General features: G+C 66.1%; 53 protein-coding genes and 2 tRNA genes (2 of these 55 running past the window's edge). 35 read left to right on the forward strand and 20 right to left on the reverse strand.

The features are described from left to right. A protein-coding gene (gene glgX, locus A3K89_RS17575; RefSeq protein WP_068428361.1) for a glycogen debranching protein GlgX crosses the window boundary here: on the reverse strand, positions 1-509 show its 5' end (the start). 1,639 nt of this gene lie to the left of the window's left edge; the window shows 509 of its 2,148 coding nt (coding positions 1-509); it begins with the start codon at positions 507-509; the stop codon falls past the left edge of the window. Positions 510-540: 31 nt separating this feature from the next. Between glgX and A3K89_RS17580 the strand changes: the two genes are divergently transcribed. Genes A3K89_RS17580 through A3K89_RS17600 form a run of 5 tightly spaced genes read left to right on the forward strand, consistent with a single transcriptional unit; the run spans position 541 to position 5,322 of the window. Then, positions 541-1,383, forward strand: coding sequence for an ABC transporter ATP-binding protein (locus A3K89_RS17580; protein WP_068428365.1), 843 nt, complete (start codon positions 541-543; stop codon positions 1,381-1,383). 38 nt (positions 1,384-1,421) lie between these two features. Further along, positions 1,422-2,255, forward strand: a complete 834-nt coding sequence (locus A3K89_RS17585; RefSeq protein WP_068428369.1) for an NUDIX hydrolase — start codon at positions 1,422-1,424, stop codon at positions 2,253-2,255. A 26-nt stretch (positions 2,256-2,281) separates the two neighbouring features. Continuing rightward, the gene (locus A3K89_RS17590) at positions 2,282-3,061 is read left to right on the forward strand and encodes an enoyl-CoA hydratase/isomerase family protein (protein WP_068428371.1); all 780 of its coding nucleotides are present in this window, start codon (positions 2,282-2,284) and stop codon (positions 3,059-3,061) included. Positions 3,062-3,113: 52 nt separating this feature from the next. Next, a complete protein-coding gene (locus tag A3K89_RS17595) occupies positions 3,114-4,142 on the forward strand; it encodes a class I SAM-dependent methyltransferase (RefSeq protein WP_068428373.1) in 1,029 nt (342 codons plus the stop codon). A 7-nt stretch (positions 4,143-4,149) separates the two neighbouring features. Further along, positions 4,150-5,322 carry a THUMP-like domain-containing protein gene (locus A3K89_RS17600; RefSeq protein WP_068428377.1) on the forward strand — a complete coding sequence of 391 codons (1,173 nt, stop codon included), beginning with the start codon at positions 4,150-4,152 and terminating at the stop codon, positions 5,320-5,322. Positions 5,323-5,337: 15 nt separating this feature from the next. On the opposite strand, the gene A3K89_RS17605 is transcribed toward A3K89_RS17600, so the two are convergent. After that, positions 5,338-6,606 (reverse strand): outer membrane protein assembly factor BamB family protein, encoded by a 1,269-nt coding sequence (locus tag A3K89_RS17605; RefSeq protein WP_254303568.1) that lies wholly within the window; start codon positions 6,604-6,606, stop codon positions 5,338-5,340. Between the two features lie 189 nt (positions 6,607-6,795). On the opposite strand from A3K89_RS17605, the gene A3K89_RS17610 reads away from it, so the two are divergent. Next, positions 6,796-7,572 (forward strand): acyltransferase, encoded by a 777-nt coding sequence (locus A3K89_RS17610; protein ID WP_068428383.1) that lies wholly within the window; start codon positions 6,796-6,798, stop codon positions 7,570-7,572. Here the strand turns inward: A3K89_RS17610 and A3K89_RS17615 are convergent. The 3 genes from A3K89_RS17615 to A3K89_RS17625 are packed head-to-tail and all read right to left on the reverse strand — an operon-like array spanning position 7,555 to position 11,143. Beyond that, positions 7,555-8,802, reverse strand: coding sequence for a glycosyltransferase family 4 protein (locus A3K89_RS17615; protein ID WP_068428386.1), 1,248 nt, complete (start codon positions 8,800-8,802; stop codon positions 7,555-7,557). The genes A3K89_RS17610 and A3K89_RS17615 overlap by 18 nt on opposite strands. Next, positions 8,799-10,310 carry a 1,4-alpha-glucan branching protein domain-containing protein gene (locus A3K89_RS17620; protein ID WP_068429124.1) on the reverse strand — a complete coding sequence of 504 codons (1,512 nt, stop codon included), beginning with the start codon at positions 10,308-10,310 and terminating at the stop codon, positions 8,799-8,801. The genes A3K89_RS17615 and A3K89_RS17620 overlap by 4 nt, the downstream gene beginning before the upstream one ends. Positions 10,311-10,342: 32 nt before the next feature. Continuing rightward, on the reverse strand, positions 10,343-11,143 hold the full coding sequence (locus tag A3K89_RS17625; RefSeq protein ID WP_068428388.1) for a class I SAM-dependent methyltransferase: 801 nt from the start codon (positions 11,141-11,143) through the stop codon (positions 10,343-10,345). A 209-nt stretch (positions 11,144-11,352) separates the two neighbouring features. On the opposite strand from A3K89_RS17625, the gene A3K89_RS17630 reads away from it, so the two are divergent. The 8 genes from A3K89_RS17630 to ligA all read left to right on the forward strand — a co-directional run bounded on the left by A3K89_RS17630 (position 11,353) and on the right by ligA (position 20,702). Beyond that, positions 11,353-12,153 (forward strand): electron transfer flavoprotein subunit beta/FixA family protein, encoded by an 801-nt coding sequence (locus A3K89_RS17630; protein WP_068428390.1) that lies wholly within the window; start codon positions 11,353-11,355, stop codon positions 12,151-12,153. A gap of 44 nt (positions 12,154-12,197) precedes the next feature. Then, complete coding sequence (locus A3K89_RS17635) at positions 12,198-13,154, forward strand: electron transfer flavoprotein subunit alpha/FixB family protein (protein ID WP_068428393.1); 957 nt, start codon at positions 12,198-12,200, stop codon at positions 13,152-13,154. A gap of 137 nt (positions 13,155-13,291) precedes the next feature. Continuing rightward, entirely contained in the window at positions 13,292-14,134 is an 843-nt protein-coding gene (locus A3K89_RS17640; protein ID WP_068428397.1) for a GNAT family N-acetyltransferase, read from the forward strand. Beyond that, positions 14,131-15,048 (forward strand): lysophospholipid acyltransferase family protein, encoded by a 918-nt coding sequence (locus A3K89_RS17645; protein WP_068428400.1) that lies wholly within the window; start codon positions 14,131-14,133, stop codon positions 15,046-15,048. The genes A3K89_RS17640 and A3K89_RS17645 overlap by 4 nt, the downstream gene beginning before the upstream one ends. 61 nt (positions 15,049-15,109) lie before the next feature. After that, positions 15,110-16,348, forward strand: a complete 1,239-nt coding sequence (locus A3K89_RS17650; RefSeq protein WP_068428402.1) for a cysteine desulfurase family protein — start codon at positions 15,110-15,112, stop codon at positions 16,346-16,348. Further along, positions 16,348-17,439 (forward strand): tRNA 2-thiouridine(34) synthase MnmA, encoded by a 1,092-nt coding sequence (gene mnmA / locus A3K89_RS17655; protein ID WP_068428403.1) that lies wholly within the window; start codon positions 16,348-16,350, stop codon positions 17,437-17,439. Before A3K89_RS17650 ends, mnmA begins: the two co-directional genes overlap by 1 nt. Beyond that, positions 17,436-18,455, forward strand: a complete 1,020-nt coding sequence (locus A3K89_RS17660) for a methionine synthase (RefSeq protein ID WP_068428404.1) — start codon at positions 17,436-17,438, stop codon at positions 18,453-18,455. The genes mnmA and A3K89_RS17660 overlap by 4 nt, the downstream gene beginning before the upstream one ends. A gap of 51 nt (positions 18,456-18,506) precedes the next feature. After that, on the forward strand, positions 18,507-20,702 hold the full coding sequence (gene ligA, locus A3K89_RS17665; protein WP_068428408.1) for an NAD-dependent DNA ligase LigA: 2,196 nt from the start codon (positions 18,507-18,509) through the stop codon (positions 20,700-20,702). A gap of 4 nt (positions 20,703-20,706) precedes the next feature. Here ligA and A3K89_RS17670 read toward each other — a convergent pair whose 3' ends face one another. Together A3K89_RS17670 and A3K89_RS25855 are read right to left on the reverse strand one after the other, a co-directional pair. Further along, complete coding sequence (locus A3K89_RS17670; protein ID WP_068428409.1) at positions 20,707-21,357, reverse strand: ACT domain-containing protein; 651 nt, start codon at positions 21,355-21,357, stop codon at positions 20,707-20,709. A gap of 51 nt (positions 21,358-21,408) precedes the next feature. Beyond that, entirely contained in the window at positions 21,409-21,552 is a 144-nt protein-coding gene (locus tag A3K89_RS25855; protein WP_157105370.1) for a hypothetical protein, read from the reverse strand. A gap of 88 nt (positions 21,553-21,640) precedes the next feature. On the opposite strand from A3K89_RS25855, the gene gatC reads away from it, so the two are divergent. The 3 genes from gatC to A3K89_RS17685 are packed head-to-tail and all read left to right on the forward strand — an operon-like array spanning position 21,641 to position 24,439. Further along, positions 21,641-21,940 (forward strand): Asp-tRNA(Asn)/Glu-tRNA(Gln) amidotransferase subunit GatC, encoded by a 300-nt coding sequence (gene gatC / locus A3K89_RS17675; RefSeq protein ID WP_068428413.1) that lies wholly within the window; start codon positions 21,641-21,643, stop codon positions 21,938-21,940. Beyond that, entirely contained in the window at positions 21,937-23,409 is a 1,473-nt protein-coding gene (gene gatA, locus A3K89_RS17680; protein WP_068428415.1) for an Asp-tRNA(Asn)/Glu-tRNA(Gln) amidotransferase subunit GatA, read from the forward strand. Before gatC ends, gatA begins: the two co-directional genes overlap by 4 nt. Positions 23,410-23,425: 16 nt before the next feature. Next, positions 23,426-24,439: an alpha/beta hydrolase gene (locus A3K89_RS17685; RefSeq protein ID WP_068428417.1), complete on the forward strand. Its 1,014-nt coding sequence runs from the start codon at positions 23,426-23,428 to the stop codon at positions 24,437-24,439. Here the strand turns inward: A3K89_RS17685 and A3K89_RS17690 are convergent. Both A3K89_RS17690 and A3K89_RS17695 read right to left on the reverse strand, forming a co-directional pair. Beyond that, complete coding sequence (locus tag A3K89_RS17690; RefSeq protein WP_084423860.1) at positions 24,436-25,794, reverse strand: alpha/beta-hydrolase family protein; 1,359 nt, start codon at positions 25,792-25,794, stop codon at positions 24,436-24,438. The two genes, A3K89_RS17685 and A3K89_RS17690, sit on opposite strands and share 4 nt — an antisense overlap. Beyond that, positions 25,791-26,414 (reverse strand): hypothetical protein, encoded by a 624-nt coding sequence (locus A3K89_RS17695; protein WP_068428425.1) that lies wholly within the window; start codon positions 26,412-26,414, stop codon positions 25,791-25,793. The genes A3K89_RS17690 and A3K89_RS17695 overlap by 4 nt, the downstream gene beginning before the upstream one ends. Positions 26,415-26,599: 185 nt before the next feature. Between A3K89_RS17695 and A3K89_RS17700 the strand changes: the two genes are divergently transcribed. From A3K89_RS17700 to gatB, 4 genes are all read left to right on the forward strand, one after another. Further along, entirely contained in the window at positions 26,600-27,793 is a 1,194-nt protein-coding gene (locus A3K89_RS17700; RefSeq protein ID WP_068429128.1) for a sensor histidine kinase, read from the forward strand. A 10-nt stretch (positions 27,794-27,803) separates the two neighbouring features. Continuing rightward, positions 27,804-28,466: a response regulator gene (locus A3K89_RS17705; RefSeq protein ID WP_068429131.1), complete on the forward strand. Its 663-nt coding sequence runs from the start codon at positions 27,804-27,806 to the stop codon at positions 28,464-28,466. Between the two features lie 59 nt (positions 28,467-28,525). After that, entirely contained in the window at positions 28,526-29,557 is a 1,032-nt protein-coding gene (locus A3K89_RS17710; protein WP_068429134.1) for an ATP-dependent 6-phosphofructokinase, read from the forward strand. A gap of 112 nt (positions 29,558-29,669) precedes the next feature. After that, complete coding sequence (gene gatB / locus A3K89_RS17715) at positions 29,670-31,175, forward strand: Asp-tRNA(Asn)/Glu-tRNA(Gln) amidotransferase subunit GatB (protein ID WP_068428429.1); 1,506 nt, start codon at positions 29,670-29,672, stop codon at positions 31,173-31,175. Between the two features lie 2 nt (positions 31,176-31,177). Here the strand turns inward: gatB and A3K89_RS17720 are convergent, their stop codons facing one another. After that, the gene (locus tag A3K89_RS17720) at positions 31,178-32,317 is read right to left on the reverse strand and encodes a PQQ-dependent sugar dehydrogenase (protein WP_068428432.1); all 1,140 of its coding nucleotides are present in this window, start codon (positions 32,315-32,317) and stop codon (positions 31,178-31,180) included. A 114-nt stretch (positions 32,318-32,431) separates the two neighbouring features. Between A3K89_RS17720 and A3K89_RS17725 the strand changes: the two genes are divergently transcribed. Next, positions 32,432-33,337: a DoxX family protein gene (locus A3K89_RS17725; RefSeq protein WP_068428434.1), complete on the forward strand. Its 906-nt coding sequence runs from the start codon at positions 32,432-32,434 to the stop codon at positions 33,335-33,337. 51 nt (positions 33,338-33,388) lie between these two features. Here A3K89_RS17725 and ilvD read toward each other — a convergent pair whose 3' ends face one another. Then, positions 33,389-35,230: a dihydroxy-acid dehydratase gene (gene ilvD, locus A3K89_RS17730; protein ID WP_068428437.1), complete on the reverse strand. Its 1,842-nt coding sequence runs from the start codon at positions 35,228-35,230 to the stop codon at positions 33,389-33,391. 69 nt (positions 35,231-35,299) lie between these two features. After that, the gene (locus A3K89_RS17735) at positions 35,300-35,812 is read right to left on the reverse strand and encodes a PH domain-containing protein (protein WP_217266269.1); all 513 of its coding nucleotides are present in this window, start codon (positions 35,810-35,812) and stop codon (positions 35,300-35,302) included. 254 nt (positions 35,813-36,066) lie between these two features. Here A3K89_RS17735 and A3K89_RS17740 point away from each other — a divergent pair, with 254 nt between their 5' ends. The 5 genes from A3K89_RS17740 to A3K89_RS17760 all read left to right on the forward strand — a co-directional run bounded on the left by A3K89_RS17740 (position 36,067) and on the right by A3K89_RS17760 (position 42,389). Continuing rightward, positions 36,067-38,034: an acetolactate synthase large subunit gene (locus A3K89_RS17740; RefSeq protein ID WP_068428439.1), complete on the forward strand. Its 1,968-nt coding sequence runs from the start codon at positions 36,067-36,069 to the stop codon at positions 38,032-38,034. Continuing rightward, positions 38,031-38,534 carry an acetolactate synthase small subunit gene (ilvN, locus tag A3K89_RS17745; RefSeq protein ID WP_068428441.1) on the forward strand — a complete coding sequence of 168 codons (504 nt, stop codon included), beginning with the start codon at positions 38,031-38,033 and terminating at the stop codon, positions 38,532-38,534. Before A3K89_RS17740 ends, ilvN begins: the two co-directional genes overlap by 4 nt. A gap of 57 nt (positions 38,535-38,591) precedes the next feature. Next, on the forward strand, positions 38,592-39,593 hold the full coding sequence (ilvC, locus tag A3K89_RS17750) for a ketol-acid reductoisomerase (RefSeq protein ID WP_174551464.1): 1,002 nt from the start codon (positions 38,592-38,594) through the stop codon (positions 39,591-39,593). 148 nt (positions 39,594-39,741) lie between these two features. After that, positions 39,742-41,337, forward strand: a complete 1,596-nt coding sequence (gene serA / locus A3K89_RS17755) for a phosphoglycerate dehydrogenase (RefSeq protein WP_068428447.1) — start codon at positions 39,742-39,744, stop codon at positions 41,335-41,337. 41 nt (positions 41,338-41,378) lie between these two features. Then, complete coding sequence (locus A3K89_RS17760; protein WP_068428450.1) at positions 41,379-42,389, forward strand: 3-isopropylmalate dehydrogenase; 1,011 nt, start codon at positions 41,379-41,381, stop codon at positions 42,387-42,389. Between the two features lie 75 nt (positions 42,390-42,464). Here the strand turns inward: A3K89_RS17760 and A3K89_RS17765 are convergent, their stop codons facing one another. Continuing rightward, on the reverse strand, positions 42,465-43,610 hold the full coding sequence (locus tag A3K89_RS17765; protein ID WP_068428453.1) for an MFS transporter: 1,146 nt from the start codon (positions 43,608-43,610) through the stop codon (positions 42,465-42,467). Between the two features lie 187 nt (positions 43,611-43,797). Between A3K89_RS17765 and A3K89_RS17770 the strand changes: the two genes are divergently transcribed. From A3K89_RS17770 to A3K89_RS17780, 3 genes are read left to right on the forward strand one after another with little or no spacing between them, the layout of a single operon-like run. Next, the gene (locus A3K89_RS17770) at positions 43,798-44,571 is read left to right on the forward strand and encodes a fumarylacetoacetate hydrolase family protein (RefSeq protein ID WP_068428456.1); all 774 of its coding nucleotides are present in this window, start codon (positions 43,798-43,800) and stop codon (positions 44,569-44,571) included. Positions 44,572-44,606: 35 nt separating this feature from the next. Further along, a complete protein-coding gene (gene gltX / locus A3K89_RS17775; RefSeq protein WP_068428459.1) occupies positions 44,607-46,079 on the forward strand; it encodes a glutamate--tRNA ligase in 1,473 nt (490 codons plus the stop codon). 19 nt (positions 46,080-46,098) lie between these two features. Next, complete coding sequence (locus A3K89_RS17780; RefSeq protein WP_174551448.1) at positions 46,099-47,082, forward strand: YihY/virulence factor BrkB family protein; 984 nt, start codon at positions 46,099-46,101, stop codon at positions 47,080-47,082. Here A3K89_RS17780 and A3K89_RS17785 read toward each other — a convergent pair. Next, complete coding sequence (locus tag A3K89_RS17785) at positions 47,064-48,584, reverse strand: bifunctional 3'-5' exonuclease/DNA polymerase (RefSeq protein ID WP_084423882.1); 1,521 nt, start codon at positions 48,582-48,584, stop codon at positions 47,064-47,066. The two genes, A3K89_RS17780 and A3K89_RS17785, sit on opposite strands and share 19 nt — an antisense overlap. 216 nt (positions 48,585-48,800) lie before the next feature. Between A3K89_RS17785 and A3K89_RS17790 the strand changes: the two genes are divergently transcribed. Both A3K89_RS17790 and A3K89_RS17795 read left to right on the forward strand, forming a co-directional pair. After that, positions 48,801-48,872 (forward strand) — tRNA-Gln (locus tag A3K89_RS17790). Between the two features lie 116 nt (positions 48,873-48,988). Then, positions 48,989-49,061, forward strand: a tRNA-Glu gene (locus A3K89_RS17795). A 56-nt stretch (positions 49,062-49,117) separates the two neighbouring features. Here the strand turns inward: A3K89_RS17795 and A3K89_RS26030 are convergent. From A3K89_RS26030 to A3K89_RS17805, 3 genes are read right to left on the reverse strand one after another with little or no spacing between them, the layout of a single operon-like run. Continuing rightward, on the reverse strand, positions 49,118-49,285 hold the full coding sequence (locus A3K89_RS26030) for a DUF5302 domain-containing protein (protein ID WP_165839592.1): 168 nt from the start codon (positions 49,283-49,285) through the stop codon (positions 49,118-49,120). Between the two features lie 58 nt (positions 49,286-49,343). Beyond that, entirely contained in the window at positions 49,344-49,853 is a 510-nt protein-coding gene (locus A3K89_RS17800) for a PPOX class F420-dependent oxidoreductase (RefSeq protein WP_068429137.1), read from the reverse strand. Positions 49,854-49,908: 55 nt separating this feature from the next. Then, positions 49,909-50,610, reverse strand: coding sequence for an IclR family transcriptional regulator (locus A3K89_RS17805; protein ID WP_068428468.1), 702 nt, complete (start codon positions 50,608-50,610; stop codon positions 49,909-49,911). A gap of 190 nt (positions 50,611-50,800) precedes the next feature. On the opposite strand from A3K89_RS17805, the gene leuC reads away from it, so the two are divergent. The 3 genes from leuC (at position 50,801) to A3K89_RS17820 (ending at position 53,737) form a co-directional block, all read left to right on the forward strand. Next, positions 50,801-52,225 carry a 3-isopropylmalate dehydratase large subunit gene (gene leuC / locus A3K89_RS17810; RefSeq protein WP_068428471.1) on the forward strand — a complete coding sequence of 475 codons (1,425 nt, stop codon included), beginning with the start codon at positions 50,801-50,803 and terminating at the stop codon, positions 52,223-52,225. A gap of 50 nt (positions 52,226-52,275) precedes the next feature. Continuing rightward, a complete protein-coding gene (gene leuD, locus A3K89_RS17815) occupies positions 52,276-52,893 on the forward strand; it encodes a 3-isopropylmalate dehydratase small subunit (RefSeq protein WP_068428474.1) in 618 nt (205 codons plus the stop codon). A gap of 148 nt (positions 52,894-53,041) precedes the next feature. Then, the gene (locus A3K89_RS17820; protein ID WP_068428477.1) at positions 53,042-53,737 is read left to right on the forward strand and encodes an HU family DNA-binding protein; all 696 of its coding nucleotides are present in this window, start codon (positions 53,042-53,044) and stop codon (positions 53,735-53,737) included. 143 nt (positions 53,738-53,880) lie between these two features. On the opposite strand, the gene A3K89_RS17825 is transcribed toward A3K89_RS17820, so the two are convergent. The 3 genes from A3K89_RS17825 to cofC form a co-directional block, all read right to left on the reverse strand. Further along, positions 53,881-54,816 (reverse strand): NUDIX hydrolase, encoded by a 936-nt coding sequence (locus A3K89_RS17825; protein ID WP_068428480.1) that lies wholly within the window; start codon positions 54,814-54,816, stop codon positions 53,881-53,883. Continuing rightward, positions 54,816-56,951, reverse strand: coding sequence for an RNA degradosome polyphosphate kinase (locus tag A3K89_RS17830; protein WP_371828814.1), 2,136 nt, complete (start codon positions 56,949-56,951; stop codon positions 54,816-54,818). Before A3K89_RS17830 ends, A3K89_RS17825 begins: the two co-directional genes overlap by 1 nt. Before the next feature lie 158 nt (positions 56,952-57,109). Continuing rightward, a protein-coding gene (gene cofC, locus A3K89_RS17835; RefSeq protein ID WP_174551449.1) for a 2-phospho-L-lactate guanylyltransferase crosses the window boundary here: on the reverse strand, positions 57,110-57,671 show its 3' portion. Its footprint extends 86 nt past the window's final position; 562 of the gene's 648 nt are visible here — the last part of the coding sequence; the start codon falls outside the window, past its right edge — the gene reads right to left on this strand; its stop codon occupies positions 57,110-57,112.

The following is a 57,671-nucleotide window of genomic DNA, read 5'->3' on the forward strand; positions in this document are numbered from 1 at the left end:
ACGACCGTTCGATCCCACGGGATGCCGGGCCGGGGTGCGCTCGGAGGTACGTCGGGCGCGGTAACGACCGCCAGCGGCACATGGCCCAGTGAATCCACGGTGTTCGGACGCCCGAACGGGTCGTCCTCGTAGGCGAGGAGAGCCTCCGCCGATCCGACGGTGCCGTGGATCGTGCGCGCGGCGGGATCGAGTAGAATCTTCTGCGGATTGAATCTGCGGCCGTCCGACGGGTTCCACGGGCCGTGCGCTCGGATTCCGTACTTCGTTCCTGCTTCGACGCCCTCGACGAACCCATGCCAGACGCCGTACGTACGGCTGCCGAGTGCGATGCGACGCTCGCCGCCGTCGTCGTCGATCAGGCAGATCTCGATGCCATCGGCGTCGGGCGAGTGGACTGCGAATTGCGTACCACCTTCGCCGACTGTTGCCCCGAGCGGGAAAGGGGACCCCGGTGCGGGACGATTCGCCGAGTCGGGCTCGCCGACGGTGTGATGAACATTGGACGACACGCATACAGATCCTGCCGTGAAAGCCCGACGAATGTGGGACAAGATAGACCTCGTGTCCGAACCAGATCCCGATCTCCTCATCGACTTCGACGACGTACTCATCAGGCGAGGTGGTGTGACGCTTGTCGGCCCTGTGACCTGGCAGGTGGAGCTCGACGAGCGCTGGGTCGTCCTCGGTCCGAACGGGGCAGGCAAGACGTCGTTGATGCGCATCGCAGCTGCCGAGGTGCATCCCACCTCGGGCGTCGCACACGTGCTCGGTGAAGTGATGGGCAAGGCCAACGTCGCGGACCTCAAACCGCGCATCGGTCTGTCCTCCTCCGCGCTGGCCCACCGCATTCCGGCCGACGAGACCGTCGCCGATCTCGTCGTGTCCGCCGGGTACAGCGTGCTCGGCCGGTGGCGTGAGCGGTACGACGACATGGACACCGAGCGTGCCGTCGACATGCTCGAGAGCCTCGGTGCCGAACACCTCGCGAACCGCACCTACGGAACTCTGTCCGAGGGCGAGCGCAAGCGTGTGCTGATCGCTCGCGCCCTCATGACCGACCCGGAACTACTTCTTCTCGACGAGCCGGCCGCGGGTCTCGACCTCGGTGGACGCGAGGAGCTCGTCGCCCGCCTGGCCGATCTCGCCGCCGACCCGGACGCGCCCGCGACGGTGCTCATCACGCACCACGTCGAGGAGATCCCACCGGGCTTCACGCATGCACTGTTGCTCAAGGAGGGTGGAGTCGTCGCGCAGGGCCTCGTCGACGACGTCATCACCGCCGAGAACCTGACCGAAGCGTTCAGCCAGTCAATCACGCTCGATCGCGTCGACGGCAGATTCTTCGCGCGCCGTACGCGGGCCGGAGCACAGCACCGCCGCTGATGTGATGGCCGTTACGTAAGTCCGGTAGATTTCCTTCAATGTCCACAGCCAGCGGTGCCTCGACCCCGTCCGATCTCGCCGACGTCCCGGTGCGCGACGCGTCGACCGTGATTCTTCTGCGCGACGCGGCTGCGGGTATCGAGGTGTTCCTGCTGGAACGGGTCGGTGGCATGGCGTTCGCCGGCGGCATGACGGTGTTTCCCGGGGGAGGCGTCGACTTGTCCGACGCCGACGCCGACACCGGACTCGAGTGGACCGGACCGAGCGCGTCCTGGTGGGCCGAACGATTCGGTGTGGACGAGCGCAAGGCCACAGCGCTCGTGTGTGCGGCGGCGCGGGAAACGTTCGAAGAATGCGGCGTCCTGCTCGCCGGACCGACTGCGGACTCCGTCGTTTCGGACACGCGCCGCTTCGCCGACGACCGCGGTGCACTCGAACGACGGGAGCAGACGTTCGGCGAGTTCCTGACGCGCAACGAGTTGGTGTTGCGCGCCGACCTGTTGCGTCCGTGGTCGAACTGGATCACGCCGGTGGGGGAGAAGCGTCGCTACGACACCCGGTTCTTCGTCGCGGTGGTGCCGGAGGGGCAGACCGCGGACGGCGAGACCAGTGAGGCGGCGTCGGTCGGATGGCGTTCGCTGGATGCTGCGCTGGAGGACTGGCGTCGCGGCGCGACGATCCTGCTGCCTCCGACGTGGAGTCAACTCGCGGGACTGACGACGTTCGACGGTGTCGATGCCGTCCTGGCCGCGTCGCCCGACGTCACGCCCATCCAGCCGGATCTCTACCACTCCGACGGCGAACTACGCGTCGATTTTCCGGGCCAGGACGCGTACTACGCGGGCAGCACCCACCCGTGGGCAGACCGTTAGGTCCGCCTACCGGTAGCGTGAGCGCCATGGCTGAGTACGTGACTCTCGAGGTAGCAGACGGCATCGGCACCATCCGCCTGGACCGTCCCCCCATGAACGCGCTGAATCGTCAAGTGCAGGAAGAGATTCGCGACGCGGCCCGGGCGGCCACCGTCGACTCGTCGGTCAAGGCCGTCATCGTGTACGGCGGCGAGAAGGTATTCGCGGCAGGCGCGGACATCAAGGAGATGCTCGAGCTCACGGCCGCGCAGATGTCGGCCATCATCGGTGATCTGCAGTCCGCGCTCGGGTCGCTCGCTGCCATCCCGAAGCCCGTCGTCGCCGCGATCACCGGCTACGCACTCGGAGGCGGACTCGAGGTCGCGCTCGGCGCGGATCGTCGTATCGCAGGCGACAACGCCAAGCTCGGTGTCCCGGAGATTCTTCTCGGCATCATTCCCGGCGGCGGTGGTACCCAGCGGCTTGCGCGCCTGGTCGGTCCGAGCACGGCGAAGGACATGGTCTTCACCGGTCGGTTCGTCGGAGCCGACGAGGCTCTGCGCATCGGCTTGGTCGACGAGGTCGTCGCCCCCGACGAGGTCTACAACGCCGCACGTGCGTGGGCGTCGCAGTTCACGACGGGTGCGGCCCGCGCTCTCGCCGCCGCGAAGGCGTCTATCGATCAGGGGCTCGACACCGATCTGAACACCGGTCTGAAGATCGAGGCTCAGCAGTTCGCCGCGTTGTTCGCCACGAAGGACCGCACCATCGGCATGGAATCCTTCGTTGCCAACGGACCTGGCAAGGCGGAGTTCGTCGGCGAGTGAGGTCGGCAAAACTGGAACTTGTTCATTCACTACCGGATAGTAGGCTGCCCTCATGACTGCAAGCCCACACGACGGCAACTCCGATGCACCCGCATCGTCTGCCGCAAGCGCCGTGAACGATCCTGCTCCCAACCCGCACGCCACGGCCGAGCAGGTCGAGGCTGCCCGGAGCGACACCAAGCTCGCTCAGGTCCTGTACCACGACTGGGAAGCGGAGACGTACGACGACAAGTGGTCGATCTCGTACGACGAGCGCTGCATCGAGTACGCGCGTGGGCGTTTCGACCAGGCGGTCAGCGGCCAGCCGGGTGCGCAGGACGACCTGCCGTACGGTCGTGCCCTCGAATTAGGTTGCGGCACAGGGTTCTTCCTGCTCAATCTGATGCAGGCGGGCGTCGCGGAGAAGGGTTCGGTCACCGACCTGTCGCCGGGCATGGTGAAGGTCGCCCTGCGCAACGCCGAGCACCTGAACCTCGATGTCGACGGACGCGTCGCCGACGCGGAGACGATCCCTTACGAGGACAACACCTTCGACCTCGTCGTGGGCCATGCGGTGCTGCACCACATCCCCGACGTCGAACAGTCTCTGCGCGAGGTGTTGCGCGTGCTCAAGCCCGGTGGACGCTTCGTGTTCGCCGGCGAACCGACGACCGTGGGCAACTTCTACGCTCGCTGGCTCGGCCGTGCGACGTGGGAGACCACCACGCGTGTCACCAAGCTGCCCTTCCTCGCGAGCTGGCGCAAGCCGCAGGCCGAACTCGACGAATCGTCCCGCGCCGCGGCGCTGGAAGCCGTCGTCGACCTGCATACCTTCGACCCCACCGACCTCGAGAACATCGCGCGGAGCGCAGGTGCGGTGGACGTACAGGCCCAGACCGAAGAGTTCGCCGCGGCACTGCTCGGATGGCCGGTGCGTACGTTCGAAGCCGCCGTTCCGGCGGAGAAGCTCGGATGGAACTGGGCCAAGTTCGCGTTCGGCGGATGGAAGACGCTCAGCTGGGTCGACGAGAAGGTCCTCAGGCACGTGGTGCCGCGCGGATTCTTCTACAACGTGATGATCACCGGAGTGAAGTCCGACTGATCGAATCATGGGTTACGGCTTCACCGGCGCCGACATCGACTTTCTGACCAGCGATGTCGGCGTCGCCGCATTGCGCGACGTCGACGAACGGCCGTTGGACTCGGCGTCGATGCTGTCCGACATCTCGATTCTGCGTGCCGCGCACGGAGATCGCACCGCCGCACTCGTCGAGACGACGCGTCTGCGGCGCAAGGCGGCTACCAAGATCGACGGAGCCGAGCGGTGGTTGCTGACCGACGACGCCGTCCAACAGGCGACACCGACACCTGTCGCCGTACGCCGCGCGCAGCGTCTCGAGGGTCGCGACGTACACGACGTGACCTGTTCCATCGGAACGGAATTGGCGGCGCTGTCGACGACTGCTCGAACCGTCGTCGGTAGCGATCTCGATCCGGTGCGCACACGGATGGCATCGCACAACGTCCCGGGTGTCGCGGTACTGCGTGCCGATGCCCTGACTCCGACCACTCGTGGAACGGTCGTACTCGCGGACCCGGGCAGGCGTGCCGGTGGAAGGCGCACGCACGATCCTGCGGCGCTCGAACCGCCCCTACCGTCGTTGCTGGGCGCCTATGCCGGACACGATCTGGTCGTCAAATGTGCGCCCGGTCTGGACTTCGACAGGCTCGGATGGGAGGGCGAAGTCGAAGTCGTGTCCCTGAGCGGCGGTGTGCGGGAGGCATGTCTGTGGTCGACGGGCCTCACCCACGACGGAGTGCGTAGGCGCGCAACGGTGTTGGCGTCGGACGGTTCGTCGTTCGAGGTGACCGACGCCGAACCCGACGACATCGACGCCGGCCCCGTGGGCGAGTGGATCGTCGATCCGGACGGGGCGGTGGTGCGCGCGGGACTCGTGCGGCACTACGGTGCGCGTCACGGTCTGTGGCAACTCGACCCTCGAATCGCCTATCTGACCGGCGACTCGGTTCCCGAGGGCGTCAACGGATTTCGTGTGCTCGAACAGATCAAGTATTCCGAGAAGACACTGCGGCAGGCGTTGGCGTCGAGGCGCTGCGGCTCGGCCGAAATTCTCGTCCGAGGTGTCGACGTCGATCCCGCAGTGCTGCGACCGAAGCTCAAACTGCGGGGAGACGTCGCCCTGTCGGTGGTCATCACGCGTGTCGAGCGTTCGGCGTTCGCGTTCGTCTGCGAAGCACGGCGCCCCGGTGGTTCGAGCTGATCCCGACGGCTCGAATCAGGGTGCGTAGGTGAAGATCTCGCCCAGATTGGTCGACGTCACCATCTGACCTTCCGGTCCGACCGACGTGCCGACCGTCGATCCCTGCGCGCCTGGAAGGGTGCTCTCGGACAGAGTCTCGCCCGACGAACCGTCGAGCGACGTCAGTACCAGATCGTCGCCGCGGCGGACGACCGTGTGGACGACACCGTCCGCGCTCTGCACGGGTCCGCCGGCCTGCTTCAGATCGTCACGAGCCCACACCTGCGTGGCGTGATCGCCGTCGTCGCGGATCGACTGCACGATGCCGTCACCACCCGAGGGCACGATCGACCCGTCCGCCGACACGGACGGCGACGCCGACACACCGAATCCAGCTCCGTACGCCCACTTCGACGCCCCGTCGCCGGCGCCGTACGCGGTGAGACGGCCGTCGACGTCCGCGACGTAGACGGTCTGCCCGTCCGCCGACAGGACCGGGCTCGACGTTACCGCTGCCGGCAGCAGTTCCGAGGACCATCTCTCGGTGATGGAGGGAGTCGCATGCGCATCGTAGGACAGCGACACCAGTTGCGGCGCAATGGCTCCCGGGCGCCACAGCACGAGGTAGATCGATCCCGTATCGAGGTCGACAGCCGGGCCCGCGCCGACGGGGCATTCCGGGGATCCGATAGTGCAGTCGTCGAGACCCGTCGTCGGCGCGAGGAAGTTCGTGTCCGGAGACTCCAGGAAAGAAGGCGGCTCGATCAGATCGTGGATCGGCACGGTCAACTGCCCGGTCTGTGTGTCGAGCACGTTGACCTGGCCGAGATGCGTCACGGCGAGCACACTGCCGTCGCCGAGGAACTGTGCAGACCGGGGAACGCCGTACACCGGTGTCCGCCAACGTAATTGACCGTGCTCGTTGAACGACGAGAATCCGCCGTCGTCGCCGACGTACACATTGGCGACCGAGTCGACGAGAGGTGTGGCCGTCGGGACGGACGGTCCGACGCGGTTGCACCACCGCTTGCGGCCGGAGTCCATCTCGAACGAGAAGAGGTTGCAGCCTGCGTCCGAGTACGTGCCGACGAACATCTGTCCGCTCGCGGCGATGGAGATCGGGGATCCCACCGCGCCACCCAGCGGGCGCGACCACTGCAGTTCGACGTCGGTCGATCCGTCGTGGCCGGTGGAGCTGCTGTTTCGATAATCACCGTGCGCAGCGGGCCATGCTCCGGGAGCGAAGGCGTCGACGGTGTCGCTGCCTCCGCAGGCGGTGGAGGCGACCAGTGCGGCGGTTGCCACTGCCGCTGCTCGAGCGAACGTTGCCCTGCCGCCACGCACCGTGCTTTTCTCCCTCGTCTCAGGTCGCGTGCATGGTTCGCCGGGCACGCGCGTCGCACAAGAGACTATCCCGGCACCGATGTCCGCCGACGAAGCGGCCGTGCGGGGCCATGGTGGAGTGAGCGCGGCCGGTTATCTAAGGTGCTCGGTATGACGAGTATGTGGAACGCGCCGTTGCGTTCGCGCTGGCGGGGATCGAGACGGCGCGACGACGAACAGGCACGTTTCCTGACGCTCGATTCCCTGCGGTGGGTTCTGCAGAACAAGGCCTACACGCCGTGGTACCTGGTGCGGTACTACCGTCTGGCGAAGTTCAAGGCCGCCAATCCGCACGTGATTCTGCGCGGCATGGTGTTCCTCGGCAAGAACGTCGAGATCCACTCGACGCCCGAGCTGTCGAGGCTGGAGATCGGCCGCTGGGTGCATATCGGCGACGGCAATGCCATTCGGTGCCACGAAGGCTCGCTGCGGATCGGCGACAAGGTGGTGTTCGGCAAGGACAACGTCGTCAACACCTACCTCGACATCGAGATCGGCGCGTCGACGCTCGTCGCGGATTGGTGCTACATCTGCGATTTCGACCACCGCATGGACGACGTGACGACGCCCATCAAGGATCAGGGCATCGTCAAGGGTCCCGTCCGCATCGGTCCGGACACGTGGGTCGCGGCGAAGGTCACGGTGTTGCGCGAGACCGACATCGGACGCGGATGCGTGCTGGGTGCGCACGCGGTGGTCAAGGGCACGATCCCGGACTACAGCATCGCGGTCGGCGCACCGGCGAAGGTCGTGCGCAACCGCAAGGCCGACTGGGAAGCCGGCGCGGCGGCGCGCGCCGAGTACATTGCCGCGCTCGAGGACATCGAACGCAAGAAGTCGCTGAAGGCAGCAGAAGCCGCCCGCGGCGACTCAGCTTCGTTCGGGTAGCGCGCGTTCGACGATGACCGGCCTGCCGAGCGGATAACGCACCTTCCGCTTGGCTCCGAGGTACACCTGCGCGGTCGCGTCCGCGACGTGCTTCCAGTCGAAGTCGACCGTGAGGCGGGCACGCGCGGCCTCGGCACGTTCCTGCGCCTTGTCCACGTTGTCGAGAACCGACCGCACGGCGGTGGCCAAGCCGGCGACGTCGCCGGGCTCGAACGACAGGCCCGTCGTTCCGTGAACGATCGCTTCCCCGAGCCCGCCCGCGGTCGAAGCCACGAGCGGAGTTCCGGCTGCCGCGGCCTCGAGCGCGATGATGCCGAAAGGCTCGTAGCGTGAGGGCAATACGATCGCGTCGGCGCCGTGCAGCCACCCGAGGAGTTCGGTGTGATCGAGCGAACCGAGGAACGACACCGCACGTGCGACGCGGTGCGTGCGGGCCAGCTGCGACAGCCACGCGAATTGTGTTCCCTCACCGGCGATGTGAAGCGTCGTGCCGGGGTGACTACGACGGATGCGGGGGAGTGCAGCGATCGCGTCCTGGACCCCCTTCTCGTACTCCAGCCTGCCGACGTAGAGCAGCTTGGCCGGTTCCGAGCGCGGTTCGCGACGCCGAAAGCTCCACGTACGGATGTCGATGCCGTTCCTGATGACGGTGACGGCGGCGTCCTTGATACCGAAAAGCCGTGTCACCTCGTCCTTCATCGATGTCGAACACGTGATGACGGCGTCGGAGTCGTTGGCCAGCCACCACTCGATCGAGTGGACCTGTCGGTTGATCGGCCCGGAGATCCAGCCGCTGTGCCGCCCTGCTTCGGTGGCGTGGATGGTCGACACCAGTGGGACGTCGAAGTGCTCGGCGAGCGCGATCGACGGATGTGCAACCAACCAGTCGTGCGCATGGACGACGTCGGGTTGCCAACCGTCACCGAGTCCCGGCTTGCCGAGGGCGATGCCCGCCCGAACCATCGCGTGCCCCATCGCAAGGGTCCACGCCGCCATGTCCTCGCCGAACACGAAGTGCGCGGGATCCTCGGCGACAGCGACGACGAGGACGCCGTCCTCGATGCGGTGAAGAGTGGGGTGCGTCGAGGCGTCGGTACCCGTCGGGCGACGCGACAGGACCACCACCTCGTGGCCTGCCCGCACCAGTTCGGTCGCCAGATGATGTACGTGCCTGCCCAACCCGCCGACGACGACGGGTGGGTACTCCCACGACACCATCAGAATCTTCACTCGGCCGCCCCTTCGTCACGATGATCCCCACGCAAACGTCTGGCGTCGAGTCCGGGGAACAAGCCGTCGGCCCGATTCCACCGTTCGGCGAGTTCGGCGGCCCTGCCGACCGGACCCCGCGCGACCGCGTCGGCGATCTCCCGCAGCGCGTGCGCATGGATGTGCGCGCGGTCGCGGGCATATCCTGCGGCGGAGTCCTTGCTGACCATGAACGCCCAGTCGCTTGCCAGTGCCAACAGTGTCTCACGCAGAATCTGGTCGTCGACCCGGTTGCGCAATACGGGCCCGTCGGACTCGCGAGAAGCGTTCTTGTCGATCGTGTCCAATGCCAAGGCCGAGACCTCGGCGTTCAGCGTCACCAGGTCGGCGACGGCGTCGCCCGCCCAGACACGCCAGTCCTTGCCCGAGCCCCACGACGACTTCTGCAGGTCGACGGGCGTGCCGACGTAGCCACGCGTCCGAGCGTCGTCGAGCGTCCCGACGTCGATTCCGGCCTCGGGCAACGCGCGCAGTACACGCTCCAGCCACACCGGGCCCTCGAACCACCAGTGGCCGAACAGTTCGGTGTCGAAGGCAGCGACGACCAGGGCGCCTCGTCCGATTCGGTCGGACTCCTCGCGCAGGCGTCGTCGAACCGAATCGACGAAGTCGGCGACGTGCTTGTCGATGGCAGCGGATGCGCGTTCGGGATCGTAGGGTTCCTTGTCGGCGGAATCGACGGTCCGGCCCGTCACCCGTGCGTGCTTGAGCCCCGTCGCGTGGTCGTAGGTGTGGAAGTCGCGATACGCGGGGTGGCCCGGATATCCCGATTTCGGCGACCACACCCGATAACTGACCGTCAGATCGCGACCGAACGCGACGACGTCGGACTCGCGAACGGGACGGCCGAGTGTCGTGTCGCCGCGCAGCGCCGGGCCGTCGACCATGAAATGCGTCACCCCCGCTGCGGCATAACCGAATTCCATGCCCGGTGCGTAGGCGCATTCCGGAGCCCAGATGCCCGTCGGGCGGGTGCCCCATCGTGACCGGGCATCCGAAAGCCCCTCGGACAGCGAGAATTCGCGCAATCGCTCGTCGAGGAGAGGCTGGAACGGATGTGCGAGCGGGCCACCGAGCAACTCGACCGTTCCGGCGTCGACGAGTCGGCGAATCGCGGCGGAACCCCCATGGCGCCACTGTGTTTCGAACGTGTCGAGAGCGTGCGACGCGGCCCTGTGCTCACGCGTCGACAGTCCGCGATCGGTCGCCTCGTGCGCACGCAGCTGCCAATTGCCCAGCCAGTGATGCATGCCGGACAGGCAGTGCGGGTCGTCGAGTTGGGCGGCCAGCACGGGAGTGATGCCGAGCGACAGCAGGTTCGTTCGGCCCTCGTCGGCCAGCCGGCCGAGCATCTCCACCAACGGCAGATACGAGCCGGCCCACGACTGGTACAGCCATTCCTCGCCCACGGGCCACCGTCCGTGATTGGCGAGCCAGGGAAGGTGGGAGTGCAGAACCAGGGCGAACATCCCTGGCTCGGTCACCGGAGTGCGGCGTTCGCTCACTCGCTCACCGAGGTCGCAGGCTTCGTTGCGACGGCCACCAGATCGAGGCTGGCATCGATGTCGGAGGTGCGAATGTCGAAGTCGCACGAGCGAATTCCCGCGACATCGGCCGTCAGATCGTCGGGCCACGGCTCGCCCGCGAGTGCACGTTCGATCTGCGCGTCGATGAACGAACCACCGTGTTTGGTGTCCAGGGCGCGCAGGACCGAGCCGTGGTGCACGCCTGTCATCGTCTCGACCGTGAATCGAGCGTCGCCCAGCAGTTCGGTGAGTTCGGCGGCATTCAGCTCACGGGTGTGGAACGGATTCAGGGGAGTGTCACGCCCGGGGGAGAACGTGATGCGGTTCGGCGTGCTGATCAACAGAACTCCGCCAGGGGCGAGTACGCGGTGGCACTCGGCGAGAAATTGAGCCTGGTCCCACAGATGCTCGATGACCTGGAAATTGACGACGACGTCGATCGAGTCGTCGGCCAGGGGTAGCTGCGCCAGGTTCCCGCGCAGCATTCCGACGCGGGGATAACGCGTCAGGACGTGCGCTGCCGCCGACGCGTCGTAATCGAGGCCGACGACGGACGTCGCGACGTCGGCGATCATGTTCGCGCCGTAGCCCTCACCGGAACCGGCCTCCAGTACGACCTTGCCCGCGCAACGATCTCGCAGGTGCTCGTAGACGACTTCGTGCCGACGGAACCAGTAGTTCTCCTCGGCGATGCCGGGAACCGTGCGCTCCCCGGTGAGGGGTAACGGTTCGGGCGCGCCGTCCACGACGGAACCTGCGTTCGATGAATCGCTCACCGACGAGAGGGTAATGCCTCTACTGCCCAGTAGGACAGCGACGGGCAGTCCCTGGCGTGGCCCTCCTGGATGTATGGTCAGGCGGGAAACGCAGTAAGTTACCCACCGGTAACTAGACATGGGGTAATCTACGGCCAGGTGCTAGAACTGCAAGAACCCATACGAACACTCGATTCAGCGGAACATGACCAGGAGGTCGACGCAGACCCATGACGAACATCGTCGTATTGATCAAGCAGGTTCCCGACACGTGGTCCGAGCGCAAGCTGACCGACGGTGACTTCACCCTCGATCGTGAAGCCGCCGACGCCGTGCTCGACGAGATCAACGAGCGCGCGGTCGAGGAAGCACTGCTCATCAAGGAGTCCAAGGGTGGTGAGGTCAAGGTGCTGTCCGCAGGCCCCGACCGCGCGACCGACGCCATCCGCAAGGCTCTGTCCATGGGCGCCGACAGCGCCGTCCACCTGAACGACCCTGCGCTGCACGGTTCGGACGCGATCCAGACCGCATGGGCACTCGCAGCGGCACTCGGCCAGATCGAGTTCGAGAACGGCGAGGCCACCGAGCTGATCATCGCCGGTAACGAGGCCACCGACGGCCGCACCGGAGCCGTTCCCGCGATCATCGCCGAATACCTCGGCATCCCGCAGTTGACGCAGCTGCGCAAGCTCGTCGTCGACGGCGACAAGGTCTCCGGAGAGCGCGAGACCGACGAAGGCATCTTCGGCCTCGAAGCCACGCTGCCCGCCATCGTCAGCGTCACCGAGAAGATCAACGAGCCGCGCTTCCCGTCCTTCAAGGGCATCATGGCCGCCAAGAAGAAGACGGTCCAGACGCTGACCCTCGCGGACATCGGCGTCGAGGCAGAGACCGTCGGTGTCGAGAACGCAGGCACCACGGTGACCTCGTCCACGCCGAAGCCTCCCAAGACTGCTGGTGAGCGCGTCACCGACGAAGGCGACGGCGGAGACAAGATCTCGGCCTACCTCGTCGGCCAGAAGATCATCTGATCGCCCACCCCAAGCAGCCAGACCACAAGAGGAGAAGCTAGAACATGGCAGAAGTACTTGTGCTCGTCGAGCACGCAGAGGGAAGCCTGAAGAAGGTCAGTCTCGAACTCATCACCGCGGCACGCGCTCTCGGTGAGCCGTCGGCAGTCGTGACCGGTCCGGCCGGCACCACCGACAAACTCGCCGACGCCTTGACCGAGGCCGGTGCCGAGAAGATCTACGCTGCCGAGTCCGACGACGTCGACGGCTTCCTGTTGACCCCGAAGATCGACGTGCTGTCGTCTCTGGCCGAGTCGGTCAGCCCCGCCGCGATCATCACCGCGTCGAGCACCGAGGGCAAGGAGGTGGCCGGACGTCTGGCTGCACGCCTCGGTTCCGGCCTGCACTCCGACGTCGTCGCGGTCAACGGTGACGGCAGCGCCGTCTACTCCATCTTCGGTGGCGCGTACACCGTCGAGGCCAAGGCCAACGGCGACGTCCCGGTCATCTCGGTGCGCCCCGGCGCAGTCGAGGCAGAGCCGAAGGCAGGCGCGGGCACCCGCGAGACGGTCGAGGTCCCGGCCCAGGAAGAAGGCGTCACCAAGGTCACCTCGCGTGACCCGATCGTCGGTGGCGACCGTCCCGAGCTCACCGAGGCGTCGGTCGTCGTCTCCGGTGGACGTGGCGTCGGCAGCGCGGACAAGTTCAACGTCGTCGAGGAGCTCGCCGATTCGCTCGGTGCCGCCGTCGGTGCATCGCGCGCCGCCGTCGACTCCGGCTACTACCCGGGCCAGTTCCAGGTCGGACAGACCGGTAAGACGGTCTCGCCGCAGCTGTACATCGCGCTCGGTATCTCCGGCGCGATCCAGCACCGCGCAGGTATGCAGACTTCGAAGACCATCGTCGCCGTCAACAAGGACGAGGAAGCACCCATCTTCGAGATCGCGGACTTCGGTGTCGTGGGCGACCTGTTCAACGTCGCCCCGCAGCTGACCGATGCGGTCAAGAAGCACAAGGGCTGACACGTCGTAGCCGAATCGGCCCCCGTACCCACTGGGTGCGGGGGCCGAACTGTGTGATACAGCCGTTCACACAACGTGTTCGGACACGTAACCCAGGTGATGCGCGGACGGTGCTGAAGCTCGTTAGACACAGCATCATGACCACTTCAGTCATGACCTCGGCCGCAGCGGAACTCGCGACCACCGCTCCCGCCGCGCCTGCCACCGACAGGTACTCGCTGGTCCTCTCCACGGACCGCTACCACCGGGAAGCCGCACAGCGGCTTCGCTACGACGTGTTCGCCTCCGAACCGGGGTTCGAGATCCCCGCCGACACGAACGGCCTCGACGCCGACCGATTCGACGACTTCTGCGACCATCTTCTCGTCCGTGACAACCTGACCGACGATTTCGTCGGCTGCTACCGCATGCTCCCGCCCGACGCCGCCGCTCGCGCGGGCGGCTACTACAGCGCAACGGAATTCGATCTGTCCGCACTCGATCCAGCGTCGTCCCGGGTCGTCGAGATGGGCCGGGCCGTCGTTCGTCCCGAGCATCGTTCCGGCTCGGTTCTCGGACTCATGTGGTCGGGAATAATGCACTACCTCGAAGTGACCGGCCTCGAATGGGTGATGGGCTGCGTGTCCGTGCCGATGCAGGCCACACCGGACGACGAACCCGGCGTCAACGTTCGCGGCGTGCGCGATCTTCTGCTGATCAAGCACGCCTCGCCGGCCGACCGGCGGGCGATCCCACACAATCCCGTCGTCGTCGACGGCCGTACGCTCGACGACCTCGTTCCCCCGGCCCGACCGTCCGTGCCGCCGCTGCTGCGCGGGTACCTGCGATTGAACGCGACGATCTGTGGCGAGCCCGCTCACGACCCGGACTTCGGTGTCGCCGACTTCGTCGCGCTGCTCGGACTCCGCGAAGCCAACACGCGATACCTCGACCGACTCAGAAGCGCCGCCGCGACCTACGACTCGCAGGCCGGCCGATGACACGCCGTGACGTCGCGGCGACCTCGGCCCCGCCCGAGATCGATCACGCGTGGATGCCGTCGAGCCCGTGCGGCGACAGCTGCATCGGACGTGACACATCGGCGGTCCGGACCGTCGTTGTCGTTCTGCGAACGCTCCTCGCCGTCACGGCGCTGATGCTTCTGCCGATCCTGATTCTCGTCGGGGTGGCGTCTCCGCACGCGCGGCGGAGTGTGACGCGCTTCGGGGCCAGGATGCTGCTGTTCGCGATCGGGATCGGCCTGCGGGTCGACGACCAGCGGTCGGTGCGGGAGAAGTCCAGGACCGAGGGCGGCGCGCTCGTCGTGGCCGGCCACGTCTCGTGGACCGACGTCATCGTGCTCACCGCGCTGCGACCTGCGACGTTCGTCGCCCGCGGCGATCTGATCGACTGGCCGGTTCTCGGAGTTCTCGCCCGCGCGATGAAGGTTCTGCCGATCCACCGACGCAGCCTGCGCGCACTGCCCGGCACCGTGGAACAGGTCGCGGACCGGCTGCGCGCGGGCGGCACGGTCGTCGCATTCCCCGAAGCGACGACGTGGTGTGGCCGTGCCTACGGGTCGTTCCGCCCGGCGATGTTCCAGGCCGCCGTGGACACCGAGACATGGGTTCAACCGGTCCGACTGCGCTATGTCGACGCTTCCGGTGAGCAGACGACGTCGACGTGCTTCGTCGGCGACGAGACGATCGGACAATCGATCTCCAGGATCTTCCGCCTGAAAGGGATCGTCGCCGAAGTCGGACTCGCGACGCCGGAACCGCCGGGAAACGATCGTCGAGACCTCGCGCGGCGGTGCGAGGCATCGGTGCGATCCGGCGATGCGCTGAGCGCCGACCTGCACGGTGTGATCGCCGGGAACGTCGTACTTCATTCGGCGATGCAGCAGGGCGCCTGACCCTCGGCGGAATCTCGCGCGTTCTTCCGGCTCACGCCGAGCGGCTATCCTGAACAGCGTTATGCCTTCTGCCCGCAGTTCGGCTGCTACCACTGCCTCGAGCGCACCCGTCTACCTCGATCATGCTGCGACGACGCCCATGTCGTCCGCCGCGATCGAGGCGATGACGGCCGTGTTCGCCACCGTCGGCAACGCGTCGTCGCTGCACGGATCGGGGCGCGCAGCCCGCAGGCGCGTCGAGGAAGCGCGCGAGTCCATTGCGGAGAATCTCGGCGCACGGCCGTCCGAGGTGATCTTCACCTCAGGCGGAACCGAGAGCGACAACCTCGCGGTCAAGGGCATCTTCGCGGCCAGGCGCGACGCCGAACCGTCGCGCACCCGGATCGTCGCGAGCTCGGTGGAACACCACGCGGTTCTCGACGCGGTGGAGTGGCTCGCCGCGCATGAGGGTGCCGACGTCACGTGGCTGCCGGTCGACGCGTCCGGACGCGTCCAGCCGGACACTCTGCGCGCCGAGCTCGCGCTGCGCGGTGACGAGATCGCGCTGATCACCGTCATGTGGGCCAACAACGAGGTCGGCACCATCATGCCGATCGCGGAGCTCGCTGCCGTCGCGCAGGAGTACGGCATCCCGATGCACAGCGACGCCATCCAGGCCGTGCCCCACCTTCCCGTCGACTTCGCCGCCAGCGGACTGTCGGCACTCAGCATCGCGGCACACAAATTCGGTGGACCGCAGGGCGTCGGCGCGTTGTTGCTCGGCCGCAGCGTTCCGTGTGTGCCGCTGCTCCACGGTGGCGGGCACGAGCGGGACGTACGGTCCGGGACGCACGACACCGCGTCCGTCGTCGCCATGGCGGCAGCGCTGAAGGACACCGTCGACACCCGTTCCGCGCGCCACCGAGAGCTGACGCGGCTGCGCGAGAAGATGATCGCCGGAGTGCGGGCCATCGATCCCGGCGTGATCGTCAACGGTGCGCAGGGCGACGGCGGTCTCGACAGCATCGCGCACTTCACGTTCCCCGGATGCGAGGGTGATTCCCTGCTCATGCTGCTCGACGCGGCCGGGATAGAATGTTCGACCGGATCGGCATGTACCGCGGGCGTCGCTCGCGCGAGTCATGTGCTGATCGCCATGGGCGCCGACCCGGTGACCGCGCGCGGATCCTTGCGTTTCTCGCTCGGGGCCGGATCGTCGGACGACGACGTGGATCGACTTCTGGCTGCGTTGCCACAGGTGACAGAACGTGCCCGCGCTGCGGGACTGGCGAGCGTAGGAGCTCGGGGAGGACAACGCTGATGCGTGTTTTGGCTGCGATGAGCGGCGGAGTGGACTCGGCTGTCGCGGCGGCCCGGGCAGTGGACGAAGGGCACGACGTCGTCGGCGTGCACCTCGCTCTGTCGAGTGACCCCGGAACGCTCCGGACCGGTTCGAGGGGCTGCTGCTCCAAGGAGGACGCGGGAGACGCCCGACGTGCCGCCGACGTCCTCGGCATCCCGTTCTACGTCTGGGACTTCGCCGACCGGTTCAAGGAAGACGTCATCGACGACTTCGTCGAGTCCTACGCGGCGGGGGAGACCCCGAACCCGTGCCTGCGGTGCAACGAGAAGATCAAGTTCTCGGCGCTCGCCGACCGTGCGCTGGCGTTGGGCTTCGATGCCGTTGCCACGGGCCACTACGCCCAGCTGCACGACGGTGTGCTGCGCCGCGCGGTCGACGCCGACAAGGACCAGTCCTACGTACTCGCGGTGCTGAACAAGGCCCAGCTCTCGCGTGCGATGTTTCCGATCGGTGACACGCCGAAGTCCGAGATCCGTGCCGAAGCCGCCGAACGGGGACTCGCCGTCGCCGACAAGCCGGACAGTCACGACATCTGCTTCATCCCGTCCGGTGACACACGTGCATTCCTCGGCGCGAAGATCGGCATCCGGCCGGGCAAGGTCGTCGACGCGGACACCGGTGCCGAACTGGCCGACCACGACGGAGTCCACGGATTCACGATCGGCCAGCGCAAGGGCCTCGGCGTGCAGGGTCCTGCCGCCGACGGCAAACCTCGCTACGTGACGGCCATCGAACCCGACAGCGGCAACGTCATCGTCGGGTCGGCAACGCGTCTCGACGTCTGGGGCATCACCGGCGAGCGTGCCATCTGGACCGACGGCGTCGCGCCTACCGGACCGATCGAGTGCGTCGTTCAGGTGCGCGCACACGGAGGAACCACCGAAGCGGTCGCCGAGGCGACGTCCGACGGCGGTGTGGACATCCAACTCCGCAGCGCGCTCACCGGTGTCGCGAAGGGACAGGCGGCCGTACTGTATCGGCGAGATGTGTTGGGCGACATCGTCATCGGTAGCGCCACCATCGCGGGCACCCGTTCCGAGAGCGAGTGAGCAGCAGCGTTTTCGCCGGACTCGCGACCGGAATCGGCTCGTGGCCCGGCACCGACGTGCGTGAGGCGGCGGGCATCGTGCTCGGTGAATTGCCCGCCCTGCCCCATGTCGTCGAACTGCCCGCCCGTGGGCTCGGCGCCGACCTGATCGGTCGTACCGGGGCGTTGATGGTCGACGTCGAACTCGATGTGCGCACGTCCGGATATCGCATCGCGCAGCGGGCGACACGGGCAGGGCGCCACGCCGAGGACCTGTTGAGTCGCGATCTCGACATACTCGAAGAGTTGTGGGAGACAGGCGGTTTCGCGGCATCCTTGCCGGTGCTGAAGGCGCAGGTCGCCGGACCGTTCACGATGGCGGCCGAAGTCGAACTTCGGAACGCGCATCGCGTGCTCACCGATCGGGGAGCCGTCCGGCACGTTGCGGAATCGCTGGCCGAGGGCATCCGTGAGCACGTCGCCGAACTACGTCGACGGCTCGGCGTCGACGTCGTCGTTCAGCTCGACGAGCCGAGTTTGCCTGCGGTGCTTCGCGGTTCGCTACCGGGTGTGAGCCGACTCGATCCCGTGCCCGCATTCCCCGAGCCCGACGCGTTGGAACTGCTCGATTCCGTTCTCGGCTCGCTCGGGGTGCCTGCGATGGTGCACTGCTGCGCCGCGGGTGCGCCCATCGATCTGATCCGTCGCAGCGCCGCGGACGCCGTCGCGCTCGATGCGTCGCTGCTGCGTTCTTCCGACCTGGACGCGGTCGGCGAGCTTCTGCAGGCGGGGAAGACGCTCGTCCTCGGCGTCGTCCCCGGTACGACGCCGGAACGCACTCCGACCTGGCGAGAGGCGGCGGCACCTGCGGTGACGCTCGTCGATCGGCTGGGATTCCCGAGGTCGACGCTGGCCTCTCAGGTGTCGGTCACGCCCGCGTGCGGGTTGGCCTCGGCGACCCCCGAATGGGCGCGCACCGCGCTCACGTTGGTCGAGAACGTCGCCGATGCGTTCGGTGACGCGCCGGACTCGCTGTAGGAGGTTCGTTCGGCGAGGTTTGGTGTCGGTGTATTCCGATAATCTTCGGGAGTGGACGAATCGACTGACGTACCTGCTTCGACCGACACCGCTGACGCCGTGGCTGCCGGCACACCGGCATCCAGCGAAGATCGGGAGCAGTGGCAGAAGTTGGCCGAGGAAGTGCGTGGCCACCAGTTCCGCTACTACGTGCGCGACTCGCCGATCATCTCCGACGGCGAATTCGACGCTCTGCTGCGCGATCTGAATGCGCTGGAGGAAGCACATCCCGAGCTCCGTACCGCCGACTCGCCGACGCAGCTGGTCGGGGGCGGGTTCGCCACCGAGTTCACCGCCGTCGACCATCTCGAGCGAATGTTGAGCTTGGACAATGTGTTCGACTACGACGAGCTTCGTGCCTGGGCCAAACGCGTCGAGTCGGAAACCGGATCCGGTCTGCACTACCTGTGCGAAGTCAAGATCGACGGTGTAGCGCTCAACCTGGTCTACGAGAACGGCACACTCGTCCGCGGTGCCACGCGTGGCGACGGCCGCACCGGCGAGGACGTCACGTTGAACGCGCGGACCATCGACGACATCCCCGAGACGTTGACCGAGAGTCCCGATCATCCCATTCCGGCCTTGTTGGAAGTGCGCGGCGAGGTGTTCTTCCGGTTGGAGGACTTCCAGGCGCTCAACGCCGCGCTCGTCGAGGAGGGCAAAGCGCCGTTCGCGAATCCCCGGAACTCGGCAGCAGGGTCGCTGAGGCAGAAGAATCCCGCGGTCACCGCGCGTCGCCGACTCGGCATGATCTGCCACGGTTTCGGCCGAATGGAAGGGTTTTCGCCCGACTCTCAGCTGCACGCCTACGAAGCGTTGAAGGCGTGGGGTCTGCCCGTGTCGACCCACACCAGCCAGGTGGAGGGCATCGACGCCGTCGTCGAGAAGGTCGAGTACTGGGACACCCATCGCCACGACGTCGAACACGAGATCGACGGGCTCGTCGTCAAAGTCGACGAGATGGCTCTGCACCGCAGGCTCGGTACCACCTCGCGCGCGCCGCGCTGGGCCATCGCCTACAAGTATCCGCCCGAGGAAGTCGCCACCAAGCTCCTCGACATCAGGGTCAATGTCGGCCGTACGGGCCGTGTCACTCCGTTCGCGTACATGGAACCGGTGCTCGTGGCCGGTTCGACGGTGTCGTTGGCGACGCTGCACAACGGGTCCGAAGTCAAACGCAAGGGCGTGCTGATCGGCGACACCGTCACCATCCGCAAGGCGGGCGAGGTCATTCCGGAGGTTCTGGGGCCGGTCGTCGACGCACGCACAGGTGACGAGACCGAGTTCGTCATGCCCACCGAGTGCCCCGAGTGCGGCACCACGCTGGCTCCCGCGAAGGAGGGCGACGCCGACCTTCGCTGCCCCAACTCCGAGTTCTGCCCTGGTCAGCGTCGTGAACGCCTGTTCTTCGTCGCCGAGCGAGGCCGGTTCGACATCGAAGGTCTCGGCTACGAGGCGGCGACGGATCTGTTGAAAGCCGAAGTGGTGCTCGACGAGGGCGACATCTTCTCGCTCACCGAGGACGACCTGTTGAAGACGTCGATCTTCCGGACCAAGGGCGGCGCGCTGTCCGCGAACGGCCGACGGTTGCTCGACAATCTCGACAAGGCCAAGGACCGGCCGCTGTGGCGGGTTCTCGTCAGCCTGTCCATCCGCCATGTCGGACCGTCCGCCGGTCGTGCGCTCGCCACCGAGTTCGGCAGCCTCGAACGCATCGAGAACGCGTCGGAAGAAGAGCTGGCCGCGGTCGACGGCGTCGGCCCCACCATGGCCAAGGCGGTGGCCGAATGGTTCACCGTGCCGTGGCACCGAACCATCGTCGAGAAGTGGCGCGCCGCGGGCGTCCGGATGGAGGACGAGCGCGACGACTCGATCGTTCGGAACCTCGAAGGCATGTCGATCGTCGTCACGGGTTCGCTCGAGAACTACTCGCGTGACCAGGCGAAGGAGGCGATCCTCGCACGTGGCGGCAAGGCGGCCGGATCGGTGTCGAAGAAGACGGCGTTCGTCGTCGTCGGCGAATCGCCGGGAAGCAAGCACGACAAGGCCGTCGAACTCGGGGTTCCTGTACTCGACGAAGCAGGCTTCACGCTGCTGCTGACCGAGGGTCCGGATGCTGTCCGGCCCGGCGACAGCGATGGCGAGAGCGACCCGGACAGCGACGGGAGCGGAGCCCGCAGGAGCGACCCGGACAGTAACGACGAGTAACGCTTCAGCCCAGGACGGTGGCGACGATTCCGGCGAGGTAGCCGAGTCGCGCCACCTCCGACGGCCTGAAGTCGGGGCCGCCCGGACGTCCCAGCACGAGGACGGTTCCCGTCGACCCGAGCGGCGCTGCAGCGATCTTGGTGTCCATGTCGCGCCAGGCCTGCGGCACCCACTCGGCATCGCCGTCCAGCGCGGCCGGGTGCTGCAGTGGCATCCACGGCATCTCCGTGGCGTGGGTTTCCGGGGCGCCGGAACTACCGACGACCCGGTACGTGCCGCGTTCGCCCGTGGCCACGACGATGCTGAACCCGACCCGCAGGACGCGTGGCGCACCGTCGACGAGTACCTGTAGTCGGTCGTCGGTGGCCGCGGCGACGCTGTCGATCAGTTCGAGTTCGCGATGTGTGTCCAGCACGCCCGTGTACGGCCGGATCGAGTCGACCCGTACGTGATTCAGGTTCTCCGCCGCGGTGATGAGCGTGTCGGGAAGGGATCCGGGCGCGACGTCGACGACCAGGTCGTCCACCGCGTACCCGTCGCCGCGTTCGATGACGTCGAGAGACAGAATGTCCGCTCCGACGGAACCGAGTGCGACGGCGAGTGCGCCGAGGCTGCCGGGACGATCGGGAAGCTGGACGCGGAGCAGGTAGGACATGACGCTCCCTTTCGGTGACTCTCTTCGAACACGGACGATCCGTAGAGAACTCTAGGCATCCCTCACGCCGCACGTCGGGTCCGCGCCGCGCACCGTCGACGCTTTCTCGGTCGTGCCCGGGTCGACCAGCACGAAGGGGGCGGTGATCTTGACGACACCATGGGCGTGTCCGGCCGTCGACAGCGGAAGGTCCACGGGCTGCGGCCGTCGCCGGACCTATAAGCTTGCACACGTCATGTGCCCGTGCGGCGCATCTTCGATTGTTGTGAAAGGGGTCCACGCGGTGCCTGATATCTCCCGCGACGAGGTAGCTCACCTCGCCCGGCTGTCTCGGCTGGCGCTGAGCGAAGCCGAACTGGACGAGTTCGCAGGTCAGCTGGATTCGATTCTGCACCACGTGAAGACGGTCGCGGAAGTCGCCGCGGACGACGTGCCGCCGACGGCCAACCCCAGCGCCATCACCAATGTGACGCGCCCCGACGTCATCGTGCCCGGCCTGACGCCTCAGCAGGCGCTGGCCGAGGCGCCGAACGCCGAGGAAGACCGTTTCGCAGTGCCGCAGATCCTGGGAGAGAGCGAATGACCGACCTGACCGCACTCGACGCGTCCGAACTCGCGACGCGCATTCACTCCCGTGAGGTGTCGGCCGTCGAGGTCACGCAGGCTCACCTCGACCGCATCGAACAGGTCGACGGCGACTTGGGCGCATTCCTTCACGTCTCCGGTGCCGGTGCACTCGTCTCCGCGAAGGAGGTCGACGCCTCGCTCGCTGCCGGCGACGCGCCCGCGTCGGCTCTGGCAGGCGTTCCGCTGGCGCTGAAGGACGTGTTCACCACGACGGACATGCCGACGACGTGCGCGTCGAAGATCCTCGAAGGATGGATCTCGCCGTACGACGCGACGGTCACGGCGAAGCTGCGTGGCGCGGGTATCCCGCTGCTCGGCAAGACGAACATGGACGAATTCGCGATGGGCTCGTCGACCGAGAACTCCGCATACGGTCCGACGAAGAACCCCTGGGACACCACCCGCATCCCCGGCGGATCGGGCGGCGGAAGTGCGGCGGCCCTGGCGTCGTACCAGGCGCCTCTGGCGATCGGCACGGACACCGGCGGCTCGATCCGTCAGCCTGCCGCGTTGACCGGAACCGTCGGCACCAAGCCGACCTACGGCACGGTGTCTCGATACGGACTCATCGCGTGCGCGTCGTCGCTGGATCAGGGTGGCCCGTGTGGCCGTACCGTTCTCGACACGGCATTGCTGCACGAGGTCATCGCCGGACACGACCCGCGCGACTCCACGTCGGTCGACACCCCGGTGGCGTCGGTCGTCGCCGCTGCACGCGACGGTGCCAAGGGCGACCTGAAGGGCGTCAAGGTCGGCGTCGTCAAGGAATTGCACTCCGACAGTTACCAGTCGGGTGTCATCTCGTCCTTCGATGCCGCGGTCGCCACGCTGACCTCCCTCGGTGCCGAGGTCGTCGAGGTGTCGTGCCCCAACTTCGTGCACGCGCTCGCCGCGTACTACCTGATCCTCCCGTCGGAGGTGTCGTCCAATCTCGCCCGTTTCGACGGAATGCGTTACGGCTCCCGCGCAGGCGACGACGGTACGCACAGCGCCGAGCAGGTCATGGCGATCACGCGCGCCGAAGGATTCGGTGCAGAAGTCAAGCGCCGCATCATGATCGGCACCTATGCGTTGTCGGCCGGATACTACGACGAGTACTACGGCCAGGCGCTGAAGGTGCGCACGCTCATCGCCCGGGACTTCGACAGGGCCTACGAGCAGGTCGACGTGCTGGTCTCTCCGACGACGCCGACGACGGCATTCCCGCTGGGGGAGAAGGTCGACGACCCGATCGCGATGTACCTGAACGACCTGTGCACGCTGCCGACCAACCTCGCAGGCCACTGCGCGATGTCGGTTCCGTCCGGACTCGCGTCCGAGGACGGTCTGCCCGTCGGTCTGCAGATCATGGCACCCGCGTTCGCCGACGACCGCCTCTACCGCATCGGTGCGGCGTACGAGGCAGCACGCGGCGCTCTGAAGTGACACCGAGTTGATCGGGATGATGCACGACGTCGCGCTGGACGTCGTGCACGTCCGGATCGACTCGATCGTCCTTCCCGCCCTCGCGCTGGCGGTGGCGTTCCTTCTCGGCTGGATTCTGTTGCGCCGCCGAGTCCTCGGGGTTCTGACCGTGCTCACCGTGGTCGGTGCCCTCGTCGCGGTGACGAACACGCAGGTCTGGAAGGTGCCGACTCTCGCTGCGGCGATGGGGCATCCGCCCGTCGGCACCGTCACCAGCGTCGACATCCCGGGAACGGTGTCGGGATTCGAGGCCAGACCCGCGTCGGTCTACACCCCGCCGTTCTACCGCGCGGACGCTCACGGCGACAACCCGGTGCTGGTGCTGCTCACCGGCCAGCCGGGTCACGTCGTCGACTGGATCGAGGGTGGCCATCTCGCGCGGACGATGGATACGTTCGCAGCGAACCACGACGGCCATGCACCCATCGTCGTCGTCGCCGATGCGCTGGGCGACGCCGACGCCAACCCCATGTGCATCGACTCCGATCTGGGCAACGTCTCGACGTATCTCGCCGTCGACGTTCCGACGTGGGTTCAGCAGAACATGCACGGCTCCACCGATCCACGAGAGTGGGCGATCGGCGGATACTCGTACGGCGGAACGTGTTCGGTGCAGACCGCGCTGCGTGTGCCGGACGTGTACCCGACGTTCCTCGACATTTCGGGTGAGGACGAGCCGCGACGCGGCACACGGGACGAGTCGATCACCGCGGCCTTCGGTGACGACAGCGACGAATCGGTGGCGAAGTTCGACGCCGTCGCACCTCTGACGTTGCTCGAGCAGAACGACTATCCGGACACAGCGGGTGCTTTCGTCGTCGGAGACGCCGACGAGGAGTTTCGGCCGCAGACGCGTCGCCTGTTCGACGCGGCCGTCGCCGACGGCATGGACGTGCGGTACGCAGAACTACCCGGTGGCCACTCGATGGACGTGTGGGCGCCCGCGCTCGAGATCGAAATGGATTGGCTGGCACATCGATTGGGTCTCTAGCATTCGCGAATGCTCGTGCCCTGGTCGGTGCCGTACCGATGTCCGTGACCCGCGGGCGCGTTCAGTGCGGACAGCAGGTCGACGGTCGTCTGCAGGTACGAGACCACCGGAATCCATGCGGGGACGGGGGCATCGACGCGGGCGTCGGTCAGGTCGGGACGCTCGTGAATCAGATCGGCCGACCACCAGACGACCGGATCGGAACTGTTGGCGAGTACGACGCCTCCGCCTGCGGTCACCTCACCACTGGGAGGTCCCGCCCATACCGTGCTGCACACGAAACTCGAATCACGGTGCACCGCAGCGCTTCCGGCGACCGATCCGAGGCTCTGTCCGTAGACGTGGAGCTCGGGACGCGACAGCGGATCGTACGTTCGCAGTCTGTCTCGCACTGCGTTCAACAGTGCGGTCGTCGCGTCGACGGCTGCGTCCTCGGCGAAAAGAAATGTCGCCCAACTGGGTTGGTCGGAGTACTGCAGAGCCACCGTCGCGACGTCGTCGGCGAATCGCTCCTCGATGCCGCTGACGGCGTTCTCGTCGACCCATCCCGATCCGGTCGGAACAGCGATGACGATGTGCTCCTTGCCGAATCCCCCTGCACGACCCAGCTCGTCGACGGCGAGCAGTGCTCGTTCGTCGACGGTCGCGGCGGATCTCAGTCCGACGTACGTCCGGATTGCCGAACCGTCGGCCCCGGCAGCGACGAACCTGCGGCCCTCGCGACCCAAGTCGTCCCACCGGATCTGCGACGCTGTGTTCGGAGCGGTGAGATCGGTGTCGACGACGGCGTCGGCAAGCGTGTAGCGAGTGGAGAACGCGTGCCGAGCCCACGGAACCGCGAACACGGAGCCGACGACGACCACGACGAGCGCAGCGACCGTGACTCGCGCCGTGCCGACAGCTCGCACGCCGCGTGCCGATCCGACTCCGGCGACGATCAGCATCGCCGATATCGACACCGAACCGCACAGTACTTCGACCCAGTGCATCGCGCCGGTGGGCGGCTGACCCATCGCGTCACGCAGTCGGTTCTGCCAGTGAGCGGCGGCGACGACTGCTCCGGCCACGGCGACGATGCCGACCGAGGCTGCGACGCGTCGCGCGGTCGGCTGCGGGCCCCTGCAGTGCAGTCGCGTCGTGATCCGGTGGAGGACGGCGGACAGCAGCAGGGCCGTGGCTGCGAACAGCGCTGTCACGACCGCCTGGACTTCGGGTGCGCGAGGAAGCAGCGACGGGGCCAGCGATGCCACGGTCGCCGCCGACAGCAGAACCGAAGTCGTGACGCGGGGAACGGCGGGTGGGCGTCGGGGAGTGTCGATCGGGTGAGTCGCCGGGATGACGAGAGTCGCGGTCATGCGTGTGCCTTCGCTCGGCGTGCGACAACGGCGGCCGCGGTGGACGCTGCAGCAGCACCGGCGGCGACGAGCGTGCCGGCGAGAAGGAACGGCAGAGCAGGTTCGGGGCCTGGGTTGCCGTACCCCTGGCGCCACGAGTTGAAATCGACTGCGGCAGAGGCGACGTCGCTCATCAGGTAGCAGACCGAACGGGAACCGATTCCGTCACGAACACGGCAGGAATCGTGCAGGGAAGTCCGAAGCGATGCGTCGAGGTCCTCGCGAAGTCGCGTTGCCGCCGGATCGCCTGTCGCAGCACCGTATCGGATGAGGTCGTACCCGAGATCGTGTGCCTTGCAGGCGGTGTCGAACTCCCGTGGAAGGGGAATCGGTGACGAGCACTCGCCCGTCGGGTTCACGAGCACACCGTTCTCGACGGCGGGCTCGTAGAACATCGTCCGAAAACCCGTGGGCACCCGGCCGGCCGCGAGAACGGCGTCATTCGCGGTCAAGGCGTCGATGGCGACGGACACCGCCGAGGTGTGCGCGTCCGAGGCGGCGGCGGTGGGGAGTCCGATGCTTGCTCCGAGACCCACCGTGGTCAGAAGTGCTCCGATGGCGATCTTCGCTCTCGCTGTCATGACCCGAGACGCTAGGAACGCTCCACGCTGCAGGTCATCGCACCGAGGTCGCGATCTCGCGTCACACCTCCGGACCGACAGCCGGTCCTTCTGATACCGCGGTACGGGTCCTGATCTCACCCCGAGGTATGACGACTTTCGTCGCGTCGGTTCCTAGAGTTCACGGGGTGAGCAAAGGTAATTCGATGGGAAGCCCCGTGAACACGACCGTGGCAGGTGTGCGACGGCTCGTCGCGGGTCGAGTCGTCGATGTCGTGATCGTTCTCGTCACGGCGATTCTGTACGCGGTGGCATGGCCGACGCTGCAGTTGACGCATGACGTGTCGCCGCCCCTCATGCCGATCGTCGCTGCGCTCGCAGTCTTCCCGTTTCTGCTCGTGCGCGCCAATCCGGCCCTGGGATGGGCGATCTCGGCGGCCTCCGCGTTGGTCGTGCCCGTCGCGTTCGACAACGTTCCGGGCTACGACTATCAGTGGCAGGTCACCCACATCATGGTGATGTTGGTGCTGGTGTTCGCAGTGAGCCTGCGGTGTGCGATGCCGATCGTCGGCGTCGCCTGGGGGGCGACGGTACTGCTGTTCCTGTCGTTCACACCCGGCGACGACGGCATCGGCTGGGCCGTCGGGTTCACGGCTGTCGTCGTGTTCGGACTGCTCGTGCGATGGCTAGTGCTGTCGCGTCGTCAACTGGCTCGCCAGGAGGAGGTGAGCGAACTCGAACGGGCGCGGCGCGCCATCCTCGAGGAGAAGGCGAAGATCGCGCGAGATCTGCACGACGTCGTCGCCCATCACATGTCTCTCGTGGTGGTGCAGGCGCAGAGCGCTCCGTATCGACTCGACGATGTATCGCCCTCGGCTGCAGCGGAATTCGAGTCCATCGGCGCCACCGCGCGCGAGGCGCTCAACGAGATACGCGGCATGCTCGGGGTTCTGCGCAGCGACGGTCACGTCGTCGACGACGCCCCGCAGCCCAGCGCGTCGGACGTCGACGCGCTTCTGGTGAGCGCGCAACGAGCCGGTGTTCGACTCACGTGGACGTCGACGGGACAACCGTCGCTCGTATCGGCCGGTACGGGTCTCGCGCTGTATCGCATTCTGCAGGAATCGCTGTCCAACGCCGCTCGCCACGCCCCCGACAGCGATGTGCGTGTGCGCCTCGACTACGGATCGGATCTGGTGTTCCTGGAAGTGATCAACGGGCCGTCACCCGCGGGCGTCGTCGCCGTCGAGAACTCCGGAGGCCATGGCGTGCAGGGTATGAGAGACCGAGCCCGCGGTGCAGCGGGGTGGCTCGACACACGTCCGCTGTCCGACGGCGGCTTCGAAGTCGTCGCCCGACTACCCGTCGACGCGATTCCAGTAGCGGCCCCGTCGGCATAGGGTGTCACCCGTGGCAATCACGGTATTCATCGCCGACGATCAGGCAATGGTTCGACAGGGATTCGGTGCATTGCTGGCCGCTCAGGCCGACATCTCCGTCATCGGGGACGCCGACAACGGAGCGAGTGCCGTCAGCGAAGTGACGCGGCTGCTCCCCGACGTCGTACTGATGGACGTGCGCATGCCGCAGATGAACGGTCTCGATGCCGCGCGGGCCATTCTCGGTGCGGGACTGCCACATCCGGTACGCATTCTGATGCTCACGACGTTCGACATCGACGACTACGTCTACGAAGCGCTCACCATCGGCGCCAGCGGCTTCATGCTCAAGGATGCGCCCGCCGAGGAACTGATCCGCGGCGTACGCGTCGTCGCCGCAGGGGAGGCGTTGCTCGCGCCGTCGGTGACGCGTCGCCTCATCGCCGACGTGACGTCCAGACGCGGCACACCCCGGGTGGAACCGTCGTCGCTGCGGGTTCTGACGCCGCGCGAACGCGAGGTGCTCGAGTTGATCGCCAAGGGGATGTCGAACACGGAGATCGCGCAGTCGTTGTTCGTCGCCGAGCAGACCGTCAAGACACACGTCGGCAAGGTGCTCGGCAAACTCGGTCTGCGGGACCGGGCGCAAGCAGTCGTGCTGGCATACGAGAGTGGCGTCGTCACTCCAGGCTGACCATCCGACCGTCACGAATTACGGTAGGAGGTATGGCCACGACGAAAGGCGAGAATTCGATGCGCATCGGTGTTCTGACCGGCGGCGGTGACTGCCCGGGACTCAACGCAGTGATCAGGGCGGTGGTTCGCACCGCGGATGCGCGCTACGGATCGACCGTCGTCGGATTTCTCGACGGATGGCGAGGGTTGCTGGAGGACCGGCGGATTCAGCTCCGCAACGACGACCGCAACGATCGGCTGCTGACCAAGGGCGGCACGATCCTCGGGACAGCACGGACCAACCCCGATGTGTTGCGCGCCGGGCTCGACCGGATCAAGCAGACGCTCGAGGACAACGGCATCGACGTGCTCATCCCGATCGGTGGTGAGGGAACTCTCACGGCCGCGAACTGGCTGTCGGAGGAAGGCGTTCCCGTCGTCGGCGTGCCGAAGACGATCGACAACGACATCGACTGCACCGACGTCACATTCGGCTTCGACACCGCGCTCACCATCGCCACCGACGCGATCGACCGGCTGCACAGCACCGCGGAGTCGCATCAGCGCGTCATGCTCGTCGAGGTCATGGGACGGCACGCGGGATGGATTGCCCTGCACGCCGGTCTGGCGTCCGGATCGCACATGACGTTGATCCCGGAGCAGCCGTTCGACGTCGACGAGGTCTGTGATCTCGTGCGCAAGAGGTTCCAGCGCGGCGACTCGCACTTCATCTGCGTCGTCGCCGAGGGGGCGAAGCCGAAGGAGGGGTCGATGTCGCTTCTCGACGGCGGTATCGACGAATTCGGACACGTGCGATTCACCGGCGTCGCGCATCAACTCGGCCAGGAAATCGAGCGGCGGATCAACAAGGAAGTACGCACGACGGTGCTCGGGCACGTGCAGCGCGGCGGGACGCCGACGCCGTACGACCGCGTGCTCGCGACGCGTTTCGGTGTCAACGCCGCCGACGCCGCCCACGCCGGGGACTTCGGAAAGATGGTCTCGCTGCGCGGGGTCGACATCGGGCTGGTCTCGCTCGACGAGGCCGTCAAGCAACTCAAGCGGGTGCCGGAAAGCCGGTACGTCGACGCGGCGGCGTTCTTCGGGTAGGCGCCTTCGGCGCCCGTGAGTACTTATGTATAGAGGGCTATGCATTAGTACTCACGGGTGCCGGAGGCGCCTCGTTACTGACGCGTTCGCACCAGCGCATAAACTGACGTGCATGACTGCTGCCACGGTCGATCTCATCGACTACGACGACGTGCTGACCCGATTCGACCCCGTTCTGGGTATGGAGGTCCACGTCGAGCTGGGCACAGCGACCAAGATGTTCTGCGGCTGCCCGACTGCGTTCGGTGCCGAGCCCAACACGCAGGTCTGCCCGGTGTGCCTGAGCCTCCCCGGCGCCCTTCCGGTGGTCAACTCCGCCGCCGTGGAATCGGCCATCCGCATCGGCCTTGCACTGAACTGTTCCATCACCCCGTGGGGACGTTTCGCTCGGAAGAACTACTTCTACCCGGATCAGCCGAAGAACTACCAGATCTCGCAGTACGACGAGCCGATCGCCACCGAGGGCTACCTCGACGTCGTCCTCGACGACGGCAGCACCTTTCGCGTCGAGATCGAGCGGGCGCACATGGAGGAAGACACCGGCAAGTCGACGCACGTCGGCGGCGCGACCGGGCGCATCGAGGGAGCGAGCCACTCGCTGCTCGACTACAACCGCGCGGGCGTTCCGCTCGTCGAGATCGTCACCAAGCCGATCACCGGTACCGGGGAGCGCGCTCCCGAGGTGGCACGCGCCTACGTCACCGCCCTGCGTGACCTGCTGAAGGCCCTCGACGTGTCCGACGTCCGCATGGATCAGGGCTCGCTGCGTTGCGACGCCAACGTGTCGCTCATGGAGAAGACGGCCACCGAATTCGGTACGCGTACCGAGACGAAGAACGTCAACTCGCTCAAGAGCGTCGAGGTCGCCGTTCGCTACGAGATGCGCAGGCAGGCAGCCGTGCTGCAGTCCGGCGGCGAGGTCGTGCAGGAAACCCGTCACTTCCAGGAGTCCGACGGCACCACGTCGCCCGGACGCAAGAAGGAGACGGCCGAAGACTACCGCTACTTTCCCGAGCCCGACCTCGCGCCCGTCGCACCGGACGCAGCCTGGATCGAAGAGCTCCGCGGCACGCTGCCCGAGCTTCCGTGGCTGCGCCGCGCCCGCATCCAGGCCGACTGGGGCGTCTCCGACGAGGAGATGCGTGACCTCGTGAACTCCGGAGCTCTCGACCTCGTCGCGGCGACCGTCGACGCGGGTGCACCCGCGCAGGCCGCGCGGTCGTGGTGGGTGTCCTATCTGGCTCAGCAGGCGAACGTCAAGGGCGTCGAGCTCACCGAGCTGGCCATCACGCCGGCTCAGGTCGCAGCCGTCGTCGCGCTGGTCGCCGACGGCAAGGTCAACAACAACGGTGCTCGTCAGATCGTCGACGGTGTCCTCGCCGGGGAGGGTGAACCTGCCGACGTCATGGCTGCTCGTGGTCTCGTCGTCGAGAAGGACGACACCAAGTTGCAGGCAGCCGTCGACGAGGCTCTCGCCGCGAATCCCGGTATCGCAGACAAGATCCGCAGCGGCAAGGTTCAGGCGGCGGGTGCCATCGTCGGTGCCGTCATGAAGGCGACACGTGGCCAGGCCGACGCAGCACGAGTCAAGGAACTCGTGCTCGCCGCCTGCAGCTAGCTCTAGTCGAATCCGCCTCCGCCTGCGGGGACCGGAATCTTGACGACGCGATCGTCGTTGGGGCCGGGCGCGTCACCGTTCTTGTTGACGGTCCCGGCCCAGATCGTGCCGTCGCCGGAGATCGCGGCGCCGTTGAGTTGGCCGTAACGGTCCTGCGCGACGAGGGACGGCGCGGCGGTCACGGCTCCGGTGTTCTCGTCGGTTGCGAGCACGGCGACGGCCTTGCCCGTCGTCAGCGCGATGGCCACCGTGCCGGGGCCGGCCGCGCAGCCGGCGACACCGGGACGGTCCGGCCAGGTCCAGACCGGTGAGACGACCGTGCCGAGTTGGTCGATGCGCTGCAGCCGATCCTCGACGGCCGTCCGGTCGGTGACCCAGATGCTGCCGGTCTGATCGGTGCAGACGTCGCCTGCGGTCCCGATACCGCTCAGTGCGACGGCCGGGGCAGGCGGGTTCGCGGACGGCGTCAACGAGTCGACGCGCAGCAACTTGCCGGAAAGTGACGCCGGATCCGTTGCGGCAGCAGGGTTTCCGGCATCGCCCGTCAGTACCAGCATCTGACTGGGGCTGGAGAATTCGATCGCACCTCGGTTGCTCACCTGGCCGCGCGGGATGCCCGTCAGTACTGGCTTCGGGGTGTCTCCGGCTGCGATACGGACGACACGGTTGTCCGAGCCCGTCGTGATGTAGGCGTAGATGAGTCCGTCCTCGGCGTAGCTCGGGGACAACGCCAGATCGAGCAGACCGCCGTCGCCGGACGCGTCGACGTCGACGCGCGCTACTTCCGTCGGCTGCTGCCCCTGGGCGACCTGCACTATCCGCCCGGTACGCCGCTCGCCGATCAACGCCGAGGCACCACCGGGGAGCATGACGAGACCACCGGTGGTGTCGAGACACGTCGCGATCACGTTCGGGTCCGGGTCGACACACGGACCGGGAGGCGGGCCGGGAGCGGCGGAGGTGGACGTCGGAGGCGCGTCGGGGTCGACGGGGTCGATCTCGGCTGCGCCGAAGGACGGCTCGGGGCTGAACGGGGTGGATGCGGAGTCGTCGAAGCGTGCACATCCCGCCGCCATGATCGCGGTGACGGCCAGGACTGCGGAGGCGGTAGCTCTTCGTGACGACGCACGCACCAACTTCATGTACGCAAACGTTACGGAAACCTCGGCGCACTTCGCCAGGCGGTCCGGATCCGTGAGCGCCGCGCCCGACTCAATGTAGGTGCATCGGCGCCTCACCGCTCTAGTGTTGGAGACGTGACCGACAAGCCCCGTGACTCCGACAAGCCCGACTCCGGCTACGAGCCTGCGTCGAGCCCGTACGACCAGCCCACCGAACAGATTCAGCAGCCACCGAAGGCGCGCCCGGCCTCGGGTGACTCGAACAAGTTGCCACGTACCGACGACGACTTGGACTTCGGAAGCAGCACGGCGTCGTACCCGACCGAGCAGCTACCCGCGTTCCGCCCGTCGAAATACGAGGAGCCGACGCCGTCGGACACCGGATCGTCGTACTCGGACAAGCCGACGGAGGTGTTCGATCGCTCCCAGACGAGTGCGCCGGTCTCACCGGCACCGTCCGTGTCCCCAGCCGCTTCCGCGCCGGAACCCGTCGTGCGTACCGAGACGGTGCAGATCCCGGCCAAGCGCGGCACGCTGGATCTCGGATTGCTGCTGCTGCGTCTGGCAGTGGGTGGCATCTTCCTCGTGCACGGTCTTCAGAAGCTGGTCGGCTTGTGGAACGGCCCGGGTCTCGACGGCTTCCGCGGACTGCTCGAGGACACCGGCTACGAGCAGGCCAACATCCTCGCGATCGCGGGCGCGGTCGGTGAGACCGCGGGCGGTGCGCTGCTGATACTCGGACTGGCGACGCCGTTCGCGGGTGCCGCGGTTCTCGGCGTCATGATCAACGCGTGGTGCTTCAAACAGGCCGCCGACCCGGGTCTGCAGTTCTTCGCGCCGAACGGCGTCGAGTACGAGAGCCTCCTGGGCGTTGCAGCCGCCGCGATCATCCTGACCGGCCCGGGCAAGATCGCGCTCGACGGCCGCAGGGGATGGGCGACGCGTCCGCGCTTCGGTTCGTTCCTCGCGCTGCTGCTCGGCATCGCCGGCGGCGTGTGCATCTGGATCTTCTTGAACGGTGCGAACCCGATAGCGGCGTAGCCGCATGTGAGTGGGAATGCGTACTGGAGTACGCATTCCCACTCACGGGGCCTAGGGCACGTACCGCACTGCGCCCTTGTCGGCCGACGTCGCGAGAGCTGCGTACGCGCGCAGGGCCGTGGTGACCGTGCGCTGGCGATCCACGGGCTGCCACGGGCGCTCCGACGCCTCCATCTTGGCCCGTCGCGTCGCGAGAACGTCGTCGTCGACGAGGATCTCGAGCGTGCGCGAGCCGACGTCGATGCGCACCTGGTCGCCGTTCTCCACCAGACCGATGACGCCGCCCGACGCGGCCTCCGGGGAGATGTGGCCGATGGACAGGCCGGACGTGCCACCGGAGAAGCGGCCGTCGGTGATCAGCGCGCACTCCTTGCCGAGACCGGCACCCTTGAGGAACGCCGTCGGGTGCAGCATCTCCTGCATGCCCGGGCCGCCCTTGGGGCCCTCGTAGCGCACGACGAGCACGTCGCCCGGCTTGATCTTCTTCTGCAGGATCGCCGACACGGCTTCTTCCTGCGACTCCACGACGAGCGCCGGGCCCTGGAACGAGAACAGTTCCTCGTCGATGCCCGCCGTCTTCAGAATGGCGCCGTCGACCGCGATGTTGCCGCGCAGCACGACAAGACCACCCTCGACGGTGTACGCATGCTCCTTGTCGCGAATGCACCCGCCTGCGGCGTCGGTGTCGAGCGACGACCACCGGTTGTCCGTCGAGAACGGTTCGGTGGTGCGCACTCCACCGGGAGCAGCATAGAACAGCTCGAGGGCCTCGTCGGAAGCCTTGCCGGAGCGGATGTCCCACGTGTCGAGCCACTCGTCGAAGCTCTTCGTGTGCACCGTCGAGACGTCGGTCTCGAGCAGGCCTGCGCGACGCAGTTCGCCCAGCAGCGCCGGGATTCCGCCTGCGCGGTGCACGTCTTCCATGTGGTAGTCGGAGTTCGGCGACACCTTGGACAGGCAGGGGACCTTGCGGCTGATGGCGTCGATGGTCTCCAGATCGAAGTCGACCTCGCCCTCCTGGGCTGCGGCGAGCGTGTGCAGCACGGTGTTGGTCGAGCCGCCCATCGCGACGTCGAGTGCCATCGCGTTGCGGAACGCGGCGGGGGTGGCGATGCTGCGCGGCAGCACGGAGTGGTCGTCCTCGCGGTAGTACTTGAGCGCTGCTTCGACGACGACGGTGCCCGCCCTCTCGAAGAGTGCGCGACGCGCACTGTGCGTCGCGAGTGTGGATCCGTTGCCCGGCAGAGCAAGACCGAGGGCCTCGGTGAGGCAGTTCATCGAGTTGGCGGTGAACATGCCCGAGCACGAACCACACGTGGGGCAGGCGCTGCGCTCGACCTCGTCGAGTCCTTCCTCGGACACGGACTCGTTGGCGCTCGCCGAGATCGCGGTGATGAGGTCGGTCGGTGCCTGCGCGACGCCACCGACGACGACGGCCTTGCCCGCTTCCATCGGACCGCCCGAGACGAAGACCGTCGGGATGTTCAGACGCATCGCGGCATTGAGCATGCCGGGAGTGATCTTGTCGCAGTTGGAGATACAGACGAGCGCGTCGGCGGTGTGCGCGTTGGCCATGTATTCGACCGAGTCCGCGATGATTTCGCGGCTCGGCAGGGAATAGAGCATGCCGCCGTGGCCCATTGCGATGCCGTCGTCGACAGCGATCGTGTGGAACTCACGTGGAACGCCACCGGCAGCGCGGACGGCGTCGGCGACGATTTCGCCTACGTTCTTCAAATGCACGTGGCCGGGCACGAATTGGGTGTACGAGTTGGCGATCGCGACGATCGGCCTACCGAAATCCGAGTCCGTCATTCCAGTGGCGCGCCAGAGCGAGCGTGCGCCCGCGGCGTTGCGTCCGACAGTGGTAACCCGTGACCGTAGCGGCGGCATGCTTCGATTCCTCAATCTGTGGAGCGAATACTTTTCAGCGGATATCGCTCCGGCAAGGCTACTCCCGTATCACGAAGTGCCCTTGTCCGGTCCGCCGTCGGTTTCCGAATCCTGCTCCGCCCGCTCGGCATCGGCCGCGGCGGCATCGGCTGCTGCTGCCGCGTACGGATCGGTGATGCGTCCACCGCTCGCGGCCGCCAACTGAGGCAGACGGTCGAAACGAACGAGAGGAAGTGACTTCTCGCTCTTGTCCTTCAGGACGACGCGTGCCCACCGGCGATTCGGAAAGTGGATCCCGCGGACGTCGTCCCACCCTATGAACTCGGAGCCGAGGAATCGACGCACGGAAAGACCGTCGATCGACACCACGGTCCTGACCCGAATCACCCACACGGCCACTACGATGGGGACCACGAAGAGCCAGCCGAGAGCGGCAGGCCAACTCGCTGCGGGGAAGAAAACTCCGAACAGGAGCAGGGCCACGCCGATCAGCGCGAGGCGCGGAAGCCGGATGACCTGTGGGGAGGGATCGGGCGTGTGGGATGATGTGTCCGGTGGTTCGGACTGCTGCGGAGACGACACCCATTCATCTTCGCATTGCAACTGCGCGATCTCACATAATGGGATTGCGTCGTGACGAGTTTGACTGTTCCCTATGCGCGCGCCTACCGTCGAGCGCGTGAAGCGGAATCAGATACTCGTAATCGGCCGGCGCGTCGTCGCCTGAGCCGGTTCATTCCAACTCGCATCGACGCGCCACCCTCGTACAGCCTCGGCTGGCGGGGGTTTTTTCTTGCCCAGAGATCGTCCAGTACCAAGACCCTGAGGAAGCCGCAGTGAGCGCACCAACCGCACGCCCAGGGCCCACGACACGTAAGTCGGGGGCAGTCAGCAGCTCGTCGACGCAAGAGACGCCGACGGTAGGCATCGTCGAAGGATCTCGCCGTCAGGTCGCACCCGAAAAGGTGACCGGCGCGCAGTCCGTCGTCCGAGCGCTCGAGGAACTCGACGTCGACACGGTATTCGGTATTCCCGGCGGCGCCGTCCTTCCCGTCTACGACCCGCTCTTCGACTCGAAGAAGGTCCGCCACGTCCTCGTCCGGCACGAGCAGGGTGCAGGACACGCCGCAACGGGTTACGCCCAGGCAACCGGCCGCGTCGGTGTCTGCATGGCGACGTCCGGACCCGGCGCGACCAACCTCGTGACCCCGCTCGCCGACGCACAGATGGACTCGGTCCCCGTCGTCGCGATCACCGGTCAGGTCGCCCGCAGCCTCATCGGCACCGACGGGTTCCAGGAGGCCGACATCTCCGGCATCACCATGCCGGTGACCAAGCACAACTTCCTGATCACCGACGGGGTCGACATCCCGCGGATCATCGCCGAGGCGTTCTACATCGCCGCGTCCGGTCGTCCGGGCGCTGTCCTCGTCGACATCCCGAAGGACATCCTGCAGGCGCAGACGACGTTCTCGTGGCCGCCGGAGATGCGACTGCCCGGCTACCGTCCGGTGACCAAGCCGCACGGCAAGCAGGTTCGCGAAGCGGCGCGCTTCATCGCCGACGCGAAGCAGCCCGTGCTGTACGTCGGCGGCGGTGTCATCAAGGCCAATGCGTCGGCCGAGTTGCTGGAACTCGCGGAGCTGACCGGCATTCCGGTCGTCACCACCCTGATGGCGCGTGGCGCGTTCCCCGACACGCACCAGCTGAACCTCGGCATGCCGGGCATGCACGGAACCGTTGCAGCCGTTGCGGCACTGCAGAAGAGCGACCTGCTCATCACGCTCGGCGCTCGTTTCGACGACCGTGTCACCGGCAAGCTGTCGTCGTTCGCGCCGAACGCCAAGGTCATTCACGCCGACATCGACCCGGCCGAGATCGGCAAGAACCGATACGCGGACGTGCCGATCGTCGGTGACTGCAAGGAGGTCGTCGTCGAGCTGATCGAGGCCATCCGCGCGGACCGTGCCACCGGCACGACGCTGGACCTCGCGGAGTGGTGGACCTACCTCGACGGCATCCGCAAGACGTACCCGCTGAGCTACGACCGTCCCCAGGACGGGAGCATGTCGCCGGAATTCGTCATCTCCGCGGTCGGCAAGGCCGCAGGTCCCGACGCGGTGTACTGCGCGGGCGTCGGCCAGCATCAGATGTGGGCGGCGCAGTTCATCGACTACGAGAAGCCGCGTACGTGGCTCAACTCGGGTGGTCTGGGCACCATGGGGTACGCGGTTCCCGCAGCCATGGGCGCCAAGATGGGCGTGCCGGACACCGAGGTGTGGGCGATCGACGGCGACGGCTGCTTCCAGATGACCAATCAGGAACTCGCCACGTGCGCGGTCGAGGGCATCCCGATCAAGGTCGCGTTGATCAACAACGGCAACCTCGGCATGGTTCGGCAGTGGCAGACGCTGTTCTACGAGGAGCGTTACTCCAACACGAACCTCGGAACCCATGGCACGCAGCGCATTCCGGACTTCGTCAAGCTGGCCGAGGCTCTCGGTTGCGTCGGAATCCGGTGCGAGCGCGAGGAAGACGTCGACGACGTCATCGCGCAGGCCCGGGCGATCACGGACCGGCCGGTCGTCATCGACTTCATCGTCGGTGCCGACGCGCAGGTCTGGCCGATGGTGGCCGCAGGCACGGGTAACGACGAGATCATGGCAGCACGTGGCATCCGCCCGCTGTTCGACGAGGACGAGGCCTCGGTCGCCGAGCCGGCCGTCATCCACGAAGCCATGAACCGCGAGCAGGCGCACGGTGAGGCGCTGTCCGCGAACGACGAGAAGGGCACCGCGAAGTGAGCACGAGTCATACCCTCAGCGTCCTCGTCGAGGACAAGCCAGGTGTGCTGGCCCGCGTCGCCGCGCTGTTCTCGCGTCGCGGATTCAACATCTCCTCGCTCGCCGTCGGCGGCACCGAGATTCCCGAGATCTCGCGCATGACCATCGTCGTGACCGTCGACGAATTCCCGCTCGAACAGGTGACGAAGCAGCTCAACAAGCTCATCAACGTCATCAAGATCGTCGAGCAGGACGACGACACGTCGGTCGCGCGAGAATTGGTCCTGATCAAGGTGCGTGCCGACGCAAGCGTGCGGAGCGAGGTCATCGAAACGGTGAACCTGTTCCGCGCCAAGGTGATCGACGTGTCGCCCGAGTCCGTCACGGTCGAGGCGACGGGTACCCGCTCGAAGCTCGATGCGTTGCTGAAGATGTTGGACCCCTATGGAATTCGAGAAATAGTTCAGTCGGGAGTCGTTGCCGTCGGACGTGGACCGAAATCGATCACTGCCTCGCGCTAGCCGCGAGCAGTACAGCGTAAAACCCAAGAGGAAAGGTAATAACCAGTGGCAGTCGAGATGTTCTACGACGACGATGCTGATCTGTCGATCATCCAGGGCCGCAAGGTCGCGGTCATCGGCTACGGAAGCCAGGGCCACGCGCACTCGCTGAGCCTGCGCGACTCGGGCGTCGACGTCCGCATCGGCCTGAAGGAAGGTTCGAAGTCTCGCGCCAAGGCCGAGGAGCAGGGACTGACCGTCGGCACGCCGGCAGAGGTTTCCGCATGGGCCGACGTCATCATGGTGCTCGCACCCGACACCGCTCAGGCATCGATCTTCAAGGAAGAGATCGAGCCGAACCTGAAGGACGGCGACGCGCTGTTCTTCGGTCACGGACTCAACATCCACTTCGACCTGATCAAGGCTCCTGCCGGCGTCACGGTCGGCATGGTGGCCCCCAAGGGCCCCGGCCACCTCGTGCGTCGCCAGTTCGTCGACGGCAAGGGCGTTCCCGCGCTCATCGCCATCGATCAGGACCCGAAGGGCGAGGGCCAGGCGCTCGCGCTGTCGTGGGCCAAGGGCATCGGTGGCACGCGCGCAGGCGTCATCAAGACCACGTTCAAGGAAGAGACCGAGACGGACCTCTTCGGCGAGCAGGCTGTCCTCTGCGGTGGCACGGAAGAACTCGTCAAGACGGGCTTCGAGGTCATGGTCGAGGCCGGCTACGCACCCGAGATGGCGTACTTCGAGGTTCTGCACGAGCTCAAGCTCATCGTCGACCTCATGTACGAGGGTGGCATCGCCCGCATGAACTACTCGGTGTCCGACACCGCGGAGTTCGGCGGCTACCTCTCCGGCCCGCGCGTCATCGACTCGGGCACCAAGGAGCGCATGAAGGCGATCCTGGCCGACATCCAGTCCGGTGAGTTCACCCGTCGCCTCGTCGCCAACGTCGAGAACGGCAACACCGAGCTCGAAGGCCTGCGCAAGGCCAACGCCGAGCACCCCATCGAGGTCACCGGCAAGAAGCTGCGCGACCTGATGAGCTGGGTCGACCGTCCGATCACCGAGACGGCCTGATCCGTCGTACATGAGTGAAGGGCATCCGCGAGGGTGCCCTTCGCTCGTTCGGTGAGGGTGAACCCCGTGCTGTTCGCCCAGGCCATTAAACTTGTCCCGCACTCGCACTCTTTCACCAGCTCGAAACCGACATAGGGGAGTTCTTCACGTGAGCCAGCCAGGCCGTCCTGTCGTTCTGATCGCCGACAAACTTGCGCAGTCCACAGTCGAGGCTCTCGGCGACGGCGTCGAGGTCCGTTGGGTCGACGGCCCGGACCGCCCCGCCCTGCTCGCCGCCGTCCCCGAGGCCGACGCGATCCTCGTTCGCTCCGCGACGACGGTCGACGCCGAGGTCCTCGCCGCAGGCACCAAGCTGAAGATCGTCGCCCGCGCAGGCGTCGGCCTCGACAACGTCGACGTACCGGCAGCCACCGAGCGCGGTGTCCTCGTCGTCAACGCACCGACGTCGAACATCCACACCGCTGCCGAGCACGCCGTGACGCTGCTGCTGTCCGCTGCGCGTCAGATCCCCGCCGCCGACAAGACGCTGCGTGAGCACGAGTGGAAGCGCAGCAAGTTCAACGGCGTCGAGATCTTCGGCAAGACCGTCGGCGTCGTCGGACTCGGCCGCATCGGCCAGCTGTTCGCGCAGCGCCTCGCCGCGTTCGAGACCCACATCATCGCGTACGACCCCTACGTCTCCGCAGCACGCGCCGCACAGCTCGGCATCGAGCTCGTCAGCCTCGACGAACTGCTCACGCGCGCCGACATGTTCTCGGTGCACCTGCCCAAGACCCCCGAGACCAAGGGCATCATCGGCAAGGAAGCCCTCGCCAAGACCAAGCCCGGCGTCATCGTCGTCAACGCGGCTCGCGGTGGGCTCGTCGACGAGCAGGCTCTCGCCGACGCCATCACCAGCGGCCACGTCTTCGCTGCAGGCATCGACGTCTACGCCAGCGAGCCCTGCACCGACAGCCCGCTGTTCGAACTGCCCCAGGTCGTCGTCACGCCGCACCTCGGTGCGTCGACCACCGAAGCGCAGGATCGCGCGGGCACCGACGTCGCGAAGTCCGTATTGCTCGCTCTCGCAGGCGAATTCGTTCCCGACGCAGTGAACGTCAAGGGCGGCGCGGTCGGCGAGGAAGTGTCGCCGTGGCTCGACATCGTTCGCAAGCAGGGTGTCCTGCTCGGTGCGCTATCCGACGAACTGCCGTCGTCGCTGTCGGTCGACGTCCGCGGTGAGCTCGCAGCCGAGGACGTCGAAATCCTCAAGCTGTCGGCGCTGCGCGGTCTGTTCTCCGCCGTCATCGAGGACTCGGTCACGTTCGTCAATGCACCCTCGCTCGCCGAGGAGCGCGGTGTCACCGCCGAGGTCACCACGGCACCCGAGAGCGAGAACCACCGCAGCGTCGTCGACATCCGCGCCGTCTACGGCGACGGCACCGTCCTCAACGTCGCGGGCACGCTCACCGGAACCCAGCAAGTCGAGAAGATCGTCAACATCAACGGACGCAACTTCGACCTGCGTGCCGAGGGCAAGAACCTCATCATCAACTACACCGACCAGCCCGGCAGCCTCGGCCGCATCGGCACACTGCTCGGTGACGCGGGCGTCGACATCCAGGCCGCGGCGCTCAGCCAGGACTCCGAGGGCGACGGCGCGACGATCCTGCTTCGCGTCGACAAGGACGTGTCCGCCGAGGTCAGCGCGAACATTGCCTCGGCGGTCGGTGCGTCGACCATCGAGCTCGTCGACCTGTCCTGATCGTCTCTCACATCCATTCGCTCGAACAGAACGAGGAGTCAATGAAGCTCGCCGTCATCGCTGGAGATGGAATCGGCCCCGAGGTCGTCGACCAGGCACTGAAGGTGCTGGACGTCGTCGTCCCCGGCGTCGACAAGACCGAGTACGACCTCGGTGCTCGCCGCTACAACGCGACCGGCGAGCTTCTCCCGGATTCCGTTCTGGACGAGATCCGGGCGCACGACGCAATCCTGTTGGGCGCCATCGGCGATCCGTCCGTGCCCAGTGGTGTGCTCGAGCGCGGACTGCTGCTGCGCGCTCGGTTCGCGCTGGACCACCACATCAACCTGCGTCCGGCCAAGCTGTACCCGGGTGTCGTCGGACCGCTCGACGGCAACAAGAACATCGACATCGTCGTCGTCCGTGAAGGAACCGAAGGCCCGTACACCGGCAACGGCGGTGCGCTGCGCGTCGGTACGCCGAACGAGGTCGCGACGGAGGTCAGCGTCAACACTCGCTTCGGTGTCGAGCGCGTGGTGCGTGACGGTTTCGCGCGGGCCATAGGTCGTCGCAAGCACCTGACGTTGCTGCACAAGACGAACGTATTGTCTTTCGCCGGTAGCCTCTGGGCACGCACGGTCGACGAGGTTGCCAAGGAATTCCCGGAGGTCGAGGTCGCCTACCAGCACATCGACGCCGCCATGATCCACCTCGTCACCGACCCCGGTCGTTTCGACGTCATCGTCACCGACAACCTGTTCGGCGACATCGTGACCGACCTGTCCGCAGCCGTCAGCGGCGGAATCGGTCTTGCGGCCAGCGGAAACATCGACGCGACGGGTACGAACCCGTCGATGTTCGAGCCCGTTCACGGCAGCGCACCCGACATCGCGGGCCAGGGCAAGGCGGATCCCACGGCCGCAATTCTGTCGGTGTCGCTGCTCCTCGCACACCTCGGGGACACCGCGAACTCCGAGCGCGTCGAAGCTGCGGTGGCCGCGGACCTCGCGTCGCGCGGAACTGCTCCGGCCTCGACGTCGGAAATCGGTGACAGGATCGCGTCGAAGCTGTAACCCTTTCTCGCACCGAAGGCCTCCTCCGGTCACTCAGAGTGACCGAAGGAGGCCTTCGGTTTGTGCGGACCCCGGTCAGTCCTTCGACTCGTGGTCCGCCGGGATGACGGGGACGGACAGGGCGGGGAAGATCGAGGACACCAGGAACGCCACGGGAAAGCTGACGGCCGCGAGGGCGCCGAATGCCGGGGGTACGAGGGACGCGGCGATGTACTGACCGGTGTTCTGCATTCCCAGCGCACGACCGCTCCAGTACGGTCCCGCGAACTCCGCGACCGCGGTGAAGGCCAACCCGTTGGGTGCGACGGTGACGACCGATGCGACGACCATGACGACGATGGACACGGGGGAGTCCATCCAGTCGGTGATCGCGAGTACGAGCATGGTGACCGTCGTCGATACGGCGACCCAGCGGAGCGGACGCATTCGGCTGCCGACCCGGTCGGACAGTGCGCCGACGCCCATGCGGCCGAGGGCTCCCAGGATCTGGGTTGCGGTGACGAGTACACCGGCCGATGCGGCGGACCAACCGCGGTCGGACATCAACCACACGAGTGCGTACGTCCAGACGACGTACTGCGGCACGACGAGCAGGATCGACGTCGAATGGATGCGCCACAGCTGGCTGCTCGTGCGGTACGGGTTGACCAGCAGTCCTTGCTTCTCCGCCGCAGCGCGGTCCGGACGCGGGGGATCGACGACGCCCAGGCACAGAATCGCGCCGAGACCACAGATGACCGCTGGGACGAGCAGAGCGGATCCGACGCCGTGGTCGCGCGCGATGGACGGGATGGTCATCGCGGCGACAGCGACACCCAGTGGAACCGACATCTGACGGATTCCCATGGCGAGCCCACGCTGCTTCGGCGGGAACCAGCCGACGACGACGCGTCCGCTCGCGCTGTTGGCGCTGGCTGCAGCCATTCCACCGACCAGAAGGCACAGCCCGAGTATCGGTAGCGAAGTGGTGAAGTACGCGGCGACACTGGCGAGTGCGGTGAGCCCCAATCCGATTGCCAGAACGAGTCTTTCGCCGACGCGATCGACGAGCACGCCCCATGCGATGAGCGTCAGCATGATGCCGACCGTCGGCATCGCGACGAGAATTCCGGCGGTCGCGAAACTGAGGCCGAGATCGTCGTGCAGTGCGGGGATCAGGAAGGCGGCGCCGTTGATGAACACGGCTCCTGCGGTCTGGGCAAGCATTCCGAGCCCGAGCATGAACCACTTTCGACGACTCGTCGTCCGGCTCTCACTGTCGGTTCTCGTCACGTTCCTCACTGCTCCATCTCACTATGTGGACACTGAATCTCTCACTGTGAACTCTTCGGTCGACTGTACTCCGCGTCGGTGGTGGGCAATTCGACGGCCCGGCCACGTGGAAAACGTGGGTCGATAGACTTTCGGTATGCGACTGGGTCGAATTGCAAGTCCTGACGGTGTGGCTTTCGTGAGTATCGAAGGGGAGGGTGACGCGCAGACTGCCAAGGAAATCGCCGAACATCCTTTCGGCACACCGACCTTCACCGGGCGCTCGTGGCCGCTCGCCGATGTTCGCCTGCTGGCGCCGATTCTCGCCAGCAAGGTGATCGCGATCGGCAAGAACTACGCGGCGCACGCCGCGGAGATGGGTGGCGAAGCGCCCGAATCTCCCGTCATCTTCATCAAGCCGAACACGTCGATCGTCGGACCGGGCGCTCCGATCGTGCTTCCCCCGACGTCGAACGAAGTTCATTACGAAGGCGAACTCGCGGTCGTCATCGGCCGCCCCTGCAAGGACGTTCCCGCGTCCAAGGCTCTCGACGTCGTGCTCGGATACACCGTCGCCAACGATGTATCGGCCCGCGATCACCAGCGTGCCGACGGTCAGTGGACCAGGGCGAAGGGGCATGACACGTTCTGCCCGCTCGGTCCGTGGATCGAGACGTCGCTCGATGCATCGGACGTCGAGATCAAGACCGAGGTCGACGGCCAGGTCAAGCAGCACAGCCGCACGTCGCTGCTGTTGCACGACATCCCGAAGATCATCGAATGGGTCTCCGCCGTCATGACTCTGCTGCCCGGTGACGTCATCCTGACCGGAACTCCGGAGGGCGTCGGGCCGATCGCCGACGGCCAGTCGGTGTCGATCACCGTCGAGGGGATCGGAACGTTGACGAACCCTGTCGTAGCCAAGAACTAGACACCCACACTCAAGCCCTCGAACGTGAGCGAGACATGACCTCCACCGAAGTACGAGTCCGATTCTGCCCTTCGCCGACGGGCACACCCCATGTCGGCCTCATCCGCACCGCGCTGTTCAACTGGGCGTTCGCGCGCCACCACGGTGGCTCGTTCGTCTTCCGCATCGAGGACACCGACGCGGCCCGCGACTCCGAGGAGTCCTACGCCGCCCTTCTCGACGCGTTGCGCTGGCTCGGTCTGACGTGGGACGAGGGCCCCGAGGTCGGTGGACCGTACGAACCGTATCGGCAATCGCTTCGACGCGACCAGCACCTCGAGGTCGTCGCGAAGCTTCTGGAGGCAGGGGAGGCGTACGAGAGCTTCTCGACGCCCGAGGAAGTCGAGGCCAGGCACAAGGCGGCAGGTCGCGATCCGAAGCTCGGATACGACAATTTCGATCGTGACCTCACGCCGGAACAGAAGCAGTCGTTCGTCGACGAGGGCCGCAAACCCGTTGTGCGCCTTCGTATGCCGGATCGCGATCTGACGTGGAACGACTTGGTGCGCGGCGAGACGACGTTCAAGGCGGGAACGGTTCCGGACTTCGCGCTCACCCGTGGCAACGGAATCCCGTTGTACACGTTGGTCAATCCTGTCGACGACGCACTCATGAACATCACCCATGTTCTCCGTGGCGAGGACCTCCTGTCGTCGACGCCGCGTCAGCTCGCGCTGTACGAAGCGTTGGTCCGTATCGGAGTCGCGCAGCGGACACCGGAATTCGGTCACCTTCCCTTCGTGATGGGGCAGGGAAACAAGAAGCTGTCCAAGCGTGATCCCGAGTCGAACCTGTTCATTCACCGCGATCGCGGGTTCGTTCCCGAAGGGCTGCTCAACTATCTGGCATTGCTCGGCTGGGGGATCTCGGACGATCACGACGTGTTCTCGTTGGAGGAGATGGTCGAGGCGTTCGAGATCGGCAAGGTCAACTCGAACCCGGCGCGCTTCGACCAGAAGAAGGCCGACGCCATCAACGCCGAGCAGATCCGACTGCTCGAACCGGCGGACTTCGCGACGCGTCTGCGTGCCTTCCTCACCGAGCACGGCCATCTGCCTGCCGAGATCGACGAGGCGCAGTTCGCGATCGCCGCGGATCTGGTGCAGACACGCATCGTCGTGCTGTCCGACGCGTGGGGACTGCTGAAGTTCCTGTACGTGTCCGACGACGAATTCGAGATCGATCCGGCGGCCGCGTCGAAGAATCTCGGTGCCGACGCGGGCCCGGTGCTCGACGCGACCATCGCCGCGCTGACGGCACTGCCCGAATGGAAGACAGCCGAGTTGGAGGAATCGCTGAAGTCCGCGCTGATCGACGGCCTGGGGCTCAAGCCCCGCAAGGCATTCGCTCCCGTGCGCGTTGCGATCACCGGATCGCACATCAGCCCGCCGCTGTACGAGTCCATGGAACTGCTCGGTCGCGACAAGTCGCTCGCTCGACTCGGCGCGGCGCGCGCCCTGGTGGGTTGATCCACCCGATGGCGAGCCGGTGAGCGCTTCCGGCCGGGTGGACCGGTTCCAACGCAGACATCCGGTGGTCGGGTTTCCGCTCGCTGTCGTCTACAAGTTCGTCGACGATCAGGGTGGCTATCTCGCCGCCCTGATCGCCTACTACGCGTTCGTGTCTCTATTTCCGCTGTTGCTGTTGGGCTCGACGATTCTGGGGATCGTGCTCGCGGGCAATCCCGATCTGCAGCAACAGATTCTGGACTCGGCGCTGAATCAGATCCCGATCGTCGGGCAGGACGTCGGCGAACCCACTCGCATCGGTGGCGGCACACTGGGTCTCGTCGTCGGCGTCGTCGGATCGCTGTACGGCGGTCTCGGTGTCGCGGTGGCGTTCCAGAATGCGATGAACACCGCGTGGGCCGTCCCGAAGAATCTGCGCCCGGACCCGATCCGGGCTCGCCTACGCGGTCTGGGGCTGCTCAGTACCGTCGGAGTGGCGGTACTCGGCATCACCGCGGTCAATGTGATCAGCTCCGCGGGCTACTTCGGGGAGATCACGGGCACCGTCGTGCTGGCTGCTGTCGTTCTGTTGAACATCGTGGTGTTCGGTGTCGCGTTCCGGCTCGCCACGGCGAGGCCACTGTCGGTGGGGGACGTGTTGCCGGGTGCTGTTGCGGCAGGGGTGATCTGGCAGCTCCTGCAGACGTTCGGCGGGGTCTACATCAAACATGTCGTGAGCCGAGCCTCGATCATCAACGGTGTGTTCGCGGTCGTGCTCGGACTGCTCGCCTTCATGTACGTCGCAGCGGTTCTCATCGTCGTCGCGGTCGAGATCAACGTCGTACGCGTCGACAAGCTTTATCCGCGTTCGTTGTTGACCCCGTTCACCGACGATGTCGACCTGACCGAAGGGGACCGTCTCACCTACACCGGACAGGCGGAGGCGCAACGCAGCAAGGGGTTCGAGGAGATCGACGTCAGTTTCGACGGCCCGGGACCGAACGGTCATTCCGGATCGGCGTAGTGCGGCCGGACCGCGATGTCCATCGGGAAGCGTACGACGGTGTCGCCGAACAGCAGTCGCGTCGCCGCCAGCGCGGAGTCGACGACGAGTCCGCGCGCGGTATCGGGGTCGGACGTGTGGACCACGACTTCGTCGTGTTGGAAGAACACCAGTTCGCCTGATCCTGGGCGCGCCGACAGGCGTCGCCGCAGTTCGGCCAACAGACATGACGCCCATTCCGACGCCGTCGCCTGCACGACGAAGTTCCGTGTGAAGCGGCCGCGGGCATGGGTGTCGCCGTGGGACCACCACTCCGGCGTCGGCGGCGGGCAGGCTCGTCCGAGCCACGAACGGACCGTCTCACCCCGTTCGCCGGCGCGCGCGGCGCGTTCGACGTAGTCGACGGCGTCCGGGAAGCGGCGACGCAGCAGCGTGAGGAGAGCCCGCGCGTCACCCGACGTCGCGCCGTAGAGGACTCCGAGGATCGCGACCTTGGCCTTGGCTCGGTCCCCGCCGAATGCGGCGCCGGCGACCAGTGCGTAGAGATCGTCGCTGCCCGCTGCATTCATCATCTGTCGATCACCCGACATCGCGGCGAGAATGCGCGGCTCCAACTGACCGGCGTCGGCGATCACGAAGGTGTGTCCTGGATCCGCGATCACACTGTGCCGCAGGGCTTTCGGAATCTGCAGTGCACCGCCGCCACGGCTCGCCCAACGCCCGGACACGACCCCACCGGGAACGTACACGGGACGGAACCGGTCGTTCCTCACCCAGGTGTCGAGCCACGACCATCCGTTGGTGCTGAACAATTTCGCGAGATCGCGGTAGCGAAGAATCAGCGGGATCGCAGGATGGTCGATCCGTCGCAGAACATGGGCGCGTGTGGAGTCGAGCACGATGTCCTCGCGGGCGAATGCGGCCACCACCTCGGCGGGCGATGCCGGATTGACTCGGCGACCGAAGACCTCGCCGACGGCGGTTTCCAGTTCGATCATCGACCGCGGCAGCGATCCGTCGGGTGGACGGGGGCCCAGGACTGTCTCGAGGTACTGCCGATGACGCGTCGACGAGAACGGCAGCCCGTCGTAGCTCATCTCCGCGGCGGTGAGTGCTCCCGCCGATTCGGCAGCGACGAGCAGTCGAAGCGTCGCCGAATCCTGTATCGCGGTGGCGTGCGTCCGATACGACTCGACCAATGAGTCCGGTGACGGAGGATCGTACGTCTCGAAGAGGCCTGGCCGATCGTCGCGGTCGACCGCGGCCGCCATCACCTCCCCTCGCCGCGTCGCCAGAATCGACTCGGTGAGCTCGAGGTCGTGGCAGCGCTGAACGCGAACGCCTGCGTCGAGCAGCGGGGGATAGACGCGCGCTGCAGAGTCCCAGATCCAGCGTGGGTGAGAGTCGGCCTCGATCCTGGAGATGGTGTCCGCAAGATCGGAACATGTGATTCCGTCGCCGACCGTTCCGTCGTCATCGATCGGAACCAGGACGCCACCCGTGCCCGACGGTGCGACGACCATCTTCACGGCGGATTCTCGCGAACGTTCACCCCATGCAGTCTTCAGTAGTGTCGTTTACAGGCCATCGACGGGTCCGTGCGACGCCGTGGAGTCAGGTCAATGCCTCTGAACAGGCGATTTGGAGAATCATGGGTGGGCCCTGCTAATCTCTATCACGGCTCGAAACGAGGTGCAGAGCGCAGCGGAAACGCTCGCCGAGCAGTTCGAGAAGGTCATTGGGGTATGGTGTAATTGGCAACACAGCGGTTTCTGGTACCGCCATTCTAGGTTCGAGTCCTGGTACCCCAGCAAGCGCGAAGCGGCGATTTGGTCGCAGAGCGCGAGCCGGTTAAGCTTCCTGAGCACTCAGCGAGTGGTTGGTGGAGTGCAACCGGAAGTAACACTGCAAGTGCTGTAAAGATCCTGGCCCCGTCGTCTAGCGGCCTAGGACGCCGCCCTCTCAAGGCGGTAGCGCGGGTTCGAATCCCGTCGGGGCTACAACGAAAACCCTCCCACCGATCGCGGTGGGAGGGTTTTTTCGTTCGTCGGGACGGTCATACACTCTTGCGCCGGAACATCTTCTGGTGATCGGCCGGCCCGTGCGCGTTGTGCACCTTGGGTCCGCCGTCCAGGTGGTCGGTCGCGGTCACCGACTTGTGGTTCTTCTTGTCCAGCACTTCGCGGAACTTCTTCTTCAGATTCTCGTTGTCGGACTGGGTCATGATGATCACTCCTCGGGCGTCGACTGCCCACGAAGGTACTCCTCCCGGCAGGCCGGGCTCACCCCATTTTCGAAAGGTACTGAGCCGTGGTGCCGCCGAGCGGAAGCGTCGGGAGCCCCAGTTTGCGGTGATCCCAGGAACGAATCCGGTCTACGACGACGCGAACGACGATTCTCTTGTTCATCATCTGCTCGACCATCGGGCGAACCTCGTCCGAATAGGGACCGGTGTAGCGCTCCCAGACGCTGATGCCGACGTTCAGGGTGGCGTCCGGATCGTCGACGACCTCGGCGTGGCCGTCGATCGACACACCGCGCAGTGTGTCGTACGTATGACCGTCCTCGACGAGAACCGTGACGCGCGGATCGCGGCGTAGGTTGACGGCCTTCTGGGACTTCGCTTTGGTCTCGAACCAGATTTCGCCGTCGAGTAGCGCGTACCACATCGCGACGAGATGCGGTGTGCCGTCACGACCGATCGTCGCGAGGGTTGCGACGCGGCTGCGTTCGAGAAATTCGCCGATCTCGGCGTCGGTCATCGTGATCTGTGCCCGTTGATTGGTTCCCACGAGCATCTTCCTATCAGAGGTGACCGGTCGGTGTTCGCATTCGACGAACGACGGCTCACAATCGCTTGTGTATGGCCTCCGCCGCCGCGAGGAGGTCGGCGGCCCAGCGGGCGCCGGGGCGCCGTCCGATTCGATCGATCGGACCGGAAACCGATACTGCTGCAACGACATTGCCGACCGCGTCGCGAATCGGCGCGGCCACCGACGCGACGCCGGGCTCACGCTCGCCTGCACTCTGTGCCCATCCGCGTCGACGCACCTCGGCCAACGCGCGCTCGCCGAATTCGGCCTCGGGCAATATCGCTCGTTGAGCGTGCGGATCGGCCCACGCCAGAAGGACCTTGGCGCCGGAGCCTGCAGTCATCGGAAGGCGCGCTCCGACGAGGACCGTGTCGCGCAGTCCCGTCGGAGGTTCCATGGAGGCGACGCAGACGCGAACCGATCCTTCGTGCCGGTAGATCTGCACGCTCTCGCCGGTGATCTCACGTAAGCGGGGAAGGACCGAGGCGGCCGCGTCGAGAAGCGTGTCCGACGCGGTGGCGGCGAGCTCCGCCAGACCGGGTCCAGGACGCCACAGGCCGTTGGCGTCTCGGGTGAGAAGGCGGTGGATCTCGAGTCCGACGGCCAGACGGTGGGCCGTCGCGCGGGGGAGTCCGGTTCGTGCGCAGAGATCGCTCAGCGTGCAGGGTTCCTCGGCTACCGCGTACAGAACGCCCATAGCTTTGTCCAGAACTCCGATGCCGCTATGCTGTCTCATAGGTCGATACTAGCGTCTCGCATAGTGGGAATGCACATTGTGAGATCGCACAGGGTGCGCGCACGATGCGAGAGACGCGCAGTGGGTGTGTGCTGTGCAGTGTCGACGAACGACGCGACGTGGGCCGGCCCGTAGCCCACCGGCGCGACAGGCAGAAGTGACTCGAGCGAAGTAGAGATTGGTGGTAACCATGTCCGGAACAGCACGCACGCTGGCGGAGAAGGTGTGGGATCAGCACGTCGTCGTACGCGGCGAAGGTGAAGGTGCTTCGCGTGAGCCCGATTTGATCTACATCGATCTGCATCTCGTGCACGAGGTCACCAGTCCTCAGGCGTTCGACGGCCTCCGTCTCGCCGGACGACCGCTCCGACGGCCGGACCTCACCATCGCCACCGAGGACCACAACGTCCCGACCGCCGACATCTTCGCGCCCATCGCGGATGTCGTGTCGCGGACGCAGGTCGACACGCTGCGCAAGAATTGCGAGGAATTCGGAGTTCGGCTGCACCCCATGGGCAATCTGGATCAGGGCATCGTCCACATCATCGGCCCGCAGCTGGGCCTGACGCAGCCGGGAATGACCGTCGTCTGCGGAGACAGTCACACCTCGACGCACGGTGCTTTCGGCGCCATCGCAATGGGAATCGGCACGAGCGAAGTCGAACACGTCATGGCGACGCAGACGCTGTCGCTGCGTCCGTTCAAGACGATGGCGATCACCGTCGACGGTGAACTCGCACCCGGCGTCACGAGCAAGGACCTGATCCTCGCCGTGATCGCGAAGATCGGCACCGGTGGCGGTCAGGGTTACGTTCTCGAGTACCGCGGCGAGGCCATCCGCGCGATGTCGATGGAAGCTCGAATGACCATCTGCAACATGTCGATCGAGGCCGGGGCTCGCGCCGGCATGATCGCGCCAGACGAGATCACCTACGACTACATCAAGGGGCGGCCGCACGCACCGCAGGGCGCGGACTGGGACGAGGCCGTCGCGGCGTGGGACCAGCTGAAGACCGATCCGGATGCCGTCTTCGACAACGAGGTTCACATCGACGCGTCGTCGCTCACGCCGTTCGTGACGTGGGGTACCAACCCGGGGCAGGGCGCGCCACTCGGTGATCGCGTTCCCAATCCGGACGATTTCGCCGACGAGAGCGCCAAATTGGCTGCCGAGAAGGCGCTGCAGTACATGGGTCTCGAGGCAGGAACTCCGTTGCGGGAGGTCTCGGTCGACACCGTGTTCGTCGGATCCTGCACCAACGGTCGCATCGAGGATCTGCGTGCCGTCGCAGAGGTTCTCGACGGCCGCACGGTCGCCGACGGTGTGCGCATGCTGATCGTGCCCGGATCGATGCGCGTGCGCGCACAGGCCGAGGAGGAAGGTCTCGGTGAGATCTTCACCGCCGCAGGCGCCGAATGGCGCCAGGCCGGATGCTCGATGTGTCTCGGAATGAACCCGGATCAGCTCGCATCCGGCGAGCGTTCGGCGTCCACCTCCAACCGAAACTTCGAAGGGCGTCAAGGGAAAGGGAGCCGTACTCACCTGGTCTCGCCGCTCGTCGCGGCTGCCACTGCGGTACGAGGCACGCTGTCGTCGCCCGCCGATCTCGTCTGACCCGGCCTTTCATTCGCACGAATTATTCGTTGACCGTAGGAGATTTTTCGATGGAACCCTTTACCAGCCATAAAGGAATCGGCGTACCGCTGCGTCGGTCGAACGTCGACACCGACCAGATCATTCCGGCCGAGTACCTGAAGCGAGTCACGCGTACGGGTTTCGAGGACGGTCTGTTCGCCGCGTGGCGAAACGATCCTGATTTCATTCTCAACAACAGTCCGTACGACCGCGGTTCGGTTCTGGTTGCGGGACCGGACTTCGGAACGGGGTCCTCGAGGGAGCATGCGGTGTGGGCTCTCTCCGACTTCGGATTTCGGGTCGTCATCGCGTCGCGTTTCGCCGACATCTTCCGCGGGAACGCCGGAAAGGCGGGTTTGCTGGCCGCACAGGTCGAGCAGAGCGACGTCGAATTGATCTGGAAGGCACTCGAAGAGCAGCCAGGACTCGAGATCACCGTCGATCTGGAAGAGAAGACCGTCACAGCGGGAACCTTGGTGGTGCGCTTCGATATTGACGACTACACGAGGTGGCGCCTGCTGGAGGGCCTGGACGACATCGGATTGACGTTACGCCAGGTAGACGCCATTGCCGAGTACGAAAAGGCAAGGCCTTCATGGAAACCTACGACGCTTCCCGAGCGCATCGAGGCCCCATCCGAAGGGTAGGAAATTCGGCCTCCGAGACCTACTGTGGCGGTAAATCTTTCCGTTGCGCCTGATGAAAATTGGCGTGGCGCATAGACTCTTGACGTCTTGGGGTTTACCGTTGTAGTAGTCGGTCCGACGATGGGCCACAATATTGCGGAGGAAATCCATGAACAAGGCAGAGCTGATCGATGCCCTGACCGAGAAGTTGGGGTCTGACAGGCGGAGCGCGACCGAGGCTGTCGAGAACATCGTCGACACCATCGTGCGTGCAGTTCACCGTGGCGAGAGCGTCACCATCACCGGATTCGGTGTGTTCGAGCAGCGTCGCCGTGCGGCTCGTGTCGCGCGCAACCCTCGTACCGGCGAGACCGTTCGCGTGAAGCCGACCAACGTTCCTGCTTTCCGTCCGGGTGCTCAGTTCAAGGCCGTCATCGCTGGCGGACAGAAGCTTCCGGCGTCCGGCCCTGCCGTCAAGCGTGGATCGGCTGCTGCGCCGGCGAAGAAGACTGCAGCAGCGAAGAAGACCGCAGCCAAGAAGGCAGCAGTCAAGACGACCGCTCGTAAGACCACGGCAGCCAAGAAGGCAGCACCGGCCAAGACGACGGCCCGCAAGACCACCACCGCCGCCGCCAAGAAGGCAGCACCGGCCAAGACGACGGCCCGTAAGACCACCACCGCCGCCGCCAAGAAGGCAGCTCCCGCGAAGACGGCTGCGAAGAAGACCACGGCTGCAGCGAAGAAGGCTCCGGCCAAGACGGCAGCCAAGAAGACCACGGCTGCAGCGAAGAAGGCTCCGGCCAAGACCGCAGCCAAGAAGACCGCAGCCAAGAAGGCCCCGGCCAAGCGCACCGCACGCAAGTAAGCGTCGAACGGTACGGCAGTACCGAAAACAACGACAGGGCCCCGACATTCGATGTCGGGGTCCTGTCGTCGTCCTGTATGTCGTCGTCCTGTATGTCGTTGCCGTGGACCGATTCTGTGTCGGCCGTTGTGTCGTACCGCGTGTCAGTCCTCGGCCGGCACGGTCGGCAGCGGGCTCGCCAGGTGATCGGCCGCGATCAGTTTGTCGCCGTACAGTGTCAGCACCCAGACGCTGCCTTTTCGATTACGGTTCGGCGGTAGCGTGACGCCGTCCTTCTCCGCCCACCACGACAGCAGATCCGGAATGACCTTGCCCTGACTGCACAGTGCGGTCACGTGATCTGCCGACGCGATCTCGCGGGCACGCCGGCGAGCGGTCGGCGGGTCCTCCCAATACCCCTCTTCGGAGAGCAAGGGTTCCAACGTGATCTGTTCCCCCAGCGCGTCCGCAAGAGGCTGTACGGTTTGCACACACCGCCGCCGATTCGCCGCGTGCACGGTCTCCGCTCCGAACGCTCGCAGCTGTCCGACGAGCGCCGCTGCCTGGGTTTGTCCGAGCTTGTCCAAGGGGCGCAACGCGTCGTCGCCTTTGTAGCGCGATCGTTGCCCGGCGCGACCGTGCCGAACCAGCAACAGGGTCCGGGTGTCCGCCGGTTGCTTCAGGAATTTGTTCAGCACCTTGCGATCCATCGGATACGACAATTCACGCGCGGCGTGCTCGGGGCTGACCCATCTCAGCTCGTCCACTTCGGAGTTAGCTTCGAATTTGCCGTCGCGTGCTTCCGCGGCCCAGTAGTCGACCTTCTTCGTCTTCTGGTGCCCCGGAACGGGATACGTGACCTTGGTCAGATACCGGCCCAATCGGGCGTCGAACCCCGTCTCCTCGGCGACTTCCCGCACTGCGGCCACGACGGCGTTCTCGCCCGGGTCGATCTTTCCCTTCGGAAAGGACCAGTCGTCGTACTTCGGGCGATGAACGAGAGCGACACGAATGTCGCCTCCGTCGCCGGGGCATCGTCGCCACAGGACGGCACCTGCGGCGAAGATGTTGGCGCGCAGCGATTTGTCGCCGCGGCTCATCAGGAGGCCCGACTCCGACGGCTGCGCATCAGCTCGACCTGGTGCTCGCGCACGGTCTCACCCTGTGCGGGCGACGCGGCCCAGCTGCCGTCGGGCTGCAGAACCCAGCAGCGCGTGGTCGGGTCGAGAGCGGACTCGAAGATGTCGTCGAGTTGAGCGGTCAACCGTGGATCCTTCACCTGCGCCATGACTTCCACGCGGCGGTCCAGATTGCGATGCATCATGTCCGCGCTACCGATCCAGAATTCTTCCGAACCGCGGAACTCGAGTATTCGTGAGTGTTCGAGGAAACGCCCGAGAATGGAACGCACCTCGATGTTCTCGCTCAGGCCGGGTACTCCTGGCTTCAGGGCGCAGATGCCGCGCACGACGACCTGAATCGGGACTCCGGCAGCGGACGCACGGTACAGGGCGTCGATGACCTGTTCGTCCACGAGCGCGTTGGCCTTCAGCCGAACACCGGCGTTGCGGCCCGCCTGCTTGTGCTCGACCTCGCGTTCGATGCGCTCGATGATCCCGCGTCGAACCCCGTACGGAGCCACCAGGAGATTTCGGTAGTGGGACTTGCGTGAGTATCCGGTCAGCGAATTGAACAGGTCGGTGAGGTCGGCGCCGATCTCGGGCGACGACGTCAACAGGCCCACGTCCTCGTAGATGCGGGCAGTCTTCGGGTTGTAGTTGCCGGTTCCGATGTGGCAGTACCGACGAATGACCGATCCTTCGCGTCGAACGACGAGGCACGTCTTGCAGTGCGTCTTCAAGCCGACGAGACCGTATACGACGTGTACCCCGGCCTTTTCGAGCTTGCGTGCCCATTCGATGTTGGCCTGCTCGTCGAACCGCGCCTTGATCTCGACCAGTGCGACGACCTGCTTGCCCGCGCCTGCCGCGTCGACGAGTGCGTTGACGATCGGTGAGTCACCGGAGGTGCGGTAGAGAGTCTGCTTGATGGCGAGCACGTGCGGATCGGCAGCCGCCTGCTCGATGAAGCGCTGCACACTCGTCGAGAACGAATCGTACGGATGCTGCACCAGCACATCGCCGTCGCGCAGCGTCGAGAACACGCTTTTCGGTGTTTCGCGCTCGCCGAACGCCGGATGTGTCGCAGGCACGAACGGTGCGTCCTTGAGGGTGGGACGGTCGACGCCGTACACCTGCCACAGGCAGGACAGGTCGAGGAGGCCCGGCACCTGGATGACGTCACCGGGGTCGACGTCGAGTTCGCGCAACAGCAGGCCCAGCATGTGCTCGGTCATGTCGTCGGCGATCTCGAGGCGGACCGGCGAACCGAATCGGCGACGCGCCAGCTCGCGTTCGAGTGCCTGCAGCAGATCCTCGTCTCGATCTTCCTCGACCTCGAAATCCGCGTTGCGCGTGATGCGGAACGCGTGGCTCTCCACGACTTCCATTCCGGGGAACAGGACGTCGAGGTGCGCCGAGATGACCTCTTCCATCGCGAGGAACGCATCGACGGACTGGCCGTCGCCGCCGCGTCGCACACGCACGAAACGGTCGACGTTGTCCGGAACCTTGACGCGCGCGAAGTGCTCGCCTGCGGTGGCGTAATCCTTTACCGTGACAGCGAGATTGAGGCTGAGGCCGCTGATGTACGGGAACGGGTGGGCGGGGTCGACGGCGAGAGGTGTCAGTACCGGGAAGATCTGTTCCTGGAAGTACGCGGACAGGCGTTCGCGTTCGGCGTCGTCGAGGTCTCGCCACCGGACGATCTCGATGCCCTCGGATGCCAACTCGGGCAGGATCGAGTCGAGCAGCACCCGCGCGTGGCGACGCGCAAGTTCCTGTGTCCGTTCGCCGATCAGTGCGAGCTGTTCACGGGGAGTGAGACCGTCGGCGGATCGGACCGACAGCCCCGTCTCGTCACGACGTTTCAGTCCTGCGACGCGGACCATGTAGAACTCGTCGAGATTCGAGGCGAAGATGGCGAGGAACTTCGCACGCTCGAGGAGCGGAAGCGACGAATCCTCCGCGAGAGCGAGAACGCGTGAATTGAAGTCCAGCCAGCTCAATTCGCGGTTCAGATAACGATTTTCGGGCAGAGCGTCCTTGTTCTGCACGACCTCGGGAGTAGTGGCGGCCGGTAGGGCGGACGGACTGCTCGGTGTCACGTTCGCCAGGGGAGCACTCCATTCCGCAGCCTCGACACCGCCCGAAGGGTCAGTGGATTCCGATTCGCCGGTCTGTACTTCGCTGTCGCTCACGAGAACGATCATCCCCCATTCCGTCGACGGTTGAAACTCGGATCGGCCATTTCGATCGCGATGCCGTGGCCGCATCACCAACCGAGCGTACGGAGAACTTCCGCGGTGGCGGGTCCGACACCCAACGAGAGTGCTTGTCGCACGTCGTCGATCGTGTCCACGTCGAGACGGAGGCCGGGCCAGGTGCCGTCGAGATCGTCGGCGCCCGACTGTCGGTGACGCTGGGCCGACGCCGGTCCGAACAGGGGAGTGAAGTCGCTCGCACCTGCCTTCAGGATCAGTGCAGCCGTTCCCGTTCCGTGATGATCGCTGACGACGGACCTCGACGCCGGACGTGCGGTCTCGTAGGCCTCGGCGAGTTCCTCCGAACGCAATGCGGGCAGATCGGCCTGCAGGACGATGATGTCGTGTTCTCCGCCGGCACGAGCGGAGGTCATCGCAGCCGAGAACGCCGAGTTCAGTCGGTCGGCGGACGTGCCGTCCTCGCCTGCCGGATCCTCGACGACGAGAGCCCCCAACTCGTCCGCCACGTCGGCGACGGTCGGATCCGGCGTGACGACGGTGATCGACCCGACTGCCTCCACCGCACGGGCCGCCTGCACGGTGTCACGCAGCATCGCCACGACGAGCCGCGCC

Origin of the sequence: Rhodococcoides kyotonense, from assembly GCF_001645385.1 — a bacterium.
Lineage (GTDB): Bacteria > Actinomycetota > Actinomycetes > Mycobacteriales > Mycobacteriaceae > Rhodococcoides > Rhodococcoides kyotonensis_B.

Coding starts and splice junctions, on each gene's coding strand:
- A3K89_RS17580 (WP_068428365.1), top strand. CDS start 541: ATGTGGGACAAGATAGACCTCGTGTCCGAACCAGATCCCGATCTCCTC.
- A3K89_RS17585 (WP_068428369.1), top strand. CDS start 1,422: ATGTCCACAGCCAGCGGTGCCTCGACCCCGTCCGATCTCGCCGACGTC.
- A3K89_RS17590 (WP_068428371.1), top strand. CDS start 2,282: ATGGCTGAGTACGTGACTCTCGAGGTAGCAGACGGCATCGGCACCATC.
- A3K89_RS17595 (WP_068428373.1), top strand. CDS start 3,114: ATGACTGCAAGCCCACACGACGGCAACTCCGATGCACCCGCATCGTCT.
- A3K89_RS17600 (WP_068428377.1), top strand. CDS start 4,150: ATGGGTTACGGCTTCACCGGCGCCGACATCGACTTTCTGACCAGCGAT.
- A3K89_RS17610 (WP_068428383.1), top strand. CDS start 6,796: ATGACGAGTATGTGGAACGCGCCGTTGCGTTCGCGCTGGCGGGGATCG.
- A3K89_RS17620 (WP_068429124.1), bottom strand. CDS start 10,310: ATGTTCGCCCTGGTTCTGCACTCCCACCTTCCCTGGCTCGCCAATCAC.
- A3K89_RS17630 (WP_068428390.1), top strand. CDS start 11,353: ATGACGAACATCGTCGTATTGATCAAGCAGGTTCCCGACACGTGGTCC.
- A3K89_RS17635 (WP_068428393.1), top strand. CDS start 12,198: ATGGCAGAAGTACTTGTGCTCGTCGAGCACGCAGAGGGAAGCCTGAAG.
- A3K89_RS17640 (WP_068428397.1), top strand. CDS start 13,292: ATGACCACTTCAGTCATGACCTCGGCCGCAGCGGAACTCGCGACCACC.
- A3K89_RS17645 (WP_068428400.1), top strand. CDS start 14,131: ATGACACGCCGTGACGTCGCGGCGACCTCGGCCCCGCCCGAGATCGAT.
- A3K89_RS17650 (WP_068428402.1), top strand. CDS start 15,110: ATGCCTTCTGCCCGCAGTTCGGCTGCTACCACTGCCTCGAGCGCACCC.
- mnmA (WP_068428403.1), top strand. CDS start 16,348: ATGCGTGTTTTGGCTGCGATGAGCGGCGGAGTGGACTCGGCTGTCGCG.
- A3K89_RS17670 (WP_068428409.1), bottom strand. CDS start 21,357: ATGTCCTACCTGCTCCGCGTCCAGCTTCCCGATCGTCCCGGCAGCCTC.
- gatA (WP_068428415.1), top strand. CDS start 21,937: ATGACCGACCTGACCGCACTCGACGCGTCCGAACTCGCGACGCGCATT.
- A3K89_RS17685 (WP_068428417.1), top strand. CDS start 23,426: ATGATGCACGACGTCGCGCTGGACGTCGTGCACGTCCGGATCGACTCG.
- A3K89_RS17690 (WP_084423860.1), bottom strand. CDS start 25,794: ATGACCGCGACTCTCGTCATCCCGGCGACTCACCCGATCGACACTCCC.
- A3K89_RS17695 (WP_068428425.1), bottom strand. CDS start 26,414: ATGACAGCGAGAGCGAAGATCGCCATCGGAGCACTTCTGACCACGGTG.
- A3K89_RS17700 (WP_068429128.1), top strand. CDS start 26,600: ATGGGAAGCCCCGTGAACACGACCGTGGCAGGTGTGCGACGGCTCGTC.
- A3K89_RS17710 (WP_068429134.1), top strand. CDS start 28,526: ATGCGCATCGGTGTTCTGACCGGCGGCGGTGACTGCCCGGGACTCAAC.
- gatB (WP_068428429.1), top strand. CDS start 29,670: ATGACTGCTGCCACGGTCGATCTCATCGACTACGACGACGTGCTGACC.
- A3K89_RS17720 (WP_068428432.1), bottom strand. CDS start 32,317: ATGAAGTTGGTGCGTGCGTCGTCACGAAGAGCTACCGCCTCCGCAGTC.
- ilvD (WP_068428437.1), bottom strand. CDS start 35,230: ATGCCGCCGCTACGGTCACGGGTTACCACTGTCGGACGCAACGCCGCG.
- ilvC (WP_174551464.1), top strand. CDS start 38,592: ATGTTCTACGACGACGATGCTGATCTGTCGATCATCCAGGGCCGCAAG.
- A3K89_RS17760 (WP_068428450.1), top strand. CDS start 41,379: ATGAAGCTCGCCGTCATCGCTGGAGATGGAATCGGCCCCGAGGTCGTC.
- A3K89_RS17765 (WP_068428453.1), bottom strand. CDS start 43,610: ATGCTCGGGCTCGGAATGCTTGCCCAGACCGCAGGAGCCGTGTTCATC.
- A3K89_RS17770 (WP_068428456.1), top strand. CDS start 43,798: ATGCGACTGGGTCGAATTGCAAGTCCTGACGGTGTGGCTTTCGTGAGT.
- gltX (WP_068428459.1), top strand. CDS start 44,607: ATGACCTCCACCGAAGTACGAGTCCGATTCTGCCCTTCGCCGACGGGC.
- A3K89_RS17785 (WP_084423882.1), bottom strand. CDS start 48,584: ATGGTCGTCGCACCGTCGGGCACGGGTGGCGTCCTGGTTCCGATCGAT.
- A3K89_RS26030 (WP_165839592.1), bottom strand. CDS start 49,285: ATGACCCAGTCCGACAACGAGAATCTGAAGAAGAAGTTCCGCGAAGTG.
- A3K89_RS17805 (WP_068428468.1), bottom strand. CDS start 50,610: ATGAGACAGCATAGCGGCATCGGAGTTCTGGACAAAGCTATGGGCGTT.
- leuC (WP_068428471.1), top strand. CDS start 50,801: ATGTCCGGAACAGCACGCACGCTGGCGGAGAAGGTGTGGGATCAGCAC.
- leuD (WP_068428474.1), top strand. CDS start 52,276: ATGGAACCCTTTACCAGCCATAAAGGAATCGGCGTACCGCTGCGTCGG.
- A3K89_RS17820 (WP_068428477.1), top strand. CDS start 53,042: ATGAACAAGGCAGAGCTGATCGATGCCCTGACCGAGAAGTTGGGGTCT.
- A3K89_RS17825 (WP_068428480.1), bottom strand. CDS start 54,816: ATGAGCCGCGGCGACAAATCGCTGCGCGCCAACATCTTCGCCGCAGGT.